The 55,639-nt window shown below is 73.5% G+C and carries 53 protein-coding genes, 1 pseudogene and 1 riboswitch (1 of these 55 only partly in view); of the genes and pseudogenes, 20 read left to right on the top strand and 34 right to left on the bottom strand.

Annotated features, from left to right (window positions below; all coding sequences use genetic code 11):
• The first annotated feature begins 77 nt into the window (after window positions 1-77).
• The 3 genes from pstC to pstB all read left to right on the top strand — a co-directional run bounded on the left by pstC (window position 78) and on the right by pstB (window position 3,113).
• Entirely contained in the window at window positions 78-1,061 is a 984-nt protein-coding gene (gene pstC, locus LZF96_RS08855; RefSeq protein ID WP_233868264.1) for a phosphate ABC transporter permease subunit PstC, read from the top strand.
• Window positions 1,062-1,149: 88 nt separating this feature from the next.
• Window positions 1,150-2,304, top strand: coding sequence for a phosphate ABC transporter permease PstA (pstA, locus tag LZF96_RS08850; protein WP_233868261.1), 1,155 nt, complete (start codon window positions 1,150-1,152; stop codon window positions 2,302-2,304).
• 32 nt (window positions 2,305-2,336) lie between these two features.
• Window positions 2,337-3,113, top strand: coding sequence for a phosphate ABC transporter ATP-binding protein PstB (gene pstB, locus LZF96_RS08845; RefSeq protein WP_233868258.1), 777 nt, complete (start codon window positions 2,337-2,339; stop codon window positions 3,111-3,113).
• Between the two features lie 437 nt (window positions 3,114-3,550).
• Here the strand turns inward: pstB and LZF96_RS08840 are convergent, their stop codons facing one another.
• The 6 genes from LZF96_RS08840 to LZF96_RS08815 all read right to left on the bottom strand — a co-directional run bounded on the left by LZF96_RS08840 (window position 3,551) and on the right by LZF96_RS08815 (window position 9,478).
• Window positions 3,551-4,573 (bottom strand): inorganic phosphate transporter, encoded by a 1,023-nt coding sequence (locus tag LZF96_RS08840; protein WP_233868255.1) that lies wholly within the window; start codon window positions 4,571-4,573, stop codon window positions 3,551-3,553.
• A 5-nt stretch (window positions 4,574-4,578) separates the two neighbouring features.
• Entirely contained in the window at window positions 4,579-5,202 is a 624-nt protein-coding gene (locus LZF96_RS08835) for a DUF47 domain-containing protein (protein WP_233868384.1), read from the bottom strand.
• Between the two features lie 308 nt (window positions 5,203-5,510).
• Window positions 5,511-5,855, bottom strand: coding sequence for a DUF2516 family protein (locus LZF96_RS08830; protein ID WP_233868252.1), 345 nt, complete (start codon window positions 5,853-5,855; stop codon window positions 5,511-5,513).
• A 269-nt stretch (window positions 5,856-6,124) separates the two neighbouring features.
• Window positions 6,125-6,583, bottom strand: coding sequence for a hypothetical protein (locus LZF96_RS08825; RefSeq protein WP_233868249.1), 459 nt, complete (start codon window positions 6,581-6,583; stop codon window positions 6,125-6,127).
• Between the two features lie 154 nt (window positions 6,584-6,737).
• Window positions 6,738-7,172: a helix-turn-helix domain-containing protein gene (locus LZF96_RS08820; RefSeq protein ID WP_233868247.1), complete on the bottom strand. Its 435-nt coding sequence runs from the start codon at window positions 7,170-7,172 to the stop codon at window positions 6,738-6,740.
• 470 nt (window positions 7,173-7,642) lie between these two features.
• Window positions 7,643-9,478 carry a hypothetical protein gene (locus LZF96_RS08815; RefSeq protein ID WP_233868244.1) on the bottom strand — a complete coding sequence of 612 codons (1,836 nt, stop codon included), beginning with the start codon at window positions 9,476-9,478 and terminating at the stop codon, window positions 7,643-7,645.
• 200 nt (window positions 9,479-9,678) lie between these two features.
• Between LZF96_RS08815 and LZF96_RS26475 the strand changes: the two are divergent.
• The 3 genes and pseudogenes from LZF96_RS26475 to hemC form a co-directional block, all read left to right on the top strand.
• Window positions 9,679-9,906, top strand: a pseudogene (locus LZF96_RS26475) (transposase family protein); the annotation flags it as partial.
• 32 nt (window positions 9,907-9,938) lie between these two features.
• Window positions 9,939-10,100, top strand: coding sequence for a peptidoglycan-binding protein (locus LZF96_RS08805; protein ID WP_308294171.1), 162 nt, complete (start codon window positions 9,939-9,941; stop codon window positions 10,098-10,100).
• A gap of 164 nt (window positions 10,101-10,264) precedes the next feature.
• On the top strand, window positions 10,265-11,200 hold the full coding sequence (hemC, locus tag LZF96_RS08800; RefSeq protein ID WP_233868238.1) for a hydroxymethylbilane synthase: 936 nt from the start codon (window positions 10,265-10,267) through the stop codon (window positions 11,198-11,200).
• 34 nt (window positions 11,201-11,234) lie between these two features.
• On the opposite strand, the gene LZF96_RS08795 is transcribed toward hemC, so the two are convergent.
• From LZF96_RS08795 to LZF96_RS08785, 3 genes are all read right to left on the bottom strand, one after another.
• Complete coding sequence (locus LZF96_RS08795; RefSeq protein ID WP_233868234.1) at window positions 11,235-11,654, bottom strand: ankyrin repeat domain-containing protein; 420 nt, start codon at window positions 11,652-11,654, stop codon at window positions 11,235-11,237.
• A gap of 593 nt (window positions 11,655-12,247) precedes the next feature.
• Window positions 12,248-12,541: a DUF1540 domain-containing protein gene (locus tag LZF96_RS08790; RefSeq protein ID WP_233868231.1), complete on the bottom strand. Its 294-nt coding sequence runs from the start codon at window positions 12,539-12,541 to the stop codon at window positions 12,248-12,250.
• A gap of 479 nt (window positions 12,542-13,020) precedes the next feature.
• Window positions 13,021-13,989 carry a winged helix-turn-helix domain-containing protein gene (locus LZF96_RS08785; protein WP_233868228.1) on the bottom strand — a complete coding sequence of 323 codons (969 nt, stop codon included), beginning with the start codon at window positions 13,987-13,989 and terminating at the stop codon, window positions 13,021-13,023.
• Window positions 13,990-14,601: 612 nt separating this feature from the next.
• Between LZF96_RS08785 and LZF96_RS08780 the strand changes: the two genes are divergently transcribed.
• Complete coding sequence (locus tag LZF96_RS08780) at window positions 14,602-14,805, top strand: hypothetical protein (RefSeq protein WP_143624218.1); 204 nt, start codon at window positions 14,602-14,604, stop codon at window positions 14,803-14,805.
• A 169-nt stretch (window positions 14,806-14,974) separates the two neighbouring features.
• Here LZF96_RS08780 and LZF96_RS08775 read toward each other — a convergent pair whose 3' ends face one another.
• The 3 genes from LZF96_RS08775 to LZF96_RS08765 all read right to left on the bottom strand — a co-directional run bounded on the left by LZF96_RS08775 (window position 14,975) and on the right by LZF96_RS08765 (window position 18,534).
• Entirely contained in the window at window positions 14,975-16,300 is a 1,326-nt protein-coding gene (locus LZF96_RS08775) for a GNAT family N-acetyltransferase (protein ID WP_233868225.1), read from the bottom strand.
• A 134-nt stretch (window positions 16,301-16,434) separates the two neighbouring features.
• A complete protein-coding gene (locus tag LZF96_RS08770) occupies window positions 16,435-17,439 on the bottom strand; it encodes an asparaginase (RefSeq protein WP_374203177.1) in 1,005 nt (334 codons plus the stop codon).
• A 369-nt stretch (window positions 17,440-17,808) separates the two neighbouring features.
• Window positions 17,809-18,534, bottom strand: coding sequence for an ABC transporter substrate-binding protein (locus LZF96_RS08765; protein WP_233868222.1), 726 nt, complete (start codon window positions 18,532-18,534; stop codon window positions 17,809-17,811).
• A gap of 163 nt (window positions 18,535-18,697) precedes the next feature.
• On the opposite strand from LZF96_RS08765, the gene dtd reads away from it, so the two are divergent.
• Complete coding sequence (gene dtd / locus LZF96_RS08760; protein ID WP_233868219.1) at window positions 18,698-19,123, top strand: D-aminoacyl-tRNA deacylase; 426 nt, start codon at window positions 18,698-18,700, stop codon at window positions 19,121-19,123.
• Window positions 19,124-19,733: 610 nt separating this feature from the next.
• On the opposite strand, the gene LZF96_RS08755 is transcribed toward dtd, so the two are convergent.
• The 7 genes from LZF96_RS08755 to LZF96_RS08725 all read right to left on the bottom strand — a co-directional run bounded on the left by LZF96_RS08755 (window position 19,734) and on the right by LZF96_RS08725 (window position 26,905).
• A complete protein-coding gene (locus tag LZF96_RS08755) occupies window positions 19,734-20,714 on the bottom strand; it encodes a folate-binding protein YgfZ (RefSeq protein ID WP_233868216.1) in 981 nt (326 codons plus the stop codon).
• A gap of 9 nt (window positions 20,715-20,723) precedes the next feature.
• Window positions 20,724-21,305 (bottom strand): Fur family transcriptional regulator, encoded by a 582-nt coding sequence (locus tag LZF96_RS08750; RefSeq protein WP_233868213.1) that lies wholly within the window; start codon window positions 21,303-21,305, stop codon window positions 20,724-20,726.
• Window positions 21,306-21,567: 262 nt separating this feature from the next.
• The gene (locus LZF96_RS08745) at window positions 21,568-22,863 is read right to left on the bottom strand and encodes an RNA polymerase sigma factor (RefSeq protein WP_233868210.1); all 1,296 of its coding nucleotides are present in this window, start codon (window positions 22,861-22,863) and stop codon (window positions 21,568-21,570) included.
• A gap of 32 nt (window positions 22,864-22,895) precedes the next feature.
• On the bottom strand, window positions 22,896-23,246 hold the full coding sequence (locus LZF96_RS08740) for a YciI family protein (protein WP_233868207.1): 351 nt from the start codon (window positions 23,244-23,246) through the stop codon (window positions 22,896-22,898).
• Between the two features lie 595 nt (window positions 23,247-23,841).
• A complete protein-coding gene (locus LZF96_RS08735; protein WP_233868204.1) occupies window positions 23,842-24,879 on the bottom strand; it encodes an ABC transporter substrate-binding protein in 1,038 nt (345 codons plus the stop codon).
• 194 nt (window positions 24,880-25,073) lie between these two features.
• Window positions 25,074-25,880: an ABC transporter ATP-binding protein gene (locus LZF96_RS08730; RefSeq protein ID WP_233868201.1), complete on the bottom strand. Its 807-nt coding sequence runs from the start codon at window positions 25,878-25,880 to the stop codon at window positions 25,074-25,076.
• Window positions 25,877-26,905, bottom strand: coding sequence for an iron ABC transporter permease (locus tag LZF96_RS08725; protein WP_233868365.1), 1,029 nt, complete (start codon window positions 26,903-26,905; stop codon window positions 25,877-25,879). The genes LZF96_RS08730 and LZF96_RS08725 overlap by 4 nt, the downstream gene beginning before the upstream one ends.
• 317 nt (window positions 26,906-27,222) lie before the next feature.
• Window positions 27,223-27,297: riboswitch (cobalamin riboswitch) on the bottom strand.
• 239 nt (window positions 27,298-27,536) lie between these two features.
• On the opposite strand from LZF96_RS08725, the gene LZF96_RS08720 reads away from it, so the two are divergent.
• The gene (locus LZF96_RS08720; protein WP_233868198.1) at window positions 27,537-28,298 is read left to right on the top strand and encodes an SDR family oxidoreductase; all 762 of its coding nucleotides are present in this window, start codon (window positions 27,537-27,539) and stop codon (window positions 28,296-28,298) included.
• Between the two features lie 64 nt (window positions 28,299-28,362).
• On the opposite strand, the gene LZF96_RS08715 is transcribed toward LZF96_RS08720, so the two are convergent.
• The 10 genes from LZF96_RS08715 to LZF96_RS08675 form a co-directional block, all read right to left on the bottom strand.
• A complete protein-coding gene (locus tag LZF96_RS08715; RefSeq protein ID WP_233868195.1) occupies window positions 28,363-29,070 on the bottom strand; it encodes an AAA family ATPase in 708 nt (235 codons plus the stop codon).
• Window positions 29,071-29,428: 358 nt separating this feature from the next.
• Window positions 29,429-29,992, bottom strand: a complete 564-nt coding sequence (locus tag LZF96_RS08710; protein ID WP_233868192.1) for an FABP family protein — start codon at window positions 29,990-29,992, stop codon at window positions 29,429-29,431.
• 854 nt (window positions 29,993-30,846) lie between these two features.
• Window positions 30,847-32,028: a hypothetical protein gene (locus tag LZF96_RS08705; protein WP_233868189.1), complete on the bottom strand. Its 1,182-nt coding sequence runs from the start codon at window positions 32,026-32,028 to the stop codon at window positions 30,847-30,849.
• Window positions 32,012-32,245, bottom strand: a complete 234-nt coding sequence (locus LZF96_RS08700) for a hypothetical protein (RefSeq protein ID WP_233868186.1) — start codon at window positions 32,243-32,245, stop codon at window positions 32,012-32,014. Before LZF96_RS08700 ends, LZF96_RS08705 begins: the two co-directional genes overlap by 17 nt.
• A gap of 217 nt (window positions 32,246-32,462) precedes the next feature.
• Window positions 32,463-32,750 carry a DUF1416 domain-containing protein gene (locus tag LZF96_RS08695; protein WP_233868183.1) on the bottom strand — a complete coding sequence of 96 codons (288 nt, stop codon included), beginning with the start codon at window positions 32,748-32,750 and terminating at the stop codon, window positions 32,463-32,465.
• A 139-nt stretch (window positions 32,751-32,889) separates the two neighbouring features.
• Window positions 32,890-33,732, bottom strand: coding sequence for a sulfurtransferase (locus LZF96_RS08690; protein ID WP_233868180.1), 843 nt, complete (start codon window positions 33,730-33,732; stop codon window positions 32,890-32,892).
• Between the two features lie 203 nt (window positions 33,733-33,935).
• The gene (locus tag LZF96_RS27320; RefSeq protein WP_374203183.1) at window positions 33,936-34,016 is read right to left on the bottom strand and encodes a putative leader peptide; all 81 of its coding nucleotides are present in this window, start codon (window positions 34,014-34,016) and stop codon (window positions 33,936-33,938) included.
• A 223-nt stretch (window positions 34,017-34,239) separates the two neighbouring features.
• The gene (locus tag LZF96_RS08685; protein ID WP_233868178.1) at window positions 34,240-34,971 is read right to left on the bottom strand and encodes a DUF2993 domain-containing protein; all 732 of its coding nucleotides are present in this window, start codon (window positions 34,969-34,971) and stop codon (window positions 34,240-34,242) included.
• 688 nt (window positions 34,972-35,659) lie between these two features.
• On the bottom strand, window positions 35,660-36,511 hold the full coding sequence (locus LZF96_RS08680) for a hypothetical protein (RefSeq protein ID WP_233868174.1): 852 nt from the start codon (window positions 36,509-36,511) through the stop codon (window positions 35,660-35,662).
• On the bottom strand, window positions 36,508-36,774 hold the full coding sequence (locus LZF96_RS08675; protein WP_233868171.1) for a MoaD/ThiS family protein: 267 nt from the start codon (window positions 36,772-36,774) through the stop codon (window positions 36,508-36,510). The genes LZF96_RS08680 and LZF96_RS08675 overlap by 4 nt, the downstream gene beginning before the upstream one ends.
• Before the next feature lie 455 nt (window positions 36,775-37,229).
• On the opposite strand from LZF96_RS08675, the gene LZF96_RS08670 reads away from it, so the two are divergent.
• A complete protein-coding gene (locus LZF96_RS08670) occupies window positions 37,230-37,982 on the top strand; it encodes a response regulator transcription factor (protein ID WP_233868168.1) in 753 nt (250 codons plus the stop codon).
• 42 nt (window positions 37,983-38,024) lie between these two features.
• Complete coding sequence (locus LZF96_RS08665; RefSeq protein WP_233868165.1) at window positions 38,025-39,053, top strand: LacI family DNA-binding transcriptional regulator; 1,029 nt, start codon at window positions 38,025-38,027, stop codon at window positions 39,051-39,053.
• A 306-nt stretch (window positions 39,054-39,359) separates the two neighbouring features.
• Here LZF96_RS08665 and soxR read toward each other — a convergent pair whose 3' ends face one another.
• Complete coding sequence (soxR, locus tag LZF96_RS08660; RefSeq protein WP_233868162.1) at window positions 39,360-39,878, bottom strand: redox-sensitive transcriptional activator SoxR; 519 nt, start codon at window positions 39,876-39,878, stop codon at window positions 39,360-39,362.
• A gap of 133 nt (window positions 39,879-40,011) precedes the next feature.
• Here soxR and LZF96_RS08655 point away from each other — a divergent pair, with 133 nt between their 5' ends.
• Window positions 40,012-40,641, top strand: coding sequence for an NADPH-dependent FMN reductase (locus LZF96_RS08655; RefSeq protein ID WP_233868160.1), 630 nt, complete (start codon window positions 40,012-40,014; stop codon window positions 40,639-40,641).
• A 408-nt stretch (window positions 40,642-41,049) separates the two neighbouring features.
• Here the strand turns inward: LZF96_RS08655 and LZF96_RS08650 are convergent, their stop codons facing one another.
• Window positions 41,050-42,867 carry a bifunctional UDP-sugar hydrolase/5'-nucleotidase gene (locus LZF96_RS08650; RefSeq protein ID WP_233868158.1) on the bottom strand — a complete coding sequence of 606 codons (1,818 nt, stop codon included), beginning with the start codon at window positions 42,865-42,867 and terminating at the stop codon, window positions 41,050-41,052.
• A gap of 137 nt (window positions 42,868-43,004) precedes the next feature.
• On the opposite strand from LZF96_RS08650, the gene mshD reads away from it, so the two are divergent.
• Window positions 43,005-43,961: a mycothiol synthase gene (mshD, locus tag LZF96_RS08645; RefSeq protein ID WP_233868156.1), complete on the top strand. Its 957-nt coding sequence runs from the start codon at window positions 43,005-43,007 to the stop codon at window positions 43,959-43,961.
• 55 nt (window positions 43,962-44,016) lie between these two features.
• Here the strand turns inward: mshD and LZF96_RS08640 are convergent, their stop codons facing one another.
• Window positions 44,017-45,012 carry a hypothetical protein gene (locus LZF96_RS08640; RefSeq protein ID WP_233868154.1) on the bottom strand — a complete coding sequence of 332 codons (996 nt, stop codon included), beginning with the start codon at window positions 45,010-45,012 and terminating at the stop codon, window positions 44,017-44,019.
• Here LZF96_RS08640 and LZF96_RS08635 point away from each other — a divergent pair.
• Window positions 44,999-47,308 (top strand): RNA degradosome polyphosphate kinase, encoded by a 2,310-nt coding sequence (locus LZF96_RS08635; protein WP_233868152.1) that lies wholly within the window; start codon window positions 44,999-45,001, stop codon window positions 47,306-47,308. The two genes, LZF96_RS08640 and LZF96_RS08635, sit on opposite strands and share 14 nt — an antisense overlap.
• Before the next feature lie 121 nt (window positions 47,309-47,429).
• Window positions 47,430-47,897, top strand: coding sequence for an NUDIX hydrolase (locus LZF96_RS08630; RefSeq protein ID WP_233868362.1), 468 nt, complete (start codon window positions 47,430-47,432; stop codon window positions 47,895-47,897).
• 41 nt (window positions 47,898-47,938) lie between these two features.
• On the opposite strand, the gene LZF96_RS08625 is transcribed toward LZF96_RS08630, so the two are convergent.
• Window positions 47,939-48,811: a class I SAM-dependent methyltransferase gene (locus tag LZF96_RS08625; protein WP_233868150.1), complete on the bottom strand. Its 873-nt coding sequence runs from the start codon at window positions 48,809-48,811 to the stop codon at window positions 47,939-47,941.
• A 296-nt stretch (window positions 48,812-49,107) separates the two neighbouring features.
• On the opposite strand from LZF96_RS08625, the gene mshA reads away from it, so the two are divergent.
• The 3 genes from mshA (at window position 49,108) to LZF96_RS08610 (ending at window position 52,126) form a co-directional block, all read left to right on the top strand.
• Window positions 49,108-50,490: a D-inositol-3-phosphate glycosyltransferase gene (gene mshA / locus LZF96_RS08620; protein WP_233868359.1), complete on the top strand. Its 1,383-nt coding sequence runs from the start codon at window positions 49,108-49,110 to the stop codon at window positions 50,488-50,490.
• Between the two features lie 175 nt (window positions 50,491-50,665).
• Window positions 50,666-51,172 carry a YbjN domain-containing protein gene (locus LZF96_RS08615; RefSeq protein ID WP_233868356.1) on the top strand — a complete coding sequence of 169 codons (507 nt, stop codon included), beginning with the start codon at window positions 50,666-50,668 and terminating at the stop codon, window positions 51,170-51,172.
• 195 nt (window positions 51,173-51,367) lie between these two features.
• Window positions 51,368-52,126 carry a phosphoglyceromutase gene (locus tag LZF96_RS08610; RefSeq protein WP_233868147.1) on the top strand — a complete coding sequence of 253 codons (759 nt, stop codon included), beginning with the start codon at window positions 51,368-51,370 and terminating at the stop codon, window positions 52,124-52,126.
• Between the two features lie 510 nt (window positions 52,127-52,636).
• On the opposite strand, the gene phoU is transcribed toward LZF96_RS08610, so the two are convergent.
• Complete coding sequence (phoU, locus tag LZF96_RS08605; protein ID WP_233868144.1) at window positions 52,637-53,311, bottom strand: phosphate signaling complex protein PhoU; 675 nt, start codon at window positions 53,309-53,311, stop codon at window positions 52,637-52,639.
• Between the two features lie 399 nt (window positions 53,312-53,710).
• Here phoU and LZF96_RS08600 point away from each other — a divergent pair, with 399 nt between their 5' ends.
• Together LZF96_RS08600 and LZF96_RS08595 are read left to right on the top strand one after the other, a co-directional pair.
• On the top strand, window positions 53,711-55,087 hold the full coding sequence (locus LZF96_RS08600) for a cell wall metabolism sensor histidine kinase WalK (RefSeq protein WP_233868141.1): 1,377 nt from the start codon (window positions 53,711-53,713) through the stop codon (window positions 55,085-55,087).
• Window positions 55,084-55,639: the 5' portion of a response regulator transcription factor gene (locus LZF96_RS08595; RefSeq protein WP_143617419.1), read on the top strand. Its footprint extends 125 nt past the window's final position; 556 of the gene's 681 nt are visible here — the first part of the coding sequence; the start codon lies at window positions 55,084-55,086; the stop codon falls past the right edge of the window. The genes LZF96_RS08600 and LZF96_RS08595 overlap by 4 nt, the downstream gene beginning before the upstream one ends.

The raw sequence follows: 55,639 nt of genomic DNA, 5'->3' as shown, positions 1-55,639 counted from the left end.
GCCCCGCCGCGTGCCGGACGATGGCCCCACCGGGCCGGGACCCGGCCCGGCACCGCCCGAGACCGAAGGACCCACGGATGTCCGCGACCACCACCGACCCCGCTCCGGCGCCCGCCGGGGGACCGGGGTCCGAGCCGGCGCGGCACAGCGCCGTCCGGCCGGGCGACCGCATCTTCAGCGGTCTGTCCAAGGGGGCCGGGATCACCCTTCTGGTGATCATGGCGGCGATCGCCGTCTTCCTGACCATCCGAGCCGTCGTGGCCATCCGGGCGAACGAGGGCGACTTCCTGACCACCTTCGAGTGGAACGCCAACGCCGAGCCGCCGGTCTTCGGCATCGCGGTCCTGCTCTTCGGCACCGTCGTCAGCTCCGTCATCGCGATGCTGTTGGCCGTACCGGTGGCGGTCGGCATCGCGCTGTTCATCTCGCACTACGCGCCGCGCCGCATCGCCGGCACGGTCGGGTACGTGGTGGACCTGCTCGCGGCCGTGCCCAGCATCATCTACGGCCTGTGGGGCGCGCTGTTCCTGGTCCCGCACATCACCGGATTGTACGACTGGCTGGACGACTTCCTCGGCTGGACCGGCGTCTTCTCCTACGACGGGTCGCCCGCCCGCTCGCTGATGACGGTCGGAATCCTGCTGGCGATCATGATCCTGCCGATCATCACCAGCGTCACCCGGGAGATCTTCAAGCAGACCCCGAAGGCCAACGAGGAGGCCGCGCTGGCGCTGGGCGCCACCCGCTGGGAAGTGGTCCGGATGACCGTCCTGCCCTTCGGCCGCTCCGGCATCATCAGCGCCTCGATGCTCGGCCTCGGGCGCGCGCTGGGCGAGACGATGGCGGTCGCCACCGTGCTCTCGCCGGCCTTCCTGATCAACATCAGCCTGCTGGAGTCCGGCGGCGGCACCTTCGCGCAGAACATCGCCAGCCAGTTCAAGGAGGCCGGCGCGATGGGCCGCGACGCGCTGATCGCCTCCGGCCTGGTGCTCTTCCTGCTCACCCTGCTGGTCAACGGCGCCGCCCGGCTGATCATCGCCCGTCGGAAGGACTTCGTGTGATGGGCGCGCGACGGCCGGCCGCCGGCACCACCCGGGTGACCACCCGGGACACCCCCCTCGACAGCACCCACCGGAAGGAGGCCCGGGCATGAGCGAGATCGTGAAGGACAAGCGGGACCGGGGCCGGGCCCCCGACCCCACCGCGACCACCGACACCACCGACACCACCCCCGCCGGCGGCGACCCGGCCGACACCGGCCCGGTCGCCGGCGGTCCGACCACCCTGCGCCGGCCCCGGTTGCCCGGTTGGGCGCCGGCCGGCGCCGCCCTGGGCTCCATCGCGATCGGTGTCCTGGTCGGCCTGCTCGGGGGTCTGGAGAGCCGGGTGCAGTGGGGCCTGATCGCTGCACTCGTCTTCGTCGCCGCGACCTTCGCGCTGACCACCGCCGTCGAGGGCCGCCGCCAGGCGGTGGACCGCCTGGCGGCCATCCTGGTGTGGAGCAGCTTCGTCGTCGCGGTGCTGCCGCTGGCCTCGCTGATCTGGGAGACCGTGGCGCGCGGCATCCCCGGTGTGAGCTGGTACTTCCTCACCCACTCGATGAACGGCGTGCTCAGCTGGCAGGAGGGCGGCGGCATCTACCACGCCATCCTCGGCACCCTCCAGCAGGTGCTGCTCGCCTCCGTCATCGCCATCCCGATCGGCCTGCTGACCGCCGTCTACCTGGTGGAGTACGGGCGCGGCCGACTGGCGAAGACCATCACCTTCTTCGTGGACGTGATGACGGGCATCCCGTCGATCGTCGCCGGCCTCTTCGTCCTCAGCATGTGGATCATGATGCTCGGCTTCGGCTACTCGGGCTTCGCCGGTGCCCTGGCGCTCGCGATCCTGATGGTGCCGATCGTGGTCCGTTCCACCGAGGAGATGCTCAAGCTCGTCCCCAACGAACTGCGCGAGGCGGCGCTGGCGCTGGGCGTGCCGAAGTGGCGGGTCATCCTCAAGGTCGTGCTGCCCACCGCGATCGGCGGCATCACCACCGGCGTCATGCTGGCGCTCGCCCGCATCGCCGGTGAGACCGCCCCGATCATCCTGCTGGTCTTCGGCAGCAACATGATCAACGCCAACCCCTTCGAGGGCGCGCAGTCCTCGCTGCCGCTGTTCGTATACGAACAGTGGGCCCTGGGCACGCAGGCCGCCTACGACCGGGCCTGGGCCGCCGCCCTGGTGCTGATCGTCCTCATCATGATCCTGAACCTGGTCGCCCGCGGTATCGCCCGCTGGAAGGCACCGAAGTCCGGCCGCTGAGGGCCATCGAGAGAAGCGAGAGAACACATCCCATGGCCAAGCGCATCGACATCACCGGACTGACCGCCTACTACGGCACCCACAAGGCCATCGACGACATCGACATGCACGTCGAGCCCAAGTCGGTGACCGCCTTCATCGGTCCCTCCGGCTGCGGCAAGTCCACCTTCCTGCGGACCCTCAACCGGATGCACGAGGTGACCCCCGGCGGCCGGGTCGAGGGCCGCGTCATGCTGGACAACGAGGACCTGTACGGGCCGGGCGTGGATCCGGTGCAGGTGCGGCGCACCGTCGGCATGGTCTTCCAGCGGCCCAACCCGTTCCCGACCATGTCCATCTACGAGAACGTCATCGCCGGGCCGCGCCTGAACGGCAGCTACAAGAAGTCCGAGCTGGACGACATGGTGGAGCGCAACCTGCGCGGCGCCAACCTGTGGAACGAGGTCAAGGACCGGCTGCACAAGCCGGGCGCCGGGCTCTCCGGCGGTCAGCAGCAGCGGCTGTGCATCGCCCGCGCCACGGCCGTGGAGCCGGAGGTGCTCCTGATGGACGAGCCGTGTTCGGCGCTGGACCCGATCTCCACCCTCGCCATCGAGGACCTGATCTCCCAGCTGAAGTCGCGGTTCACCATCGTCATCGTCACCCACAACATGCAGCAGGCCGCCCGGGTCTCCGAGCGGACCGCCTTCTTCAACCTGGAGGCGGTGGGTCGGCCCGGCAAGCTCATCGAGATCGACGACACCGACCGGATCTTCTCCAACCCCTCCGAGCAGGCCACCGAGGACTACATCTCGGGCCGCTTCGGCTGATCCCGGCCCGAGCGGCGGACCGCTCCGGTCGGCGGCACGGCGGCCGACCCGACCGGGAGACGGTCGCGAGAACGACGCCGGCGCCCGGTTTCCCCGCACGGGAAACCGGGCGCCGGCGTCGTTCTTCCGTCCGGAAGCCCGGAAGCCCGGAAGCCCGACCGACCGGGCCGGTGGGCCGCCGGGGTGACCGCGGGGACGGTCGCGCGGCGGCCGGTCGCCGGTCGGGGGTGGATCCCGGCGTCGGGACGTCTCCCATCCGGGGCGGGGACGGGGCCGGCGACAGCGGGGGCCGGTCCCCTGTGGGCCGGGTGCCGATCGTCGGTCGGCCCCGGTCGGCCCCGTCCCCGGGCTTCCGGGCCCGGGCGAGAACGTGCGCCGGATGCGGCGAGGCCCGAACCGGCCGGGGCGCCGACCCCGGCCGTCCGACCCCGGGTCGGTCAGCCGGTCAGGGGCAGCAGGAGCAGGCAGAGCACCGCGCCGGTGCCGGCGGCGGCCAACGGGGTCAGCAGGTGGCCGGCGATCCGTGTACCCGAGGCCCCGGACCGCACCGCCCGAGCCCACCGCCGGCGCCGGGTCGATCCCGCGCCGAGCACCGCCGGGGCGGTGACCTGCGTCGGGGACAGCGGCACGCCGGGGATCAGCGAGGCGAACAGCAGCGTCACCGACGCGCTCGCCTCGGCGGCGAAGGCACGCGGTGGGTCGGCCTCCAGGATGCGGCGACGGGTCCGACTCATCAGCCGCAGGCCGCCCAGCGCGGTGCCGACCACCAGGGCCGTCGCGCAGGTCAGCCGCACCCACCAGGGCACGTCACCCCCCGGCCCCGGGGAGCCGGCGGCCACCAGGCCCAGCAGCACCACTCCCATCGTCTTCTGCGCGTTCTGCAGGCCGAAGCCCATCGCCGCCCCGGCGGCGGAGACCGACTGGGCGATCCGGAACCCGTGCTGCACCCGGCGGGGGCGGCCGTCGCGGAAGATCCACAGGATGGCGATCATCAGCACCCACGCCCCGACCAGGGCGGCCACGGGTGCCAGCAGCATGGGCAGCACCACGCGGCCCAGCACCTCGCCCCAGCGCACCGTGCCGGTGTCGGCGAGCGCGGAACCCATCAGCACCGCGCCCAGGACCCCGCCGAGCAGTGCCTGCGAAGTGGAGCCCGGCAGCCGCAGCCGGCGGGAGAGGGCGGACCACAGCAGCGCCGCGACCGTTCCGGCCAGCACGGCGGTCAGACCGGCGGCGCCCGGCGTGAGGTCCACCAGGCGGTACGCGATGGTGGTGGCCACCGCCGTGCCCAGCAGGGCGCCCGCCGCTCCCATGACGCAGACCAGCACCAGCGCCACCCGGGGGGTGAGCGCGCGGGTGGAGACGGAGGCGGCGAGCAGGTGCGGGGCGTCCCGGAAACCGTGCAGGCAGGAGAGGAGTAGGGCGGTCGCGATCAACGCCGCCAGGGTGGTTCCGGTCACCGTCCTCAGGACTCCTTGACCACGATGGACTCGACCGTGTTGGCCACGTGCTCGAAGGCGTCGGCGGCCTCCTCGAGCACGTCCACGATCTGCTTGAGCTTCATGATCTCCACGGCGTCGTAGGCGCCATTGGTGAACAGGTGGGCCAGCAGCCGGCGGTGCACGCGGTCGGCCTGGTTCTCCAGGCGGTTGACCTCGATCCAGTACTCGGTGAGGTTCTCCATGGTGCGCAGGTGCGGCATGGCCTCGGCGGTCAGCTCGGCGGCCCGGTTGAGCACCTGGATCTGCTGGTCCACGCCCGGCGGCAGCTCGTCGATGCGGTAGAGGACGACGAGGTCGACGGCCTCCTCCATGAAGTCCATGATGTCGTCGAGGCGGGCCGCGAGGCGGTAGATGTCCTCGCGGTCGAAGGGGGTGATGAAGGAGGAGTTCAGCTGGTGGTAGACGGCGTGGGTGGTGTCGTCACCCGCGTGTTCGGCCGCCCGCATGCGCTCGGCGATCTCCGCGCGTCCCTCGGCGTCGGAGCCGAGGAGCTCCAGCAGGAGTTTGGATCCGGTGAGGATGTTGTCCGCCGCCGCGGCGAAGAGGTCGTGGAAGCCCGTTTCCCGGGGCGTCATACGAAAGCGCACTGGACGTCCTCTGCGATTCATCGGGCGGTGGTAACCCGAAGATGCTAAGGGCATATTTAGTCCAATGCTCACCACTTCCAGGGGTGAGATTTCCCGCATCCGGAGCACCTTGAACGTCCTGGAGCGATCATCTCTTGATCGTTTTAGGACGACACGCCGAGGGGCGGGGACTGTCGTCCCCGCCCCTCACTCGATGTCACGCGCCCGACGTGCTTTCGGTCCGTCCGTCCGCCCACCCGCCGTGCGGGCCCCCGGAAGCGACCTCCCCGGCGGCGATTCCCACGGCGGCGATCCCGACGGAAGTGGTCTCACCGACCGCCGTTGTACGGGCCGTAGGGACCGTCGCTGCTGCTCCAGCCGCCCCGACCGCCGCCGCCGGCACCGCCGACCGCGGCGATGGCCGGGCGAACATCCACGATGTAGACGATCGCCGCGATCGTGCCGGCGAGCGTCAGCAGCAGGAATCCCGGGACGAACAGTTGCACCGCCACCGACACGCCCAGGATGACCAGCCAGAAGGGCTTGGTCTTCTTGTCGGCGGCGCGGAAGGCGTCCTCGCGCTGCATGACGGCGTGCACCAGGGCGAAGATGCTCAGCACCAACAACCCCAGGTACACGAGGCTCATCAACGAGGAGAAGCCCTGCAACAGCATCGCCGTTCACCATCCTGTCGAATCGCCGGGCGGTCACCGGTCGGGCCGCCGGTCGGTCCCCTCAACGCTACCCGGTGGGGACCGGTCACCCAACGTTCCGGGGTGCTTCGCCCCGGAACGGCGGTGGGTCGTGTCGTCGTGCGGTGCCGCGTGTCGTGTCCCGTGTCCCGTGTGCCGCTGTGCCGCGCCCCGCCGGAACGGGACGCGGCACAGCGGCACGGGACGCGGGTGTGCGGCGTGTGGTGCCGCGGGGACGCCCGGCGCCGAACTCAGCGCGCCTCGGTGCCGGTGTCGGTCGCGCCGTCCCCGGTCGCGGTCCCGGTGGTCCCGGGGGTGGGGTCGGTCACCCGCTCCACGGTGACCTCGGGGGCGTCGGCCCCGTCGGCCCCGTCGCCCTTGTCCTCGGCGGCCTCCTCGCGCTGCGTACGCCACTGGTCCACGGCGCCCCGGCCGCGCACGGCCAGCTCCTCGTAGGTCTCGCGGGCCTTCCCGGCGTACTCGCGGGCCGTCTCGCGCCCCTGCTCGGCCAGCTCGCGGGCGCGGTCACGCAGCTTCGGCAGCTCGTTCTCGCGGACCTCGCGCAGGCGCTCGGGGGTCTCCTCGCGCAGCCGCTCCAGCGAGGAGGGCAGCTCCCGCAGCTTCTCGGCCGCCAGGTCGGCGGCCCCCGCGACCACGTACAGCGGGGTGGCCTCGTTCAGGTTCTTCCGGATGTCCTCGGTGACGGTCATGGTTCCTCCCGGAACGTCCTCATCGTGATCGTGCTGGTGTTCGTTCATGTCGTCGTGCTCGTCGCCGTGCCCGCGTCCCCGGCGGGGACGGTTCCCGCCCCGGCCCCGGTGACGGGCCCGCCGGCGGTGCCGACGACCCGGGCCCCTCGCCCCCTCAACTTCCCGTGACGGGGGGTTCGGTGGGTGAGGACCCGGTGTCGGGCTTCTCCCCGCCGGCGCCGGCGGCATTCTCGTGGCGGAACGCCTCGTGGATGCGCAGCAGCGCCTGCTTCTGCTCGTCGGTGAGCCCGGGATCGGCCAACACCGCCGTCCGCACGCCGGATTCCCCGGAATCGGGTGGGTCCGCCCCGTCGTGGCCCCGCTCGTCGAGAATCCCGGCACGGACGTACAGCGTCTCCGCCGAGATCTCCAGCCCCTTGGCGATCTGTTGGAGGATCTCGGCGCTCGGCTTGCGCAGTCCGCGCTCGATCTGGCTGAGGTAGGGGTTGGAGACACCGGCCGCGTCGGCGAGTTGACGCAGCGACAACTTCGCCTGCCGGCGCTGCTCCCGCAGGAAAGCCCCCAGTCCACCGCCCTCGAACGATCCCATGCCCCCACTGTGCGGCATCGTGCTAACAATTGCAAGCGGATGCTTGCAGATGTGCCCATCCGCCCCGGGCCGGATGGCGGAGCCCGGGCGCGATGGGTCTCGTATTTGCACGACACCTGTCGTCATCCGGGCCCGGCCTCCTGGTGGAAGTGCTCTCGGGACGCACTCCACGGGTCGCCGGGAAGCGGCGTTGTCGGTGGGCTCCGCCAGGGTGAAGTTTCCCCGTGGTCCTGGACACTCGTTGGTTGTGCCGCGAGGGCGTGTTGATGCCGCTGCCCGGTCTCCGGCCGGGGTGAGGTGGCCGAAGGCCTTGTGCTTGCGCAGGCGGCGGCGGTTGTGGAAGGTCTCGATGAAGGTGAAGACCTCGGCGCGGGCGGTGGTCCGGTCGTGGCCATCACCCGGAAGCAGTGGTCGACCGAGCACCGCGGCCAGCGGCCCCGCCCCGGCTTCACCCAAGAATGGACATCAAGTCACGAATCGCTCTCCGAGGAGCGCCAAAGCCTGGCCCGTAGAGACCTCCGCCCGCTGGTCTTGGCGTCTCCCCGGGTGCCGTTTGCGTAGGCGCTCGACGTGACGCCGTCCTGACGCAGGTCGACGCGGCCCGCCTGGTGGGAGAACAGGGCACCGCCGGCGCTCATCGTGACCCGGACGGTGTAGGTGCCCGCCGGGAGAGCGGAGAGGTCGACGCCCTTGCCGTCCGGTGAGGTGAAGAACCCGTATCCGTACGAGCCGAAGTCACCCGGCCCTACATGCGGATTGACCTTCTCGGTCATCCGCAGGGGCTTGAGATCGAAGGTGTGGGCGGTATCCGGGCCTTGCAGTGTCAGGTAGTACGAGGCGTGGTTCCTGTGGTCCGCGTTGCGACCGGGGAGGTAGAAGACGCCGTACACACGCAGCTTCTGGCCGTCCATCAGAAAGCGCTGCAGCGAGAATACGGTCCCGCCGGGACCGCCGTCCGCGAGGCTGCGTTTGATCAGCCGGACGCCCTGCTGATCGCCTTTGAGTACGACTTCGAAGCCATGGGAGGCACTTCGGCGGTCGATCGACTCGTATGCAACCAGGGGAACCCTTCGGTCGATGGCCTCGCTCTCGCTCATCACCCGGGCGAACACGTCATATACGCCTTGGGGCAAAGACTCGAACAATTCCCACGCATCGCACGCGAACCCGCCGTCCCTGTACGCGGTGAAGTAGGTGTCGAAGTACTTGAGATAGAGCTGGTCCACCGGCACGGTTTCCGCATCGACTATCCAGGCTTTCCTGTCCCGCACAAGAACGAGCTGCTTGGTCTCCCGCGACCCGGCGTTCCCGGACTCCTCCGTGGCAGCGGCCGCGCCGGGTATGAAGGCATGACCCGTCAATCCGGCCTGCCGGTGTGTAAGGTCGGCGCCTGTCAGGACGGCCAGCGCGGTGTCCCGCGTCCGGAGATTCGCCAGGTACGTGGCCGCGGCGGGCTCGTCCACGTCATTGGAGCCGATCCGGACCTCTCCCCATCTCGGAGCGGCGCCTTCGGTCAGCGCGTAGATGATGCTCAGAATCGCGGAAAGGCCCTGCCGCGTTACCTCTGCGTGTTTGACCAAGGTGGGGGACTCCACCATGACCAAGTTGAAGTTGGAGTATTTCCGCAAGGCCGGGAGGAAGTGGACGACTTCCTGCTCGTACTGGTAGTCCCGGGTGGATGAGACAAGGTAGATGTTGCGGTCATGGTCCTCGTCCTCGGCCAGCAGTGTCGGCAGCACGGCGTCGAGTGTGTCCACATTCTCCCGGGGCTCTCCCTCGCCGAGAACGTACGCGCCGAGGACTCCGTGCCCATGCGAGTAACTGCCGATGAAGTACTGCGGGGTTGAGGCGACGATGTTCCGGTAGCCGTACTTCAGGCCGTAGAAGATCGCGGCGCTGCCTCCCTTGGAGGACCCGGCGAGAACTACCGCGTCACGCGACAGGCCCAGCTTCTCCGCGTAGGCGGAGATCAGCTCCTCGACCGCGTCGGAAACGGAGAAGTCCATGTCCCGGCACACGTAATAGGACGTTCCTCCGTCGAACCGGTCACGTATCCGCAGGACGTTGCACTGGACGCCTGAGAGGGCTTTTCCGAATCCGTACTTCGAGCCTACGGAGGAGAAAACGACGAGAAGGTTTCCATGGTCGCCCGACGCGGGCGTGAACTCGTACTCGATCTCCCATTTGCCCCACTTCTCGATACGCACCTCGGGGCGGCGAATCGTCGCATTCCTGTAGTTTTCCGACGTCTGTGGGAGGGTTTCCGCGGCCTGTGGATTCGCCGGGTGTACGTGGCTGGATTCCATGAATTACTTGGCCCCTTGTCCTGAGAGAGTGTTGCCATTGGAGCTGCGACTATTCCGCGGAAACTCCTCCGACGTGGGGCCGGGCGTTTTCAGGAGAACAGCAGCCGGAGTGAGGCTACTGCATACCCAAGCGCCGATTCGAGGGACTGTCAGCCGGATCACATTGAGTTCCGCTGCTCACCGGTGCCGATCCCCGTGATGTGCGGGGACGGCGGTATCCGGCGGTGGAGTTGCTGTACGCGGCCGCCTCGACGGTACTGACCGGGGCCCGCTCGCTCATCGCGATCAGTGAGTGGACCACGGATGCCCCGCAGCATGTGCCGGGTGTCTTCGGCTTCGCGGCCGATCCGCTCACCGGCCTGCGACCGGTGCCGCACGCCGCAACCGTGCGCCGCCTGCCACGGCGTGTGGACGGTGACGCGCCGGACGCGGCGATCGGCGCGTATCCGCAGGCCGAGAGATTCGGGCTCTGCTCCATCATCGTCTCAACGCCCGGCTCACGGTGGATGGAGTTCTTGGGCCCGCCACCGACCCGGCCGTCCGCTCCTTCCAGCGTCAACACTTCGGCGCCGGCGGGATGGATGGCATCGTGGGACCCCGAACCCGGAGGTACCTCCGCTGACGCGCCGGTGGTCCGGGCGCCCGACCGGGAGATCGGCCCGGGCGCCGGACCGAACGGCTCCGGACCACCCCTGCCTTCGGGAGAAGTGCCTCGGAGGCAGGGGTGGTCCGGGACCGCACGCCGGGAGAGCGGGGGAGGGGTGCGGGGGGACTATCGTGGCCGGCATGTCCGCTCCCGAGCTGATCCGCATCGTCTCCCGCGATTCGCCCATGGCGTTGGCCCAGGTGGAGCGTGTCCGTGCCGAGTTGGCCGCCGCGCGCCCCGGCATCCGCACCGAGGTGGTGCCGGTGCGCACCACCGGGGACCGGTGGATGGGGGACCTGTCGTTGGTGGAGGGGAAGGGGGCGTTCACCAAGGAGGTGGACGCGGCCCTGCTCGCCGGTGAGGCCGACCTGGCGGTGCACTGCGTCAAGGACATCCCCGCCGACCGGCCGCTGCCGGCGGGAACGACCTTCGCGGCGTTCCTGGAGCGGGACGATGTCCGCGACGCACTCATCCACCCCGGCGGTCTCGACCTCGCAGACCTCCCGCCGGGCTCCCGGATCGGCACCTCCTCCGTGCGCCGGGTCGCGCAACTGTCCGCCGCCCACCCGCATCTGGAGTGCGTGCCGATGCGCGGCAACGCCAACCGGCGACTGGAGAAGTTGGCGGCGGGCGAGGCCGACGCCCTGCTGCTGGCCGTCTCCGGCCTGGAACGGATCGGGCGCCCCGACGTGATCACCCGGGTGCTCTCCACCGAGGAGATGATGCCGCCGATCGGCGCGGGTGTGCTGGCCCTGCAGTGCCGGGAGGACGACAGCGACCTCATCGACGTGGTGAGCGACCTCAACCACCCCGCCACCCACCGGGAGACCACGGCGGAGCGGACACTGCTGCACGTTCTCCAGGGGCACTGCAACAGCCCGATCGCCGGCTGGGCGCGAACCGACGCGGAGGGCGAACTGTCGCTGAGCGCGATGGTGTTCAGCCCCGACGGCAAGGTGACGCTCTCCGCCTCGGAGGAGGCCGGCCGGCTGGACCCGGCGACGCTGGGCACCTCGGTGGCGGTGGCGCTGCTGCGGCAGGGCGCCCGGGACCTGATCGACGGCATCACGCACTGACCGCACACCGGCCGGATGCCCCGGTCGGGGTGGATCAGGAGTCGGTGCCGAAGAGCAGCAGCAGATCGGTCTTGGCGAACATCCGGGCCGTCTCGATCGCGGAGGGCTGTCCGGCGGCCGGATCGGCGCCCGCCTCCAACAGCACCCGCACGACCTCCTCCTCCCCCTTGAACACGGCGCCCGCCATGGGGGTCTGGCCCCGATCGTTGGCCCGCCCCGGGTCGGCCCCGCGCTCCAGCAGCACCCGCACGGTGGTCGGGTGGCCGTGGTAGGCGGCGAGCATGAGGAGGGTGTCGCCCTTCTCGTTGCAGAGGTTCGGCGGCACCCCGGCGTCGACGTAGGCGGCCACCGTGTCGGTGTCCCCGTTGCGGGCCAGTTCGAAGACCTTCGCCGCGAGCTGCAGGACCTCCGGGTCGTGGGCGGGCTCGTGGCTCTCCGGAACCGGGCCGGTCATGGGGGTGCCTCTTTCGTCGTCCGGGCGGCGGCCGCCGCGCGCCGTGCGGGGGCGGCCGGTCGGTCGCGCGTCCCGGGGCAAGCCTAAGGGGTCTCCCCGAACCCCCGGCGGACCGGCGAGGGGAGATCGGGGCGTGCGATCGCGGGGCGGGTGGGGGACATCCCGGGGTCACCCCGGGAGGTGAACGTCGATGACGCGACGGGCGCGTGCGTCGGTCCGCCGGGCGTCGGGACGGACGGGTGCGTCGGGCGTCGAGGGCCCGTCGGAGCGGCCGGAGGTCCTCTGCGCGTGCGTCGGTCGGACGGTCCCGCCTTCCGGCTCGGCCGGGCCGTCCGGGGGGACGGCCGTGCTCGCGGGGCCCGTGGCGCCCGCCCCCGCGCGGGCGGGCGCGACCCGGTCGCCGGACCGGACGGGGATGGTCTCAACACCCGCTCCCGCGCGGGCGCGACGTTGTCGAGTCGGGAACTGGTGGCAGGCAAACACACCCGCCTCCGCGCGGGCGGGCGCGACCCGGTCGGACGCGCGCCGGCCGTCCCGCCGGTGGGGCGGGACGGCCGGCGTCGGGGCGACGGCGGGCCGGGCCCGACGGCGGATCAGGCGGTGGCGTAGGTCAGGCAGTCCACCTTGTCGTCCTGGTAGCCCACGGAGATGCCCGGGGCGTGGCACTCGAAGTGGTCGTTGTGCCGACAGTCGGCCATCTTGCAGGCGCCGACCCGGCCGGTGGAGGAGGGGTCGCCACCCTTGTCGGAGGCGGTCAGATAGGTGTCGCACAAGGGGTCCTGGACGTTACCGACGGTGATGGCGGGGGCGTGGCAGGAGTGCTCGGTGTTGAAGGCACAGCTCGCCGCGGTGCACTCGCTGATCAGGGGAAGCATCTGCAGGGCCATGGGAGATCCTCCGGGGCGTTCTGGTCTTCCGAGTGGAAGCCGGCTCGGTTCCCGACCCCGCTGGGTCGGGACCCCCTTGATCGAGTATCGGCGCCCGGGTCGTCCGCCGCCGGCGGAACACGGCCGAAGGGGATCTTCGTACCTGAATGGGTACGAACGGGGTCGAATCGCTTCGAGGGGTCCCGCCCGGGGCCGTCGCGGGCCCGGGCGGGGCGGCTCCGGGGTGGTTCCGGTGGTTCGGGGGTGGTCTCGGGGGCTCCCGACCCGATGGGCCCCGGTGCCCCGGTGCCCCGGTGGTTTCACGGCGCCGGGCTCGGGAGTGTCCGGCGGTCCGCGGGCCCCGGCCCGGTGGTTCCCGGAAGGCCGGCGGCCCGTGGACGGTCACTCCTCCCCTCGGCGGTCTCCGGGGCGCCGGCGACCGTCGGGTGGTCCTCCGCGCCCCGGCGGCGGGGACGGTTCCGCGCATCCCCGCTTCCGGGTCAGTACGGGGGGCGGACGGGGCCGTGGGTCGTGCCGCCTCCCGGGCGCGGCTCGGGGATCCGGTCCCCGCCGCCCTCGCCGAACACGTCCCGCCCCTCCTGCCAGTACGCCTCGAAGGAGTGCGACATCCCGCCGTACAACTCCTCTTCCACCGGACCCGCCCGGCGGTCGCGGACCGTGACGAAGAACCGGTCCTCGCCGTGCAGTTCCCGCACCCGCATGAGCGTGCCGTCGGAGCGGTCGGTGACGACGGTCCGTCGGGGGTGGAGATGGGCGGTCAGCGCCAGGGTGTCGTTGATCAGGTAGTGGGCCTCGGTGGGTGGGTGCGGCATGCCGCGGACCTCCACGCGCACGTCGGGGACCAGACCCTCGTCCTTCAACCGCAACAGGGTGTCCTCGATGTGGCCGGCGTAGGTGCGCAGCAGGCCCCGGTGGCGCAGGCGCGGGCGGGGGTCGCGGGGGTCCCCCACCAGGTGGGGGAGGGGGAGGTCCGCGGCGGGGTCGGGGATGAGGAGGCGCAGGCGGATCGATTCGGGGCGCGGGGCGCGCGGGCGCGCCTCCCGGTCGGTCCGGTTGGGGCCGGGCGGGCCGGGCGGGCCGGGCGCGGGTCGGGGCGCGCGGGTGATCTCGCCGGCCCGGTGCAGCAGTGCCTCGCTGAGTCGGCGGGGGAACGGTTCCCGGGCGTCCAGTACGACCCGATGGGCACGGAAGGCGCGGGCGAGGTGCTGTTCCAGTGGCTCGGCCGGGGTGGAGCCACCGGCGACCACGGCGGCCCGGCCCGGCACCCCCGGTTCCAGCAGGCCCTCCGCGCGCAGCACCTCGATGGCGCGGCGCACGGTGTCCCGGCCCACGCCGTGGGCGCGGATCATGGCCTGCTGGGCCGGGAGTCGGTCGCCGGGCCGCAGGTCCCCGGCGTGGATCCGTTCCCGGTACGTCGCGGCGATGCGTTCGTAGGCGGGTCCGCTCATGGCCGGCACGCTACAACGTCGGCGGCGCGGGGGCGGGTTGGCGTACCGGGCGCGTCCCTACTTCCGTTCGGGCGCGCCGTCGATGCGCGGGATGGTGCGGAAGGGGATGTGGGGACGGGAATCGACTGGTGACGCTCCGTGGGGGCACACCTCCGTTCCGTGACCCGGGGGGTTGAAAGGGGGGTCGGTGCCGGCCCGGGGGGCGAACAGGGGGAGAAGGGGGTGCGATGGCGGGGAGAACGACCGGATCTCATCCCCCGCTCGCCCATCGAACACCCATCCGGTGGTGCGGAATGAGTGTGATGGGTCATACAAGGTGCGGCGGTTATCAGGCTTGCTTTTCGTGCCCCCCGAGCATGTCCGGGCACGCGAAGAGAGCGGGACGAGCCGGGGTGAACGGCGGTTGGTGGGATCAACCACCGCGAATGTCGCGAATCACGGTGAAACGGCTGTGGTGGTGAGCAAGGGGATGGAAGGGCGCGGCGGGCGGAGGCCCGGCGGCTCCGCCCGCCCGGGAATCTCCGTCACCCCCGAACACCCCGATCGCACGGTGATCCGGGGAGCTCCTCCCGCCGTCGGTGGAATCGGAAGCGCGGAAGGAGGAAGGCGATCATGGTTGAGGGTCGGGTCCGGGCGTTGAGCGCACTGGTGTTCCACGTCCTGTTGCCCTTCCTGCTCCAGCTCGGCTGGCAGGTCGTGGCGGCCACGGTGCTGGTGGCCTTCGTGTTGTGGGAGTCGGGACCGGAGAGCGGTATGCGCTGGCAGTTCAGCGTGGGTCTGTTGGCGGTCGCGGCAGGGCTGCTGGCGCTCGGCTGAGGCCGGGCGTCGGCACGCCCCCGTCGCGTGCCGACGCCCCGGTGCCCCGGGCCGGCCGCCCCGGAGGGCGGAGGCCCGGAGAACGATTCCCGGAGGGCCCGGTGTCCACGTCGCCGACGGCGCGCGGTCCCGAGGAACGGAACCACGGCCCGGCCCCGGAACCCCCGGATCAGAAGACGTCCGCGCACCACGGACGGCGGCCGGTCCCCAGCAGCAGGTCGGCCCGGACCACGGCGCCCGGCGCCTCCTCGTCCAGTTCCCCGGCCGCGTGCGCGAGGGTCGCGGAGCGCTCGCCCAGCCACAGCCCCGCCAGCGTGCCGGTGTCCAGGGCCAGGTCGGCGGACCGGTCGGTGGGGGCGCACTCGGCGCCCTCCGGCGAGGCGGTCAGCAGGAAGCGTCCCCCGGACAACCCCAGCGGGTCGCGGACCTCCACCACCAGTTCACCGTCGGTGCGGTAGGACCGCGAGCGCAGCATCGCGGCGGTGTCCAGCGGACGGACCCACAGGAAGTCCCAGTGGTTCGTGATCCGGGCGGCGCGGCGGTCGGGCAGCACGGAGCGCACCGGATCGTCGGGACCCCTCTTCCCGGTGGAGACCCGACCCACCCAGTCGTTGGAGCACAGGTGGTGCCATAGAGCCCGCTCGGCCTGCGGTGAGGTGCCGATCAGGGAGCGCACGTTCAGCAGGTTGTCGGGGCGGCCGTGCGTCCAGGTCTCGTCGATCGTGTGGCTCGCCAGCCCTTGCGGCACTCCCTCGGCGTCCGTGTAGAGCAGGTGGCGCGGAGTGGGGGAGTCGTCGTCGGACCACCGCACGACGCCGGTGAACCGGTCCCACCAGAAGTCGTCCCGATCGATGGCGCCCGGGTGCAGGCGGCGGAACCGCTCGTGCAGTTCGGGCCCGATCTTCCGCACCTCCCTGGGGTCGGCGAACCGGATCGAGCCGGACAGCCCGAGATCCTCCGGCCGACCGGTGTGGCGCGGGTCGAAACCGGCCCGCGCGGTGTCGATCTCCAGCGTGGTCGCGCTCGCGGCCGGGCCGAAGCCGTAGCGGCCGTAGATGCGGTACTCGGCCGCGATCAGGGTGGCCACGGTGTCGCCGCGCTCCCGGGCCGTCCGCAGGTCCTCGGTCATCAGCCGGGTCAGCAGGCCGCGCCGGCGGTGGGTGGAGGAGACGGTCACGGCGGTGACGGCGTCGGCCCGCACCGCGTTCCCGCCGGGGGCGGTCAGCTCCTGGTCGAAGGAGCGGAAGGTGGCCACGCAGCGGCCCTCGTCGAAGACGCCCCGGGCGCGGGAGAGGTCCATCCCCGCGAGGCGGTCGGACACCTCCTTCGGGTCGCCGCCCGGTGGGGCGTTGAAGCCGGTGCGGATACCGGCGATCCAGGCGGTGAGCAGGTCGGCGTCGTCGCCGACGGCTCGGATGTCGGGGCCGGGATCGGAGCCGGGGCGCGTCGGGGCGGCGGATACGGAGGGCTGCTGTACGGGCGTGTCCGGGGGCATGGTCCGACGGTAGGACCGACGGCCGGGAGCCGCCACGCATTTTCCGCGCGCCGGCACCCGGCCCCGGACGCCCCCTCGGGACATCCCGCCGAGGGCCCGTCGGGGATCCGTCGGCCCCTCGTGGGGCCGCCCCGTCAGACGATCGCCCGTACCGAGCCCACCGGGCGTCCGCCGCCCAGCAGCGGGGCCTCGGCGATCCCCTCCAGGACCGGGTGCTCCACCCCCATGGCGGCCAGCGCGGCGGCCAGCACCGGGCCGCGCGCCCGGCCGGCCCCGTCCTCGATCTTGAACGCCAGCGCGCGCCCGTCGGCCAGTGCCACCGCCTGCACGCCCTCCGCGCCCGCCTTGGCCAGTACGCCCGGCAGCTCCCGCATCAGCCGGGTGTCCTCCCGGCGGGTGCCGCCGATGTACTCGGGGTGGGCGCGCATGGCGTCCGCCACCCGGCGCTCCGGGGTGCCGGGATCGGCCAGCACGTGGGCGCGGAAGGCGCGGGCCAGACCGGTCAGGGAGATCGCCATCAGCGGCGCCCCGCAGCCGTCGACGCCGGTGTGCGCGATCTCCTCGCCGCTCAATTCCTCCAGGGTCTCCCGGACCAGGCGCTGGAGGGGGTGGTCGGGGTCGGTGTAGTCGGCGGTGGTCCAGCCGTTCGCCGCGCAGGCGACGAGCATGGCGGCGTGCTTGCCGGAGCAGTTCATGGCGAGCCGGGTGCGTCCGCCGCCGGCGGCGAGCACCCGCTCGACCTCCTCCGGGTCGCCGGGCAGGTCCGGCGGACAGATCAGGTCGTCCTCGGCGAAGCCGTGCGCGGAGAGCACGGCGGCGGTGCGGGCCCGGTGGAACGCCTCCCCGGCGTGGCTGGCGGCGGCCATGGCCAGGTCCTCGCCGTCCAGTTCGGCGCCGGCCCGCAGGATCGCGGCCGCCTGCATCGGCTTGTTGCTGGAGCGGGGAAAGAAGGGAGAGGTCACGTCGCCCAGGGCGCGGCGGACGGTGCCGTCGGCGGCCAGTTCGACGAGCGAGCCGCGGTGCCGGCCCTCGACGAAGCCGGAGCGCACGACCTCGGCCAGTACCGGCGGGGCGGCGGGGTCGGCGGTGGGCGGTTCGGCGGCGGACTGCGGCGGGGAGGGGTGCGGGGCTGCGGACACGGCGGGTCCTCCGGGGACGGTCGACGGGTGGGCGGCGGACGGAACGGCGACCCGGGGTGTCCGGGGCACCGGTGGGGTCGGTCACCCGGGGTCCCCGGGGCCGGCCCCGTCCCCGCGTCGAATCCGGTGGCGCGTCCCGACCGACCGGCGACCGCGCCGGACACCGACCGCGCCGGACCCCCGCGCGCCGGGGCGGGCGGGGGTCCGGTGGGGCGGCCGGTGGGATGTCCGCGGGGGACACCGCGTCCGCCGTGGGGTCCGGTGTCGGGACCCGTCTCACGGCGGACGCCACGGCGCGGACGTCGCGGCGCGGGCGGGGCGACCCGCCGGTGGGCGGGGTGCTCCCGGTCCGTCGCCGGGTCCGGGGCGTCACACGGGGTCGTGCGGGGGCGGGGCGAGCAGATCGTCGATGCTCGCCTCCCCCTCACGGTACCTGCGGGCGATCTCGGCGCCGCAGCCGTCCGCCATGCGCTGGAGGGCCTGTCGTCGGTGGGAGACCCGGGCCTCGTAGCGGGCGAGCCGGCCCAGGGCGTCGCGCAGTTCGTCGTCGGTGCGCGCGCGGAGGTCGGAGAGTTCGACCTCGGCGAGGAGTCGTTCGGCGAGTTCGCGGTACTCCTCGCCGGCGGGGGTGGAGACCGCCAGGTGCCGGTGGGCGGTCCGGCGGGTGGTGGGCGGGTCGGTGAGGATCTGCGCGAGCCGGTCGAGGAGTGGCTCGTCGGGGCGGTCGCGGCGTCTGCGTTCGGCTCGCAGGATGTCGATCCGACCGTGCAGCAGCCGGCGCACGTAGCTGAGGGCGTCCTCCTCGCGGTGGGCGCGGCGGCGCAGCGTGCGCAGTTCGCCGAGGGTGAGGTCGCGCGGGTCCGGGACGACGGGCGGCCCGGGGCGCGCGGTTCCCGACCCGTGCCGGGTGGTCGCGGCGCGTTCCGCGTCCGGGGCCCGCCGTTGGGCGGGGGGACGGGGTCGGCGGCCGTCGGCGGTATGGGGTTCGCCGATGGTGGGGTCGCCGGGGAGCGTCCGGGGCGGGCGCGCTCCGGGGCGGGCGCCCCGGGGCGTCGACCGGCGGGCGGACGACCCTCCGGGACTGGGTGTGATCATCGGGTTTTCTTCCCCTCATCCCGATTTGGTGCTGTCGTGCGGTACGTGCCCCCGCGTCCCGCATCGTGTCACCGCGCGGCCCTCCCGCGCAGCCGATGGCACCCATCCGGACCCATCCGGGCGCTCTCCCGGGGGAGAAAACGCGTCCGGCATCATGGGCGACATGCGAGCAGTGGTACAGAGGGTGGACGGCGCCTCCGTGGTCGTGGACGGCGAGACGGTCGGGAAAATCACCGGCGAGGGCCTGTGCGTCCTGGTCGGGGTGACCCACGAGGACGGCCCCGAACAAGCGGCCCGCCTCGCCCGCAAACTGTGGACGCTGCGAATCCTGCGGGACGAACGCTCCTGCTCGGACACCGGCGCCCCGCTCCTGGTGATCTCCCAGTTCACCCTCTACGGCGACGCCCGCAAGGGCCGTCGCCCCACCTGGAACGCCGCCGCTCCCGGCGACGTCGCCGAACCGCTGGTCGAGGCGGTCTGCGCGGAACTGCGGACGCTGGGCGCCGAGGTCGCCACCGGTCGCTTCGGCGCCGCGATGCGGGTCGGCCTCACCAACGACGGCCCCTTCACCGTCCTCCTGGAGGTCTGAACCGGGCGGGTGCGGCCGGGGTCCCGGCCCCGGCGGGGTCATCCCTTCGGGCGAACCGGCGGAGGCGGGCATGTCCGGTGAGACCGGCCCGGGCCTCCCCCGGGTGGTCCGGACGGTGACGATCGCCGCGGACGCCCGCGAGCCCGGTGCGGTGTCGGGCGTCGCGTGCCCCCGCGAGCGTGATCCCGGGGCCGGGGCCGGGGCCGGGTGGGGCGTCGCGTACTTCCGCGGAAGGGACCCCGGGGTCGGGACCCCGGATGGCGTCGGTGGTCGCGCCTCCGCGAGCGTGATCCCGGGGCCGGGGCCGGGGCCGGGGCCGGGTGGGGCGTCGCGTACTTCCGCGGAAGGGACCCCGGGGTCGGGACCCCGGATGGCGTCGATGGTCGCGCCTCCGCGAGCGCGCGGTCCCGGTGCTCCGGTCTCCCGGGAGGTGCCGGGACCGCGGACGCCCGTGAGCCCGGTGGGCACGCCGTTCCCTCCGGTGGGCCGGTCTCCCCGTCGGCCGGAGGGGGATCGGCCCGAGCCGGGAACCCGTGGCGGTGCCGGGCTCGATGGCGCCCACCCGCCGACGGTCGGTCCCCGCGGGCCGGCCGCGACCCGCCGGGTCCCGTCAGGGTTCGACGATCGGCTCCTGGGCCGCCGGGGTGGTGCCGGCCAGCAGCGGGGCGTCCGCCGGGACGTTCCGCTTCACCAGCGCCAGCGCGATCGGCCCCAGTTCGTGGTGGCGCGCCGCCGTGGTGACGAATCCCAACTGCCGTCCCTCCGGCCCGTCGGCCGCCAGCCGTACCGGGTCGCCGTGCTCGGGGATGGTCACCTCGCTGCCGTCCAGGTGCAGGAAGACCAGCCGGCGCGGCGGCTTGCCCAGGTTGTGCACCCGGGCGACCGTCTCCTGACCCCGGTAGCAGCCCTTGTCCAGGTGGACGGCGGTCTCCAGCCAGCCCACCTCGTGCGGGATGGTGCGGTGGTCGGTCTCCCGGCCCGGCCGGGGACGGTGGTGTTCCACCCGCAACGCCTCCGCCGCCAGCACCCCGGCGGCCGGGCCGTTGGCCTCGGCGAACGTCGTCAGTTCGCCACGCGGCAGGAACAGTTCCCGGCCCTCCGCCGTCTCCCGCGCCATCGTGTCCGCGGGAGCCTTCACGATCGACCCGGCCGGGAGCAGCACCACCGCGAAGTCGGTGGTGCGGTCGGCGACCTCCACCCGGTAGAAGAACTTCATGCTCTCCAGGTACGCGAGCAGTGCCTCCACCGAGCCCGGCTCGACGTGCGCCCAGGTGGTGGAACCGTCGTCCACCAGGTACAGGGCGTGCTCGATGTGCCCCTTGGCGGAGAGGATCAACGCCTCGGTCGCGTGGCCGGGCGGCAGCTCCGACACGTGCTGGGTCAGCAGCAGGTGCAGCCACGTCAACCGGTCCTCGCCGGTGACGGTCACCACCGCGCGGTGCGAGAGGTCCACGAAGCCCTCACCCCGCGAGAGCGCGCGCTGTTCGCGGAAGAGGTCACCGTAGTGCGCGGCCACCCCGGCGTCCGGGGACTCGGCCGCGACCGCGCCGGGCAGGGAGAGCAGCGGACTGGTGTAGGGCGAGGACGACATGCGCCCAGCCTACGGCCGGCCGACCGCCGCGTCCGCCTCCGACCCGTCGGCCCCCGGCGCCCCGGTGCCCGGCACGGCCGCCTCCGGCTCGGCTGTCCCGGGGCGTCCGGCGGCTCGCGTCCCCCCGGCCGTCGATTCCGCGTCCGGCTCCGACCCGGCCGCCGGGGCCCGGGGGTCGGCGGCGCAGTTCGCGCAGTGGCCGAAGATCGCGAAGTGCCGCAGGTCGGTCTCGAACCCCAGCGTCGCGCGCAACCGCTCCGCGAAGGGCTCCGCCAGCTCCAGCGGCGCCTCCAACACCTCCTCGCACCCCCGGCACATCAGGTGCATGTGGTCGTGGTGTTCCGCCAGGTGGTAGGTCGGCGGGCCGTGCCCGATGTGGGAGTGGGAGACCAGCCCCAACTCCTCGAGCAGGTCCAGTGTGCGGTAGATGGTGGAGATGTTCACGCCGCCGGCGGTGCGCCGCACCTCGGTGAGCAACTCGTCCGGGGTCGCGTGTTCCAGCCGCTCGACGGCCTCCAGTACCAGCTGCCGCTGCGGGGTCAGCCGGTAACCGCGCTTGCGCAGGTCGCTCTGCCAGTCGGTGCTCACCACGCCGCCCAGTGTAGGCGGGCACGCCGACGGGGCGGCCCGCCCGGTCGGCACCGGCCCGGTCGCCCCGGCCCGCGGGGCGGGTGGGGCCCGACGGCGACCCGCTTCGGACGGGCCACCCCGAACGGGCCCGGGGAGCCGGCATCACGATGTCCGTGGACGACGCGGGCGGCGTCCCCACCGGGAGCAGGTGAACGACCCGCTCCCGGTGGATGGATGGTGGATGGGTGGCGCACGTGGTGCCGACGACCGGGGTGTCCCGCCGTCACGCGCCGCCTTCGTCGTCCGGTCCGGATGACAGGACCGCGTCCAGCCTGCGTCCGAGGTGCTCCCGTTCGGGTTCGGTGCCGGCCAGGTCGCACGCCTCCCGGTAGGCCGCGGCGGCCTCGGACAGCCGGCCGAGTCGGTGCAGCAGATCCGCCCGGGCGGCCGGGTAGGGGTGGTGGCGACGCAGTGACGGTTCGTCGGCCAGCTCGTCGAGCAGCACCAGGCCCGCCCGGGGGCCGTCGCGCATCGCCACCGCCACCGCGCGGTTCAGCGCGACGACCGGGGACGGGACGAGCCGCAGCAGTACGTCGTAGAGCGCCGCGATCTGCGGCCAGTCGGTGGTCGCGGGGTCGGCGGCCTCGTCATGGAGGGCGGCGATGGCGGCTTGTACCCCGTACGGGCCGGGTGGTCCGCCGGTCAACGAGGAGACCACCAGGCCGCTTCCCTCCTCGATCATCGTGTGGTCCCAGCGGGCGCGGTCCTGGTCGTCGAGCAGCACGAGCTCGCCGTTCGGACCGGTCCGGGCCTCGCGTCGCGCGTGGATCAGCAGCATGAGCCCGAGCAGGCCCGCGACCTCCCGCTCGGCGGGCATCAGCCGGCGCAGGATCCGCGCCAGCCGGATGGCCTCCCGGGCGAGGTCGAGTCGTTGCAACCGCGCGCCCGAACTCGCCGCGTACCCCTCGGTGAAGATCGAATAGATGACCTGGAGCACCCCGGGCAGGCGTTCCGGCAGTTCGTCGGTACCGGGCACGCGAAACGGGATGCGGGCTTCGCGGATCTTCCTCTTCGCCCGGGCGATCCGTTGGGCCATCGTCGTGGTGGGGACGAGAAAGGCCCGCGCCACCTCGGGCGTCGTGAGCCCGGCCAGGCAGCGCAGGGTCAGCGCCGTGCGGGCCTCGGCCGCGAGGGCGGGATGGGCGCAGGTGAAGAACATCCGCAGTCGGTCGTCGGGCAGGCCGCCGTCGCCGTCGTCGTCCGCGGGCGGGGCGGGGTCGGCCCGGTTCGCCTCCACCCGCAGGACGGCGAGGCGGGCGGCGTATGTGCGGTCCCGCCGCAAACGGTCGATGGCCTTGCGCCGGGCCGTGGTCATCAGCCAGGCTCCGGGCCTGGCCGGAACGCCCACGGCCGGCCAGTGCACCAGAGCCGCCTCCACAGCCTCCGAGGCAACCTCCTCGGCCAGGTCGAGATCGCCGAAGCGGTGGACGAGGGAGGCCAACAGCCGACCGTGCTCCTCACGGAACACCGATTCCACGGACGAGCGAACCGGCGAGGGGTGGGAAGACCCGATGGGCATGTCGGTGCCGGTGACTCCCCCGTCCTTCACCGTCAGGCCCCGAACCCGGCGATCGGACGGACGACGACCGACCCGCCGCCGCGCGCACCGGGACAGCGGGCGGCCCAGTCGAGTGCGACGTCCAGGTCCGGTACGTCGATGACGTAGAAGCCACCGAGGACCTCACGGGTCTCGGCGAACGGCCCGTCGGTGACGGATCGCCCGCCCTCCCGGTCGACCCGTACCGTGGTGGAGGTGACCAGGTCGGCCAGCGACTCCCCGGAGACCCGGATCCCCGCGTCCCCCATCTCCTTGTCGTAGGCCATCCAGTCCTCGACGTCGCAGCCGGCGGCCGCGCCCTGCTCGTCGATCGCACCGGCGTTGATCAGCAACATGTACTTCACGGTCCGACTCCTGTCGGGTTCGGTTGTCCCCTCGCACGGCGGGTCGCCGTACACCGTGACGACGAACGGGACGCGGTCGGATCGACACGTCCCCGAGGATTTTTTCGGGACGGGTCCGGTGGCCGTGCCCCTTCCCGCTTCCGGTGAGCCACGTGGCGGCGGTTTTGGGGCGCCGGTTCCCCACATCGTTCCCCTGCCGAAGCGGGAGCGGAAGACGCCGAGCGGATCCGGTCCGAGCCGATCTCCTCCCGGTGGGCGGGAGGGCCGGAATCCCCCGGTGGCGGGCATCCACCCGGCGTTCGTCGGGCACACCGGGCGCGGGGGCGCACCCCGAAGCCGTCTCGAGCGGGCACACGCCGGCTTCGCTGCCCGTCGGGCCGGTGAACCCCCGCTCCGCGCACGGCGGAGCGAACGGAGCCCGCCCGGTGACGAGGGCCCCGCCGTTCCCGGGCGCCGGGATGCACCACCGCGTCACCGCCGTCCGCCGGATCGCCCGCGGGAGAGGGCCGACGCGGCGGGCCCCGCCGAAAGAGGGTCGACCCCCGACAACTTCGGGGCTTTCCCCGATCCGCGGCCCCGGGGCGGGCTCGGTGCCTCAGCCCCGCTGGGCGACCTCCCGCAGGTACTCGCCCAGCGCGGTGACAGCCGCCGGGTTGCGCGGGCTCTCCACCAGATCCACGTAGTCCAGGACGAAGATCCGGTCCTCGACGATGGCGGAGACGCCGGCCAGCGGCGGGTGCGACTTCAGGAACGCCTCCTTCTCCTCCGCGGTGGTTCCGCCGTAGTTGTTGATCACGATGACCTCGGGGTCGCGCTCCACCACGGTCTCCCAGCCGACCGTGACCCAGGAGTCCTCCAGATCGGCCATCACGTGGTCGCCGCCGGCGCGGGTGATGATGTCGTGCGGGCCCGCGTAGGCCCCGGAGGTCAGCGGCTTGTCCCGGCCGTCGTCGTACAGGAAGACCCGGGGACGGTCCTCACCGGTCGGGGCGGCCTCCTCGGTCGCCGCGACCTCCGAGCGGAACCGCTCGATCAGCTCCTCGGCGCGCTCCTCGACGTCGAAGAGCGCGCCCAACTGCTCCAGGTCGGTGTACAGGGCCTCCAGCGGCGGCATCACGCCGCGCGCGGAGCCCTCGCCGCTGCGGCAGGACTCGGTGAGCAGGTAGGAGCCCACGCCGTGCGAGGCGAGCGTGTCGGGGGTCAGGCCGCGGTCCTCGGCGAAGCCGTAGTTCCAACCGGCGAAGACCAGGTCCGCCTCGGAGTCCAGGATCAGCTCCATGGATATCCGGTCCTCCGAGAGCCACTCGGTCCGCTCGTAACCCTCGGCCCACTCCACGTCCGTGGAGCTCGCGCGGTCGTCCGCGAACATCGCGTAGCCGACCATCCGGTCCCACAGGCCGAGGGCGAACATGATCTCGGTGATGCCGACGTCGTTGGTCAGCACCCGCTCGGGGGCGCTCTCGAAGGTCACCTCCTCGCCGCAGTTGGTGATGGTCACCGGGTAGTGGTCGGTGTCCGCCGCGTCGGTCGCGGCGGACTCCCCGGTGTTCTCGACCTCCGCGCCGCAGGCGGTCGCGCCGAGCGCCAGCACGGCGGCGGTCGCCACGGCCGACAGCCGGACGCGGGCGTTCACGGGCCGTGCGGATCCGACGGACCCTACGGGCGCGAGGGGATCGACGGGGATGGCGGGAATGACGGGGATGGTGGGCTTCATGTCGTTCACGGATTCCTGTTCTCTCCCGCGCCGGGGCGCGGGGGGTCGTGACCGTCGGCGGACGGCCGGACGGTCGGGGTTCCTTCGGGGAGGGTCGGGATCGGGGGCGGGGCTCAGCCCGTCCCCGCCGGGCCCCGGGGCCCCGGCGGCCCCGCCGGCAGCCGGTCGAAGAGCAGTTGCACGGCGCCCGTCACCGGATGGCGCACCGGGTGCGCCGCCACCCCGAACACCTCCGCCAACAGCTCGGCGGTCAGCACCCGCTCCGGGGGTCCGGAGGCGACGATCGCGCCGCCCGCGATCACGTACAGCTCGTCACAGTGGCAGGCCGCCAGGTTCAGGTCGTGCAGCGCGGCCAGTACCGTCAGCCCGCTGTCGCGGACCAGCGCCAACACCTCCAACTGCTGCGCGATGTCCAGGTGGTTGGTCGGCTCGTCGAGTACCAGTACGCGTGGCTGCTGGGCGAGCGCCCGGGCGATCAGCACCCGCTGCTTCTCCCCGCCCGACAACCCGCCGAAGGAACGCTCCGCCAGGTGCGAGGCGTGCACGCGTTCCAGGGCCGCCGCGCAGATCCCCTCGTCGTCGGCGGTCGTCCGACCGCCGGTGCCCCGGTGCGGGATGCGTCCCATCGCCACCAGTTCGGCCACCGTGAAGTCGAACTCCCCACTCGTCTCCTGCGGCAGCGCCGCCACCCGCCGCGCCCCCTCCCGGGGCGTGAGGCCGGACAGTTCCTCGTCATCGAGCAGGATCGTGCCCGAGGCCGGGCGCAGCGCCCGGTACAGGCAGCGCAGTACGGTGGATTTCCCGCTGCCGTTCGGGCCGACCAGGCCCACCACCCGACCGCTGCCGGCCGTCAGCGAGACCTCCCGCACCAGCCGCGCCCCGGCCACCTCCACGGTCAGCGCGTCGATCGTCACCCTCATCGCGCGCCTCCGAACGCCGGACCGCCCCGCCGCCGCATCAGCAGCAGGAAGCACGGCACACCGAGGACCGCCGTCAGCGCGCCGATCGGCAGTTCCGCCGGCGCCATCACCAGCCGCGAACCGACGTCCACCCACACCAGCAGCACCGCTCCGGCGAGCGGCGCCACCGCCAGCACCCGCAGGTGGTCCGCGCCCACCACCATCCGCACCGCGTGCGGCACCATCAGTCCGACGAAGCCGATCGCCCCGCTGACCGCCACCACGCACCCGGTCATCGCCGCCGTCACCACGAACAGTTCCCGGCGCATCCGGTGCGGGTCCACGCCCAGCGCAGAGGCCGTCTCGTCGCCCATCGCCAGCGCGTTCAGCCGGCGGGAGGCGAACAGCAGCCACACCAACCCGCCGAGCACGGCGGTCGCCGCGATCGGCACCGACGCCCAGGTCGCCCCGCCCAGGCTGCCGAGCAGCCACATCATCGCCGAACGGGCCGCCTCGCCGCGTTCGGCGCGGAACACCATCAGGGTGGTGATCGCCGAGAAGCCGTAGGCCATGGCGGTGCCGGTGAGCACCAGTCGCAGCGGTACCAGTCCCTGCGGGGAGCGGGCCGCGGAGTAGACCAGGATCATCGCCAGCAACGCGGAGGCGAACGCCGCGCCCGACAGCGCCCACACCCCCAGCGCGGTGAACGCCCCGAACAACAGCACCGCGTTGGCGCCCACCGCCGCGCCGGAGGAGATGCCCAGCACGAACGGATCGGCCAGGGCGTTGCGGACCATCGCCTGCACGGCCGCCCCCACCGCCGCCAGGCCGGCCCCCACGACCACGGCCAGCACCGCCCGCGGGAAACGGATCTCCCACACGATCGTGTAGGAGGAGACCTCGTCGGGGGCGATGGTGCCGCCGGTCAGCCCCGCCCACAGCAGGCGCAGCGCGTCACCGGTGGCCAGCGAGGAGGGGCCCAGGGTGACGGCGGCCACCACGGAGCAGGTCAACGCCGCCGTCAGGCCGAGGAGCAGGGGCGGCAGCGGAACCCGGCGCGGGGTGCCGGGGGCGTGCGCGGCGGGCCGCCGACGGAGGCGCGCGAGGCGGCCGTTCGCACGGGCGGCGGCTTCGGTGGCGGGCCCACCGTCGGGTTCGGCGCGGCCGTCGGCGAGTGGGTCGTCGGCGGGACGAAAGGGGCGCGGGAAACGCGAAAGGCGCGGAGGACTCTGCGGAGGGGTCACCCGGGCACCGTCCCTCGGTTCGGGCCGGGACACACGGGGGCGGCAGCCCGCGCCGGGGTCACCCGGCGCGGTCTCCCTCTCGCAGTCCACGACGAGTCGGCAGGAGCGTCGGCCGCACCGGGTGATCGGGCTCGCGGAACACGGGGTTCCGCCCACCGTTGCGGGACAGCGCCGGATTTCGACCGGACTTCCCCCGGGGAGGCTCGCCGGGCAGCGTATCCCGCCGGGCCGGGAGGCGTTGCGGCCGGGGCCGGTGGGCGGCATGCTCGGGGGCAGCCGCCGGACGGTTCCGCGATCGGCCTCCCGACGGGATGGGCCGATGGAACGGACCCGGCGGGACGGGTCGCGCACGGCGGCGACACAGAGACGACACAGCGGGGCACCCCTCCGCGCCCCGGCCGCGCGGGAGGGTGCCGGGAAAGGGAACGCGCACATGGATCTCGGACTCTCCGGGCGGGTCTTCGTCGTCACGGGCGGCAGCGCCGGCCTGGGCCTGGCGACCGCCCGGGCACTGGCCGCAGAGGGCGCCCGCACGGTGATCTCCTCGCGGGACAAGGAGAAGGTGGACCGCGCGGTGGCGGAGCTCTCCCCCCTCTCGCCGACCGTCGGCACCGTCGCCGACCTCGCCGACCCGGGGACGCCGGGCCGGCTCCTGGAACTGGCCGGTGAGGTGTACGGGCGGGTGGACGGGGCGCTGATCTCGGTGGGCGGACCCTCGCCGGGCACCGCCGCCTCGGCCGACGACGACCAGTGGCGGGCGGCTTTCGAGAGCGTCTTCCTCGGCGCGGTGCGGTGCTCCCGCACCGTCGCCGCCCACCTCGCGAAGGGTGGTGGGGGCGGGGCGATCGGCCTGGTGCTCTCCTCCTCGGCCCGTTCGCCGATCACCGGACTGGGCATCTCCAACGGTCTGCGGCCGGGGTTGGCCATGGTGGCCAAGGACCTCGCCGACGAGTACGGGCCGCGCGGGGTGCGGGTGCTGGGCCTGTTGCCGGGGAGGATCGCCACCGACCGCACGGCCGCGCTGGACCGGGCGCGCCCGGAGGCCCGGGAGCGCGCCCTGGCGGGGATCCCGCTGGGCCGGTACGGGGAGCCGGAGGAGTTCGGACGGGTGGCGGCCTTCCTGCTCTCCCCGGCGGCCTCCTACATCACCGGCACGAGCGTCCCGATCGACGGCGGAGCCCTGCGCACCCCCTGAGCCGGCGGTACCGGCGCCGGCGGAGCGGGTCCCGGGTTCCGGTTCGGACGAGCGGTCCGGGGGCTCAGTCGAGGATGTGTCGCAGGTAGGACCGGGGATCGGCGAGGTAGCGGCGCCAGTGGTCCACCAGGGCGAGGTCGGACCAGGCGGTGCGCCGCGTGCCGTGCTCGCCGACCTCGATGATGTCGGCGCCGGGCAGCGCGGTCAGCAGGGGGGAGTGGGTGGCGCAGACGACCTGCCCGCCGCTCTCCACCAGGCGGTTCAGGTGGCCGATGAGTTCGAGGCAGGAGGTGAAGGAGAGCGCCGCCTCCGGCTCGTCCATCACGTAGAGGCCGGGACGTGTGAACCGGTCGCGGAACGCCGCGAGGAAACCCTCGCCGTGGCTGATCGAGTCGGGCCCCACGCCCTCGCGGCCCAACGCGTCGAGGGCGGTCTCGGCGCGCAGGAAGAACCCCTTGCGGGCCGCCCAATCGCTCATCATCCGTCGGCCGTGCGCGGTGGGGTCGAAGCGGACCCGTTCGCCGAGGGGTGACTTGGGGCGCGGGCTCGCGTAGCGCCAGTCGTGGGAACCGCCGTACGAGTCCAGGCCGAAGCCCTCCGCGAGGGCTTCGACCAGCGTCGACTTCCCCGAGCCGTTCTCCCCGACGAGGAAGGTCACCGGGGCGGTGAACCGCAGTCCGTCCTCGAGGAGTTCGCGTACGCAGGGCACGGACCAGGGCCACTCGTCCGGCGGGGCGGAGGCCACGTGTGCGTACGCGCGTTCGATCAGCATGGGGCGATTCTCCCGGGTGGCCGGGTGGCCGGACCGATATCCGGCCGCGCCGTGTCGCCCCGGGCGGGGGAGGCCCGGTGGTCGCGGTCCGTGCCCCCGCCCGGGGGCGTCCCGGTGGTCCGGACAGCGGGGGCGGAGCGGTGTGCACGACATCGCGACATCGGGTGGGGACGCGCGACGTCGGGGGTGCGGAGTTCGGATCGGCCTCCGCGAAGCGCGCCGCCCGGGGCATGGGGAACACCGATCCCCGCTCGCCCGGCGAGCGCCGGCGGGGTGTCCGGTACAGGGGTGTGCGTCCGGCCGGGCGGCGGGCGTGGAACGCGGCCCGACCCCGGGCGGCTCCCGGCGCCGGGACGGCTCAGCGGAAGAAGGCGACGCCGTCGTCCGGGAGGTCCTTCAGGTCGCCCACCCACTCGCGGGGGTCCACCACCCGCTTGAGGTGCGCGGACATGTAGGGGCGCAGCGGGATCTCCGGGGTGGCCTTCTCGCCCACCCACATCAGGTCGCCCTTGACGTACCCGTACAGTCGCTTGCCGCCCGTGTATTCGGGGGAGCCGCCGGTGCGCGCGATGGCGTCCGTGACGAGGTCGATCTGCGGCTTGCCCTCGGCCAGCTCGCCGTACCAGACCTCGGCGACGCCCTGGTCGCGGATCATCACGATCTCCACGCGGCGCTCGCCGTCGATCCGCCAGAAGCCGTGCTCGGACTCCAGCGGCCCGATCCGCTTGCCGTCCCCGTCCAGGCGCCAACTGTGCGAGCGGTACTCCAGGAAGTCCCGCCCGTCGTGGGCGAAGGTGACCTCCTGGCCGAAGTTGCACGCCTCCCGGTCCGGGAAGTCCGCGACGCCGGCACCCTGCCAGGTGCCGAGCAGGAAGGCCAGGGGGACCAGGGCGGGGTTCAGGTCGGACGGGATCTCGAACATCGCGGAATCAGCCGTGTCTCTCGATGGGGTGCGTGCGGGGACCGCGCCGGCCGGGCCTGTGGCCTCAGCGCTGGCCCTGGTACAGCTTGGTGATCACCAGACCGGTGAAGGCGGCGGTGCCGACGCCGACCAGGACCATCAGGGTAATGAAAAAGGCTTCCAGCACGGGAGGCTCCTCCGGCGGGTGCGGACGGGTGGGGACGAACGCGCCCGAGTCTAACCGTCCGGTGACGGACCGGACCGGTCAGGTGGGGGGTGCCCGGTAGGGGGTAGACATCCGTCGATCGAGCAGACAACTCCCTGTGACCCATGCAACCCGCTGTGACCATCGTCACTCAACGCGAACACGATCGGCCGCGTCCAACCGCGTGGAAAGGGTGTGATCATGGCTTGTCCCCACTGCGGTGCCGCGATGCAACAGGGCCCTCGAGGCGATTGGCTCTGTCCCAACTGCGGTACCACCCGATAGCCGCCGCCCGGCGTCGCCGGCGGAGCCGGGGGGCCGGGGGCGGCATCGTCCCCGGACCGGCGGGTCCGGCACCGACGACGTCGGGCGCCACTCCCCGGGACCACCCCGGGCAGCAGGTACAGCGCGACTCTCCGTCACCACCACGGACCGTTGTCCCCACACGATCGGATGACACCACCCCACCGCGACACTCGAACCACCGACCTTCCCGGACCTCGCCGGGGGCCCGAACGGCCGCCCGGCGAAACACGGGAACCGGCGCCACGAGGTCCCGGTGACGGCCGACGGACGACCGGCCGTCACCGGGACATCGCGTACCCCCGGTCGGAGGACCGGTCCACGGACCGGTCCTCCGACCGTTTCCCGCCGGGGTCACCCGACCGGGTCAACCCAGAAGCCGGGCCTGAAGGATGACGGTCTGTTCGAAGGGCACCCCCGGCGCCGCCGTCGGATGGCGGAGCGTCACCAGGGCGATGGTGTCGCCCGCCCGCAACCACGCCCCCCGTACGTACCCGCTCTCCTCCGTGGCCTCCTTCACCCGCAGCGGGAGCACGCGCACCCCGCCCACCACGGTGGAGCCGGCCGGCCAGTCGGTGTCCACCACCCAGCCGCCCATCCCCTCCGGGGACAACAGGGTGCCGAGGCTGCCGAAGCCCGTGTTCAGGAAGTTCCGGGCGACGGGCTCGGTGGTGAACCGCAGGTGGAAGATCTCCACCTCGGTGTCCTCGGGCATCGTCCATCCCCGTGCGGTGACGTGCCGTAGCGGGTGATCCGGGATCAACTCCTCCAGCAGGGAATCCCGTTCGTCCTCCGGAAACCTCTCCGCGAAGATCTCCGGCGCGACGTGGTCACCGTCCGGCAGGGAGGGGTGGGACCCGGCGGTGTCGGGGGCCGACAGGAGGAGGGAACGGGGCTCCGCGTGGTGGATCCCGGCCGGGTTCCCGGCGGAGAAGGGACGCGGACGGCCCTCCGGCGGGGCGGGGAGTGTCAGTTCCCCGAACTCCCAGCGACCGTCGTGTTCGGTGGCCAGGCCGGGGACATCGCCGCGTTCCCGGTCCATCACGGTCAGTGCGGTGCCGGTCGCCGTGCCCGCGAAGAGAGCGGCGGCGAGAACCCAGTGGCCGGCGGCGCGTACCCACGGCCGACGGTGAAACGACACGGGGGCGGGGGTCGGGGCGGGGTCCGGGTCCCCGGACGGAGCCTCGGCGGACCCCGGCGCGGGCGGTTGGGTCGGTGCGGGTGGCGGGGCGCCGTCCGGGGGAGGCGCCACCGCCGGGGCGGGACTCTCCGGCGCCTCCCCCCGACCCGGTCGTGCCCCGCCGCCACCGGGGGCGGTCGTGGGCTCGGGGCCGGTTGAGGGGGCGATCGCGGTGGTGGTCGCGACGGTGGCGGTGTGGGCCGCCGTAGCGGAGTCGGACGTGGAGGCGGCCTCGGTCACATCGTCGTCGGTGTCGGGTGCGGCCATGGTGTCGGGGCCGCTCGCGCCCCCGAGCCTGTCGGACGTGTCGTCGCCGGTGTCGGGCGCGGTGCCGGTCGCCGTCCCGGCGTCGTCATCGGCCTCGGGCACGGGCGTTGCCCCGATGCCGGGATTCCGCGTCCCCGGCCGAGGAGAACTCGGTCAGCGCGATCTCGATCGCCGAGTCCTGCCCCCGCTGCTGGTAGGAGCGCATCGCCATGCCCCGCAGCTCCATGGAGTCCAGGCCGTCCTCCCACGCCCGGCGGGCCTCGTCGGGCCAATGGGCGACGCGGTCCTTGAGCAGGGCGGTGGCCTCCTGCCCGCTCAATTCGGTCTCCGGGCCGTGTTCCCCGTCGCCGGCCGGTCACCCACCGTACGCGAGCCGGAAACCCGCCGAACCCGGGTCCCCCGGTCCTCGCCGGACCCGTGCCCGGGCACGCTTCGGGGGCCGCGCTCCGGGTGGAACACGGCCCCCGACGGGCCTCGTCGGGCGGTCCGCCGGCCACACGGCCGGGGGCGGGACCGCCCTCACGGGACGAGGGGTCTCACAGGGCGATGGCGACCTCGGCCACCCCGCCCGGCTGCGCGACCACGGTGCGGTCGCCGGTGGCGCCGGGCACCAGGGCCCGCACGGTCCAGGTGCCCTCGGCGGCGTAGAACCGGAACTGGCCGGTCGCCGAGGTGGGGACCTCGGCGGTGAACTCGCCGGTGCCGTCGAGCAGCCGGACGTAGCCGCTCACCGGCTCACCGGCACGGGTGACGTACCCCTGGATGGTGGTCTCGCCGGGCTTGATCGAGGCGGCGTCGGGGCCGCCGGGCTGTGCTCCGCACATGCGATGGGTTCCTGTTCCTTGTCGGGGCCTTCTCGGATTCCGGCCGCGGTCCCGGCGGCCCGATCCCGGTGATCGACCCGGACGGGTCGGTCACCGGTGGGGTGCCGGGGGCCCCGCCCGCGTCGGGCGGGGCGGGGTGTCACTTGGCGGGGCCGGTCTCGACCGGGACGCCCACGAGGGAGCCGTACTCGGTCCAGGAGCCGTCGTAGTTCTTCACGTTCTGCTGACCGAGGATCTCGTGCAGCACGAACCAGGTGTGGGCGGAGCGCTCGCCGATGCGGCAGTAGGCGATGGTGTCCTTGCCGTCGAGGTCCACGCCCTCCTCGCGGTACAGCTCGGTCAGCTCCTCGTCGGAGCGGAAGGTGCCGTCGTCGTTGGCCGACTTCGACCAAGGGATGTTGCGGGCGGTCGGGATGTGGCCGCCGACCTGCGACTGCTCCTGCGGCAGGTGGGCCGGGGCGAGCAGCTTGCCGGAGAACTCGTCGGGGGAGCGCACGTCCACCAGGTTCTGGGCGCCGATCGCCGCCACGACCTCGTCGCGGAAGGCGCGGATGGAGGTGTCCTGCGGCTTGGCGCGGTACTCCGTGGCGGGGCGCTCGGACACCTCGGCGACCAGGTCGCGGGAGTCCAGCTCCCACTTCTTGCGGCCGCCGTCGAGCAGCCGGACGTCCTGGTGGCCGTACAGCTTGAAGTACCAGTAGGCGTAGGCGGCGAACCAGTTGTTGTTGCCGCCGTACAGGACGACGGTGTCGTCGTTGCCGATGCCCTTGGCGGAGAGCAGCTTCTCGAAGCCCTCCTGGTCGACGAAGTCGCGGCGCACCGGGTCCTGGAGGTCCTTCTTCCAGTCGATCCGGATCGCGTTCCTGATGTGGTTCTTGTCGTAGGCCGAGGTGTCCTCGTCCACCTCCACGACGACGACCTTCGGGTCGTCCAGGTGGGCCTGGACCCAGTCGGCGTCCACCAGAACGTCATTACGGCTCATGCTGACTCTCTCCTTCGACGGATGCTGTTGCTTCGGCGGGTGATGCTGCGGTCGCGTGCGGAAACGATGGTCCGGTGACGGCCACGCGGAGGCCCGGGAACGGGGGGGCCGGGTGGGCGCGCTGCCCCGGCGGGCACGGCGGCGCGGCGGTGCCGTGCCCGTTTCGGGGGCGCCGGCGCGGCGGTGCGGGGTGGAGGGGGCCGTCAGGCGGCGCGGCGACAGAGCATGGCGGCGACGCGGCAAAGGTCGACAGCCCGTCGCTTCGTGAGATCCGCCTGTCGCATCATGGTCGCGATCGTACGGAGGGGACGGCCCCTCTGTCACCGTCATTCCGCATGGTGAGACATTTTCGCCCGAAGGGCGGGACATCGAGAGTTCCGGGGCCCTCCCCGGCGGCTCCGCGCGACCCGGGAGGGCCCCGGGCCGCACGGGGTGTCTCACCATCCGGGCGTTCCCCGGTCGGCCGCCGGCGCGGTCCCGTGTCGCCGTCCCCGGCCGCCGGTCGGTTCAGCCGAGGCCGTTGCCGCCCAGCGGCAGATCGGTACCGCTGAAGGTCAGCTCCACGCCCCGTTCGGTGGCCACCAGACCCTCCAGGGTCACCCCGCTCGGCAGCCCGTGCAGGGTCCGCTCCCGATGGACGGCGTCCCGCAGACGGTCCTCCAGCCCCGGCAGCGGCAGCGAGGGGATGTCGTCCAGGCGCAGCGACAGCAGGTCACCCTCGAAGGACATCCGGGCCAGCACCGGGGGGACCACCTCCTGCCCCAGGATCAGCAACTGGACCGCCACCTGGTGGTCCTCCGCGTCCTCACCGCCGTACGAGACCTCCAGGGCGAGCTGGTCGCTGAGCCCCAGCACGTCCTGCGTCGCCAGCTCGCTCAGGTCCTCGTACCCCAGCACCACCGAACCCTCGGCGTCCCGGGCCACGGCGCTGCGGTACCCGTCCTCCAGCACCACGTTCCGCAGGTCCAGCGACAGGTCCCGGGCGGTCACCTCCTGGTCGTCCAGCTGTATCCGGTGCGCGTCCAGCGACAGCCGCACCCGTTCCAGCTCCCGCCCCGCCACCTGGGTCAGGAAGGGGAAGCCCTCGATGGAGACCTCGGGCTCCCGCTCCAGTTCCATCGCGCCCTGTGTGCGGGAGGCCACCTCGCCCTCGGCCCAACGCACGGCGAGGCGGTCGGCGACCACCGCCAACACGCCCAGGACGATCAGGAGGATGAGACCTGTACGCAGCACACGCATCGGGGTGACTCTCCGAGAGGGAGGGGGCGGGAGTGGGATCCGCGGGACGGGATGACGGGAGGAACGGGGGCGCGAACGGTGACGGAGGGGTGCACGGGGCGTGCGCGGACACACCCGCCGCGAGCGTAACCCGAGGTCCGCGCCGGACGACGGGGCCCCGAAAGCTTGCAGCCGGCCCGTTACACGTGCCCGACACGCGGTCGATCACGCGTCCCGATCGATGGCGTCGACCCCGGAGCGGAGGGTCATCGGAAGGGCCCGGTCGCGCCGTTCGGGGCGTTCATCCGGAGTCCACCGGGCCGGGGTCGGGGCAGGAGCCCGGACAGGGCGCCGCGCGGCGCCCGACGCGGCCCGGCGAGGGCAGCCGGCGAACCGGGCGGACTCGCTCGACTCACCGGGAATCCGCCGGGAGGGCCGGGGGGACCCGACGGCCGGGGAGCGGGCGACGAGGGCACGGTCCGGGAGAGCGCCCCGCGCCCCGGCCCCGTTCGCCCCGCGCCCCGGCGCGTGGCCCGCAGGCGCCTTCGCCGTCGGATCGGGCGCCGCTCCCCGCCCCGCGGGCCCCCGGCCGGCGGGCCCCGCCCCCGGATACGGGAGAGGCGGGATCGGCCCGGCGGTTTCCCACCGGGCCGATCCCGCCCCGCACACCCGTGGACGCCGGGTGACACCCGCGCCGGAGGTCACCCGGTCACGCCGCGAACCAGCGGGCCAGCGCGTAGGCCACCGGCGCCGCCGCCGTCAGCGGCAGCGCCACCCCGGCGGTGAAGTGCACGAACCGCGAGGGCCAGTCGTAGGACGCCACCCGCAGCCCCAGCAGCGCGCACACCGCGCCGGCCGCCGCCGCGCCCGCCGCCGGAGGGCTCTCGAGCGAGGAGATCACCCCCGCGCCCGGATTCGCGCCCAGGGCCGCGCCCAGCGCCGCCGCCGCGAGCACCGCCACCACGGGGCCCACCCCGCGCACCGTCAGCACCCCGCGCACCGGCGCGGCGATCGCCACACCGGCCGCCACCGCCGTCACCGCGCCCGGGTGCGCGGCGGTCGCGGCGAGCAGACCGGCGGCCGAGATCGTCAACAGGGTGGAGACCGACGTGGCGGTCAACGCGTCCAGTCGCTCGTCGGCCCCGCCCCGGTGCCGCAGCTGCAGGACCAGCACCAGCAGGAACCACACGCCCAACACGCCCAGCAGGGCGGGAACGGCCCGCCCCGGCGCGACGAGCAGCACGGCCGCGTCGGCCGCCAGACCACCGGCGAAGGCCAGCGCGATGCCCTGCCGCGCCGGCCACATGCCGTTGAGACGGAACCAGCCGGCGGCCGTCACCGCCTGAAGCACCACCAGCGCCGGCAACACCGCCCACTGGCCCACCGGGGCGAGCACCGCCACCAGGACGGCGAGCACCGCCGTCAGCACGGCGGGCTTCGGACCGGGCGGGATGATCGGCGAACCGGTGCGGTGGGCGGAGGGGGCCGGCGTGCCGGCCCGGGCACCGGGGGCACGCTCCACGGCGGGGGCGCCGGCGGCCGAACGGGTGGTGTCGCTCACCGGGCACCCCCCGCGAACGGCGGCAGCACCTCGACGGTGCCCCCGTCCCGCAGCACGACCCCGGCGTGGTCACCGGAACCGACCTGTCGCCCGTCCACCAGGAACGAACTGCGCGCCAGCACCCGGGCGAATTCCGGCCGGTCCGCGTGCCGTTCGCGGGCCGCTTCCAGTGCCTCGGCCAGTGTTCCCGCCCGCCAGGGCTCCTCGGCGGTACCTGCCGCGGCCTTCGCCGCCGCCCAGTACCGGATCGTGCCGCTCGCCATTCGGCCCACCCGTTCCTTCCGTGCCGTTCGCCGTTCCCGGTTGTCCCGCCGACGCGCGGCGGGCCCCGCACGGGCCCCGCCGCGCCGCGAACGCCCATCATCACCCCTGTGCCGGCCCCCGCCGACCACCGGGCCGCGACCGCTCCCGGGAGGTCCTCGGACCACGCTTTCCGACGGGGCTCACGGAGCGGCTTTCGACAGCGTTTTCGGGAGGACTTTCGGGAGAGCCGGATGAACGAAAGGGCCGACGGAATGTGCCCTCCGGGTATCCGGGATGTGACACGAACCCTGCGCGAGGGTGCCACCCCGGGCTATGCTCGTTTCCCAGAAGGGCCCGGGCACCGATGCCACACCGGGTCCTTTCGCGCTTTTCGGGCAGCGTCGCCCGGGGCGTGTCGGAGACGTCCGTTCCGAAGTCGTCCATACCGCCGGGACCGAGGAAGGAACCACCCGCCATGAGTTCCCTGCTGCTGTTGACCAACGCACTCCAGCCCTCCTCCCAGGTCCTCCCGGCCCTGGAGCTCCTGCTGCACAACGTGCGCGTCGCGCCGGCCGAGGGCCCCGCGCTGGTGGACGCCCCCAGCGCCGACGTGATCCTCGTCGACGGTCGCCGCGACCTCCCCCAGGTCCGCTCGCTGTGCCAGCTCCTGCACTCCACCGGCCCCGGCTGCCCGCTGGTCCTCATCGTCACCGAGGGCGGTCTGGCGGCTGTCACCGCCGACTGGGGCGTGGACGACGTGGTGCTCGACACCGCCGGGCCCGCCGAGGTCGAGGCCCGCCTGCGACTCGCCGTCGGCCGCCGCCAGCTGGTCACCGACGACAGCCCGATGGAGATCCGCAACGGCGACCTCTCCGTCGACGAGGCCACCTACAGCGCCAAGCTCAAGGGCCGCGTGCTCGACCTCACCTTCAAGGAATTCGAGCTGCTGAAGTACCTCGCCCAGCACCCGGGCCGGGTCTTCACCCGCGCCCAGCTCCTCCAGGAGGTCTGGGGCTACGACTACTTCGGCGGCACCCGCACCGTGGACGTGCACGTGCGGCGGCTGCGCGCCAAGCTCGGACCCGAGCACGAGTCGCTGATCGGCACCGTGCGCAACGTCGGTTACCGCTTCGTCGTCCCGGAGAAGAGCGACCCCGCGCGCGAGCAGGCCAGGGCCGTGACCCGGGAGGCCGAGGAGGTCGTCAAGCAGGCCGCCCGCCGGGCCTGAGACGGCCCCGGGGGCGCCGGAACCCGTGCGTACACTGTCGCCGTGGCCAAGGTGACGCGGGACGATGTGGCACGGCTGGCGGGCACCTCCACCGCCGTCGTCAGTTATGTCATCAACAACGGACCGCGCCCGGTGGCCGCGGGGACCCGGGAACGGGTCCTGGCCGCGATCAAGGAGTTGGGGTACCGCCCCGACCGGGTCGCGCAGGCCATGGCCTCCCAGCGCACCGACCTGATAGGTCTCATCGTCCCCGACGCCCGACAGCCCTTCTTCGCCGAACTCGCGCACGCCGTCGAACAGGCGGCGGCCGAGAGCGGGAAGATGGTGTTGGTCGGCAACTCCGACTACCTCGACGAGCGTGAGGTGCACTATCTGCGGGCCTTCCTCGGGATGCGGGTCTCCGGCCTGATCCTCATCGGCCAGGGGCCGAGCGAGAACGCCGCCGCCGAGATCGAGGCGTGGGACGCCCGGGTGGTGCTGCTGCACGAGCGCCCCGAGGCGTTCGGGGACAACGACGTCGCGGTCGTCCTCGACGACGTGGGCGGCGCCCGCGCGGCCGTGGCCCACCTGCTCGACCACGGCCACCCCTATGTGGCCTGTCTCGGTGGCACCGAGACCACCCCGACCGTCGGTGACCCGGTCACCGACCACGTGGAGGGATGGCGGCAGGCGATGCGCGCCGCCGGGTGTTCCACCGAGGGGCGGCTCTTCCACGCGCCCTTCAACCGGTACGACGCCTACGAGGTGGCGCTGCGCCTGCTGGCCGGCCCCGACCGGCCGCCCGCCATCTTCTGTGCCACCGACGACCAGGCGATCGGCGTCCTGCGGGCCGCCCGCGAACTGCGTATCGACGTCCCCGGCGAACTGGCCGTCGCGGGCTTCGACGACGTCAAGGAGGCGGGCCTCACCGACCCGCCGCTGACCACCGTCGGTTCCGACCGCCCGGCCATCGCCCGCGCGGCGGTGGCGCTGGCCACCGGCGAGGGCGAGGAGAACGGCTCCGGGCCCGCCGAGCGGGTCCGCAAGTTCCCCGTCGATCTGCGGATCCGCAGGTCCTGCGGCTGCTCCTGAGTCGTCGGGGCCCGCGCCCCCGGCGGGTGCCGCTTCCTCCGTCGGCCCGGCTCCGACCGACGCGCCCTCCGGCGAGCCCTTGCCGGCCACCGGCCGGACCCCGTGGAGTCCGCGCCGTCGGGGCTGCCCGGTGTGGGGTGGGTCCCGTACCGGGGGAGGGGCCGCCGGTCGCGGGCGGGTCGGGGTGAATCGTCCGCCGGACACCGCCCGTGCCCGCACCGCCGCCCGGTCCTCGCCATCCGGCCCCGGACCCCCGAGAAGGGTGCCGGTCACCGGGGGCCGGCCCGCCTCCGTCCGGGTGGGCCGTCACGAGCAGTCGAACCGGCAGGGCCCCGGGCCGTTGCGGCTCAGCACGTCGTTGGGGTTGGCGAGCTGGCAGCTGCTCAGGGACAGGCAGCCGCAGCCGATGCACTCCGTCAGCCCGTCCCGCAGTTGCTCCAGCACGGCGATGCGGGAGTCCAGGTCGGCCCGCCAGCCGGCGGAGACCCGGGCCCAGTCCTCCGGGGTGGGGGTGCGCCCCTCGGGTAGTTCGGCGAGCGCCGCCCGGATCGCGGCCAATGGTATGCCGACGTTCTGCGAGACCCGGATGAAGGCGACCCGCCGCAGCGTGTCCCGGGGGTAGCGGCGCTGGTTGCCGGAGGTGCGGCGGCTGGTGATCAGCCCCTCGTCCTCGTAGTAGCGCAGGGCGGAGTGGGCCACACCACTGCGCTCGGCGAGTTGCCCGATGGTCAGCTCGCGGGAGAGTGGGCGCCCGGCGGGGGCGGTGTACTCCGCCGGGTCCGGAGCGGGATCCTGTACGGCGCTTCGCGGCACGGTTTCGGTCATGTCCCCGAGCCTAGCTTGACCTCAAGTCCACTTGAAGTCCCATGGTGGTCCCCACGGCCCTCGGCGGGAGAACCCGGCCGGGGCCGTGGCCGGAGGGCGCCCGCCCCCGGCTCCGAACCGATCGGAGGACCCCATGGCCCCCGCGCTCCTCGGCACCGTTCCCGTCGACACCCTCGCCACCGCTCCCACCCGCGATTCCGGGACGACCCGGCCCCGACCCCTCCGACTGGCGGTCGTGATCGGCAGCACCCGGGCCGGCCGGCGCGGGCCCGGCATCGCCCGCTGGTTCGCAGAGCGGGCCGGCGCCCACGAGGGGACGGAGGTCGAGGTGGTCGACCTGGCCGACCACCCCCTGCCCGCCGTCCTCGCCGACTCCGGGACGAGCGATCCCGCCGTCACCGCCCTCGGTGCGCGCCTCGCGGCGGCCGACGCCTTCGTGATCGTGACCCCGGAGTACAACCACAGCTTCCCCGCCCCGCTGAAGCACGCGATCGACTGGTACGGGAGCGAGTGGCACGCCAAGCCGATCGCCTTCGTCTCCTACGGCGGGCGCGGCGGCGGGCTGCGCGCCGTCGAACAACTCCGGCAGGTATTCGCCGAACTGCACGCCGTCACGGTGCGGGAGACGGTCAGTCTGCACGGCCCGTCGGAGATGGCGCCGGGGCCGGGTGGTGACGCGGCGGCGACCGCGATGCTCGACCGCCTCGTCTGGTGGGCCGATGCCCTGCGAGCCGCCCGCGCCCACCGCCCCTTCACCTCCTGATGACCTCCCCCGGGGCGCGCGGCACCCCGCGCGCCCCTCGCCCGGCCGCGGTGCGGGGAACCCGGGGTCCGACCCCCGCTCGCGGAACCCGTCGCCGGTCGGGTCGGTGGGGGCGCAGGGGCAGCCCGTCGGCCCGGACGCGGGGCCGGGGCGAGGCGGAGAGCCGGCCCGGCGTCAGGACGGGGGCGACGAGATGCGGCATGGCGGTCATCCTTCCGGAGCCGGTGCCGACCGGTCATCCCTCCCGCCGGGGCCGGAGCCCCGGCGGGAGCGGCGGCACACCGGTCTCCGGCGTCACCTCGCCGGCACGCCGGTCCGGGACGGACGTCCCGCCGAACGGCGGAGGGGGTGGTGCCGGACCGGGAGGGTCCGGCACCACCCCCTCGACCGGAGGTGTCGATCAACCGATCAGCGGATGACCGTGATCCGGTCGGCGGCCGGCGCGGTCAGCGGGCTCTCCGGGGAGGAGACGGTGCCCAGGTGGTCGATCAGGGCGTCCAGGTCGAGGCCGCCGTAGACGACGTCGGTGCCCTCGGCGAGGGTCGGGAACCCGTCGCCACCGCCGGCGAGGAAGGAGTTGACCGCGATCCGGTAGGTCGCGGACGGGTCCAGCGGCTCACCGTCCACGGTCACCGAGTCGGCGACGATCCGGTCGGCCCCCTCCCGACCGAGGTCGAGGGTGTAGGAGAAGCCCTCGGAGGGCTGCAGGATCTTGTTGGCGGTCAGGTTCGGCCCGCTGACCTGCTCGCGCAGCACCCGCACCATCTGCTCGCCGGTCAGGTCCAGCAGCACCACCTGGTTGGAGAACGGCTGCACCGCGAAGCCCTCGCCATAGGTGACGACACCGTCGCCCTCGTCGCCGGAGGCCGCGTACACCAGGTCGGTGCGGATGCCGCCCGGGTTCATCAGGGCGATCGCCGCCGCCGGGTCCACGTCCCGGGCGTGGGACAGCTGGGCGTCGGCGATCAGGTTGCCGAGCGGGGACTCGGGGATGTCGCGGTCCCGGGTGATGTCCTCGGTGATCCAGCCGATCGGGCGGCTCGCCACGGCCCCGGCCAGGTCGCGCCAGTAGTCCAGCAGCGCGGTCAGGTCGGAGGCGCGCTCCCGCTCGCGGTGCACGACCCGGTTGGTGCCCTCGACCGACGCCCGGACGATGTCCTTCTTCTTCCGGTCGTACTCCATGTTCAGCTCGGTGAAGAGCACGCCGTTGGACTGGGCGGAGGTGACCAGCCGGTCGTTGCCCGCCGGATCCGGGATGGAGCACACGTACGGCCGGTGGGTGTGACCGGTGATCAGCACGTCCACGGCCGGGTCGGTGTTCTCGGCGATCCCCACGATCGGACCGGAGAGCCCGCCGCCGGCATCGCAGTCGTGGTTGTGGGCGGGGGAGGGGGCGTAACCGCCCTCGTGGATGAGCGCGATGACGGCGTTGACGCCCTTGCGCTTCAGTTCCCCGGTGTACCGGTTGATCGTCTCGGCCTCGTCGAGGAACTCGATGCCCTCGATGCCCGCCCGGGTGACGATGTTCGCGGTGCCCTCGAGGGTGACGCCGATGAAGCCGACCTTGGCGCCCTTCATGTTCCGCACGGTGTAGGGCGGCAGGATGGGCACGCCGGTGTCCTCGTGCACGACGTTCGCGGCGAGGAAGGGGAAGTCGGCGCCCTCGAACTCGCGGCCCTCGTCATAGCAACCGTCGACCGGGTGGCAGCCGCCCTCCTGAAGACGGATCAGCTCCTCCCAGCCGGAGTCGAACTCGTGGTTGCCGACGCCGACGACGTCCATCTCCAGCAGGTTGAGCGCCTCGATGGTGGGCTCGTCGTGGAAGAGCGCGGAGAGCAGCGGGGTGGCGCCGACCATGTCGCCGGCGGCGACGGTCACCGAGCGGTCGTGGCCCTCGCGGGCCTCCCGCAGGGCGGTGGCCAGGTACTCCACGCCGCCGGCCTCGATGGTCTCGTGCTCGCCGTGGTCGTGCTCATGGGTGACCAGGCCGCCCGAGCCGGTGGGGGGCTCCAGGGCGCCGTGGAAGTCGTTGAGGGCCAGCACCTGCAACTCGACGGTGTGGCCGGGCTTGCCGGGCTTCTCCGGCTTGCCGGGCCGGCCCTTGTCGGGGCCGCCGGCGACCGCCTGGGCGGCGGGCAGGGAGAGGGCGAGCGCGCCGACGAGGCCCACCGCGAGGGTCTTGGTGACGCGGCGTCGGCGCCGGGGCGTGGGGGATGCTCCTGACATGGGGGACAAGTCCCTTTCGATGGGGCGTGTTTGAGGCAGGATCGGGCGAAGCCTAGCGCTACGCGCGTAGCACGTCAGGAGGAATCACGTAACGAGCGGGTTGCCGAAACGCGTTCGTCCGCCCGTAGAGTGCCGGCATGAGCGATGTCGTGGTTCTGGAGGACCTGTCACCGGAGGACATCCGGGAGATCGGGCGGGTGATCGACGCCGCCCTCACCGTCGACGGCAGGTCACCCCTGTCGGAGCAGAGCCGGCTGCTGCTGCGGGGCGGTCGGCGGGAGGGCGTCCGTCACCTGCTGCTGTGGCGCGAGGGCGCCCTGGTCGGGTACGCGCTGCTGGACGGCACCGATCCCATCGAGGCGGCCTCCGCCGAACTGGTCGTCCACCCCGATCACCGGGGCCGGCGGTACGGCCGGGTCCTGGGCGAGGCGCTGCTGACCGCCTCGGGCCGCCGGTTGCGAGTGTGGGCGCACGGTGGGCATCCCGCCGCCCGCCACCTCGCGCAGGCGCTCGGCATGATCCTCTTCCGTGAGTTGCGGCAGCTGCGCCGCCCGCTCGGCGGCCTCCGTCCGGGGGAACCCCGCCTGCCGGAGGGCGTGCGGCTGCGGACCTTCGAGCCGGGCCGGGACGAGGAGCCGTGGCTGGAGCTGAACGCCGTCGCCTTCGCCCACCACCCGGAACAGGGTGGGCTCACCCGTCGTGACCTCGACGCCCGAATGGGCGAACCGTGGTTCGATCCCGCCGGCTTCTTCCTCGCGGTCCGCGACCGCGACCCGGCGGCGGGCGGCGCCGATGACGTGGCGGCCGGCGCGGGCGCCGTCGACCCCGAGGAACTGTTGGGCTTCCACTGGACGAAGGTGCACGCCGCCGAGGGCCTCGGCGAGGTGTACGTGCTGGGGGTCTCCCCGACCGCCCAGCACCTCGGCCTGGGGCGGGCGCTGACCGCCGTCGGCCTGGAGTACCTGGCCCGGCGACGCGGCCTGGCGCACGCGATGCTCTATGTGGACGCCGACAACACCCCGGCCCTGCGGCTCTACGAGGGGCTCGGTTTCCACACCTTCGAGATCGACCTGATGTACCGCACCGAGAGCTGACGCGCCGGGGCGCACACCCGGGGCGCACGCTCGTGGTGTGCGGGAAACCCGCACGTCACACGATGGACGGGTTGCGTTTCCCGTGACGGCGGGAGAATGGGGGCATGAGTCCGGAAGCGCAGCCGCAGCCCACCGATCCAGCCGGCCCGGAGCCGGTCGGGGCCATCGAGGCCTCCCGCCCGGCGGACGTCGCGTCTGGTTCCGGAACCGGCGTTCCTCCGAAGGACGACGGGCGGAGCGAGGCCTCCCCCGGTACGGCCCGCCGGGCCGGCGCGCGCGCCTCCCGGCGGGCCGGTGCGGGCGGGACGGCCGCCTCGGTCGCCAACCCGGCGCGCCGGACCACCGCCGCGCGGGCACGGAGTGCCGTGCGCGCGGTCGACGCGAGCATCGGTGACGGCGCGGTCGGGGACGGCCGCGCCCCGGCGGAGGCGGGATCGGCGGTGCGGGCCGGGACATCGGCCGAGCCGACCGGAACCGCCGACGCCGCCGTCCGGGGCGGGAAGACGACCGGGAAGGCGAAGGACGGCACGACGGCGAAATCCGCCGCTCCGACCGGGAGCACGAAGGCCGCGAAGTCGACGAAGGCCGCGAAGGCCGCGAAGTCGACGAAGTCCGCCGCGTCGGCGAAGACCGGGAAGCGCACGGGGTCCGGGAAGGACGCCGGGACCGCCGAACCGGCGAGGTCCGTGGGCGGCACCGCGTCGGCGAAGGCCGCGAAGCCGGCGGGGACCGCGAAGCCGGCGGGGACCGCGAAGCCGGCGAAGGCCGCGAAGGCGACCGGGTCGGGCGAGAGGACCCCCGCCGGGGCCGGCTCGGGCCCCGAGGTCGGGAGCGCCGACCCCACGGCCGACCCCGCCGTTGGGCCCGACACCGGGTCCGACACCGCCCCCGCCGAGCGACCCGCCCGTACGCCCCGGCGCACCGCCGGCCCGGGCGCCGGCCGCCCGGGCGCCGTCTCCTCCCGCACCGTCAACAGTTCCGGGACCACCCGCTCGGCGACCGCCGTGCAGGTCGGCGCCGCGCGCCCCGCCCGCTCGGTGAAGGCCCCCACCGGAGCCTCCGCCCCGCCGCTCAAGCCGCCCTCGCGGGCCGCCGGCGCAGTCCGCCGCAACGGGACGCACGGCACGCCGACCCCGCCGGCCGGGACCGCCGGCGCCGCCCCGGCCGGCGGGCCCAACGGCGAGGACACCACGCCGCGCCGCACCCCCCGTCCCGCCGGCGCCGGTCGGTCCGGGGAGCGTCCCGGCGAGCGCCCCGGGGAGCGTCCCGGCGAGCGCGAGGAACTGCCGGAGAACCGCTTCCTGGACCGCGAGCGCAGCTGGCTGGCGTTCAACGAGCGGGTGTTGGAGCTGGCCGAGGACCCCACCACCCCGCTGCTGGAACGCACCCGCTTCCTGGCCATCTTCGCCGGCAACCTCGACGAGTTCTTCATGGTCCGGGTGGCCGGCCTCAAGCGCCGTATCGCCACCGGGGTCGCCACCCGGGCGGCCTCCGGCCACCAGCCGCGCGAGGTGCTGGAGACCATCTGGAACCACAGCCGCGAACTGATGACCCGACAGGCTGCCTGCTACCACGACCGGGTGGCGCCGGAACTGGCCGAGCAGGGCATCCACCTGCTGCGCTGGCCCGAGCTGACCGAGCAGGAGCAGACCCGTCTGTTCTCGCTCTTCCGGCGGAAGATCTTCCCCGTGCTCACCCCGCTGGCGGTGGACCCGGCGCACCCCTTCCCCTACATCTCCGGCCTCTCGCTCAACCTCGCGGTCGTCGTCCGCAACCCCTCCACCGGCCACAAGCACTTCGCCCGGGTGAAGGTGCCGCCGCTGCTGACCCGTTTCCAGGAGGTCTCCCCACAGCGGTACGTGCCGGTGGAGGACGTGATCGCCGCACACCTGGAGGAGCTTTTCCCCGGCATGGAGGTGTTGGCCCACCACCACTTCCGGGTGACCCGCAACGAGGATTTGGAGGTCGAGGAGGACGACGCGGAGAACCTGCTCCAGGCGTTGGAGAAGGAGCTGCTGCGCCGCCGGTTCGGTCCGCCGGTGCGCCTGGAGGTGGAGGAGTCCATCGACCCCGAGGTCCTCGAGCTGCTGGTGCGGGAGCTGAAGATCTCCGAGAACGAGATCTACAAGGTGCCCGGACCGCTGGACCTCACCGGGCTGGAGGCCATCGCGGACCTGGACCGACCGGAGCTGAAGTACCCCAAGTTCATCGCCGGTACCCACCGCGACCTGGCGGAGGTGGAGTCCGCCTCCGCGCCCGACATCTTCGCCGCGCTGCGCGAGCGGGACGTTCTGCTGCACCACCCGTACGACTCCTTCTCCACCTCGGTGCAGGCGTTCATCGAGCAGGCCGCCGCCGACCCCGACGTGCTGGCGATCAAGCAGACCCTGTACCGGACCTCCGGCGACTCCCCGATCGTGGACGCGCTGATAGACGCCGCCGAGTCCGGCAAACAGGTGCTGGTGCTGGTGGAGATCAAGGCCCGCTTCGACGAGCAGGCCAACATCAAGTGGGCGCGCAAACTGGTCGAGTCCGGTTGCCACGTCGTCTACGGCCTGGTCGGCCTCAAGACGCACTGCAAACTGTCGCTGGTGGTACGCCAGGAGGGCGACAACCTGCGCCGCTACGCGCACATCGGTACCGGCAACTACCACCCCAAGACCGCCCGCTTCTACGAGGACCTCGGCCTGTTGACCGCCGATCCCGAGGTGGGCGCAGACCTCTCCGACCTGTTCAACCGCCTCTCCGGCTATTCCCGCCGGGAGACCTACCGCCGACTGCTGGTGGCCCCGCGCTCCCTGCGCGACGGGCTGATCGAACGCATCCGCCGGGAGATCGTCCACCACCGGGAGGGACGCCCGGCGGGCGTCCGGATCAAGGTCAACTCCCTGGTGGACGAGCGCATCATCGACGCCCTGTACCGGGCCTCGCGGGCGGGCGTGCGGGTGGACGTGTGGGTGCGGGGCATCTGCGCGGTGCGGCCCGGTGTGCCCGGCCTGTCGGAGAACATCCGGGTGCGCAGCGTCCTGGGCCGGTTCCTGGAGCACTCGCGGGTGTACGCCTTCGCCGCCGGCGGGGAGAGCGAGGTCTGGCTGGGCAGCGCCGACCTGATGCACCGCAACCTGGACCGCCGCATCGAGGTGCTGGTGCGGGTCGCCGACCCGGCGCACCGCTCCGCGCTCACCCGCCTGCTGGCCACCGGTACCGCCGACTCCACCGCCTCCTGGCACCTGGGGCCGGACGCCGGGTGGACCCGGCACGCGGTGGACGCCGACGGCGAGCCACTGCGCAACATCCAGGAGACGCTGATCGAGTCGCGGAGGAAGCGACGTGTCGGGAACGCCTGACGAGCCGGGTACCCACGCCGACGCGGTCCCCCGGGCGGGGTCCCCGGCGGGCCGGCCGACCGCCCGGCCGCACGCCCCGGACGAGGAGCGGGATCCGCCGGGCACCGTCCCCGCGCCCGGTGTGCCGGCCGTGCGGGCCGCCGGTTGCGTGCTGTGGCGTGACGCCCGGACCGACGGTCCCGCCGGGGTCGATCCCGTCCCCGGTGGGACCGACGAGTGGCCTCCGCCGCTGTTCGCCCTGGTGCACCGGCCGAAGTACGACGACTGGTCCCACCCCAAGGGCAAGCTGTTGCCCGGTGAGGAGCCCCGGGCGGCGGCGGTGCGGGAGGTGCGGGAGGAGACCGGCATGGTCTGCGTGCCGGGGCCCGCGTTGTCCACCCAGTACTACTCGGCGAAGGGACGGCCCAAGGAGGTCCGCTACTGGCTCGCCGAGGCGCTCGGGGGGACCTTCGAGCCCAACGACGAGATCGACGCCCTGCTGTGGCTGGAGCCGGCCGCCGCCCGCGAACGCCTCACCCACCCGCAGGACCGCGAACTGCTGGACGAGGCCGTGCACGCGCTGCGCGACCTCGACCGCCCCGCCGCCTGACGGCCCGCCGCCCGGCGTGCCGCCCGGCGTGCCCGCCGGGGTCAGCGGGGGGCGACGGCGGACCAGTCGACGGTGACCTCGCCCTGCCGGTGCCGGGTGTGCCCGCCGCGCACCGGCCAGTCGGCCGCCACCGACCGCACCGTGCGCAGCCACCGCTGCCGGGCGCCCAGCGCCCCGAACGGCGCGGCGGCGGCCCAGGCGCGGTCCAGGTCGCGCAGCCAGGCGTGCACCGGCTCACCCGGCACGTTGCGGTGGATCAGTGCCTTCGGCAGCCGCTCCGCCAGGTCGCCCGGGGTGCCCAGGTCGGCCAGGCGGGCGGCCAGGGTCAGGGTGCGCGGCCCCTCCGGGCCAAGGGCCACCCAGGCGTGCCGGCGGCCGATCTCGTCGCAGGTGCCCTCCACCAGCAGTCCGTCGGGCGCCAGCCGCCCGCACATCAGCCGCCAGGCGGCGGGCACCTCCTCCTCCGGGTACTGCCGCAGCACGTTGGCGGCGCGGATCAGCAGCGGCCGGTCGGCGGGGTCGGTCGGGTCGTCCCCGCCCCCCGGTGGCACCTCGAAGCCGCCGCGCCGGAAGGCCAATCCCGGCGTGGCGAAGGGCTGTGCCGCCGCCACCCGCGCGGGGTCGATCTCCAGGCCCACCAGGCGGACGTCGGGCCGCACGGCGCGCAGGCGTCCCGCCAGTTCCACCGCCGTCCACGGGGCCGCTCCGTAACCGAGGTCCACGGCCAGGGGCGGATGGGGGGAGCGGCGCAGGGCGGCGCCGTGTTCGGCGACGATCCAGCGGTCCATGCGGCGCAGTCGGTTGCGGTGGGTGGTGCCCCGGGTGACGGTGCCGGTGGGGCGGTTCCCGGACCGGGACCGGGCGGTGCCGCCGACGCCCCGGCCGTTCCCGTCGGTCGCCGTGTCGCCCGTCATGCCGTCCCTCCCGCCGCGCCCCGGCGCGTTCCGTTCCGGGCGGTCGCCCGCCCGTCGTGCCCGGGACACCGTAGGCGACCCCGCGCGTGCCCGCCGTCGGCGGGATGCCTCGTCACCTCCACCGACCGCCGGCGATTCCGCTCGAAATCGGTCACGTTTTGGCAAAGTGGGAAGACGGGTCGAGGCATCCGTGTTCTCGGACCCGGAGCCCGCCCGTCGTCACCCCGGGAGGACACGTGCCCGACATCGTTCGGCTCAGGCGCCGCCGCGGTGGCCGACACCCGCGCCGGGTCGCCATGCTCAGTGTGCACACCTCGCCGCTGCACCAGCCGGGCACCGGCGACGCCGGCGGCATGAACGTCTACATCGTGGAGCTGGCCCGCCGGCTCGCCGACCTCGGCACCGAGGTGGAGGTCTTCACCCGTTCCACCGCCGGGGCGCTGGCACCCCGGGTGGAACTGGCCCCCGGCGTCATCGTCCGGCACATCGACGCCGGCCCCTACGAGGGCCTGGCCAAGGAGGACCTCCCCGCCCAGTTGTGCGCCTTCACGCACGGCGTCATGCGGGCCTGGGCCGGCCGCCGCCCGGACCACTACGACCTGGTCCACTCCCACTACTGGCTCTCCGGCCACGTCGGCTGGCTCGCCGCCGAACGCTGGGGCGTGCCGCTGGTGCACACCATGCACACCATGGCGAAGGTCAAGAACGCCGCCCTCGCCGAGGGAGACGCCCCCGAACCCGCCGCCCGGGTCATCGGCGAGACGCAGGTGGTGGCCGCCGCGGACCGGCTGATCGCCAACACCGCCGAGGAGGCCGCGGAACTCGTCCACCACTACGACGCCGATCCCGTGCACACCGCCGTCGTGCACCCCGGCGTGAACCTGGAGCGCTTCCGTCCCGCCGACGGCCGCGCCGCCGCCCGGGCCCGCCTCGGCCTGCCCGCCGACGCGCTGATCCCACTCTTCGCCGGCCGCATACAGCCGCTCAAGGCCCCGGATGTGCTGCTGCACGCCGTCCACCACCTCGTGGAACGGGACCCGGCGCTGCGCTCCCGGCTGGTCGTCCCCGTGGTCGGCGGGCCCAGCGGGTCCGGCCTCGCCCGCCCCGAGCACCTGCACAAGCTCGCCGCGCGGCTCGGCATCGCCGAACTGGTGCGGTTCCGGCCGCCGGTCGCCCAGGACGGCCTGGCCGACTGGTACCGGGCGGCCGACGTGCTGGTGATGCCCTCGTACAACGAGTCCTTCGGCCTGGTCGCGCTGGAGGCCCAGGCGTGCGGCACGCCCGTGATCGCGGCGGCCGTCGGCGGCCTGCCGACGGCGGTGGCCGACGGCACCACCGGTTACCTCGTCCGGGGCCACGACCCCCGCGACTACGCCACCGCGCTCGCCCGGTTCGCCGCCGACCCCGACCTCTCCGGTCGCCTCGGCGCCGCCGCGGTCCGGCACGCCTCCCGCTTCGGCTGGGGCGCCGCCGCGGCGGCCACCGCGGAGGTGTACACCGACGCGATCGCCGAGCGCCGACTGGGCGACCGCTACCGTCCCCGCCCGCTCGCCCCCGCCTCCCCCTTCCCCGGCGTCACCGGCCCCGGCGGCCCCGGTGTTTCGGCGGGTGGGCGGATGGTCGGCGGCGCCGGTCCCGAGGGTCCCGGGGACGGGCCCCTACGATCGGGGCATGGCTGAGCCGCGACAGACCCCGGACCGCACCGACCCGGAGAGGCCGGAGACCCCCGGGACCCCTGAAACCCCGGAGCCCCCCGAGAGCCGTGGGACGCCCGGGACCCCGGGGACGGGAACCGAGGGCGCGCCCGGCCCGGCGGATCCCGCCGGGCGGGCCCGCCGCACCGTCGAGGCGGCGCTGACCGACCTCGCCGAGGGGACCGACGCCCGCTGGGAGAGCCCCGCCCCCGGCCGGTACGTCGTCACCCTCCCCGGCACCCGCAAGCTCTCCACCACCTGCTCCCTGGTGGTCGGCGAGCACTCCCTGTCGGTCAACGCCTTCGTCATCCGCCGCCCCGACGAGAACCACGCCGAGGTGCACCGCTGGCTGCTGGAGCGCAACACCCGGCTGTACGGCGTCGCCTACGCCCTCGACGGCCTCGGCGACGTCTACCTGGCGGGCCGACTGCCGCTGGCCTCGGTGACCGCCGAGGAGATCGACCGCGTGCTCGGTACCGTGCTGGAGCAGGCCGACGGGGCGTTCAACACGCTGCTGGAGAAGGGGTTCGCCGGGGCCATCCGACGCGAACACGCCTGGCGCACCGCGCGCGGCGAATCCACCCGCAACCTGGAGGCGTTCGCGCACCTGACCCGGCCACCCGCCGAAACCGCCGGGCCCGACGCGGGCCCCGGCGCGTCGGACTGACGCCCGGTCACCGGCGGGGCCCCGGCCACGACCCGGTCCGCCGGGCCCGCACGGTGCCCCGGCCACCCGCCGCTTCGGCCGCACGGCGTTGCGCGGACCGCGGACGGGCCCGCCGGCGGCCCGGCGGAACACCGCCGGTGTCCGCTCCGCGAGCCCCGCCCGGCCCCGAACGGGGAGTTCGTTTAGGCTCTGAACATGGCCGACGCACCGTACCGTCTGATCCTGCTCCGCCACGGCGAGAGCGAGTGGAACGCCAAGAACCTGTTCACCGGTTGGGTGGACGTCAACCTCACCGAGAAGGGTGAGCGGGAGGCCGTCCGGGGTGGTGAACTGCTCCGGGAGAACGACCTCCTGCCCGATGTCCTGCACACCTCGCTGCAGCGGCGTGCCATCCGGACCGCCAACCTGGCGCTGGACGTCGCGGACCGCGCGTGGATCACCGTCCACCGCAGTTGGCGCCTGAACGAGCGCCACTACGGCGCCCTCCAGGGCAAGGACAAGGCAGCCACCCTCGCCGAGTTCGGCGAGGAGCAGTTCATGACCTGGCGCCGTTCCTACGACACCCCGCCGCCGGTCCTGGAGGACGGCGCCGAGTGGTCGCAGAGCGACGACCCCCGCTACGCCCACCTGCCCGCCGACCTGCGGCCGCGCACCGAGTGCCTCGAGGATGTCGTGGCGCGGATGCTGCCGTACTGGTACGACTCGATCGTGCCGGACCTGGCCGCCGGTCGCACCGTGCTGGTCGCCGCCCACGGCAACAGCCTGCGCGCCCTGGTCAAGCATCTGGACGACGTCTCCGACCAGGACATCGTGGGCCTGAACATCCCCACCGGCATCCCGCTGCTGTACGAACTGGACGCCGACTTCTCGCCGATCACCCCCGGCGGGCGCTACCTCGACCCGAAGGCCGCCGAGGCCGCCATCGAGGCCGTGAAGAACCAGGGCCGCAAGTAACGACGAGGGGCCCCACCCGGGCGAAGGGTCCCACCCGCGGGTTTCCGCGGGTGGGACCCCTCGCGTTTCCCCGCCACGGGTGCCCGGACGCTGGTGTCCCCGGGGGAGCGCGACGGGTCGCCCACCCGGTTGGATGCGTGGTGCGTCTTCGCGGGTGTGGGGCCGCCCCGCCCCGCCCCGGCACGGGGTGGGGCCCGGTGCGCGACGGGTGTCGCGCACCGGGCCCCGGGTGTTCACCGGGCCGGTGGCCCGTGTCGGATTCCCGACCTCAGCAGGACCCGCCGCACTGGCAGGATCCGCCGGACTGGCAGCCGCAGCTGCACCCCGACCCACAACTGCAGGACGCGCGCGTCGGAACGTACTCGACCATGGGGTTCCTCCTCCGTGGCGACAACGTCTTCCACTTCCTCCGGAGCGTTCCTCCCCGGGGGACGAAGACGTCACCCGGGCGCATTCCCGGCGCGTGGAAGCATTCGCGCGGAGGCGTCCACCCCGGCGCGGGGCCCCGACTCAGGGCTCCGGCGGAGGCTCCGGCTCGAACTCGTCGGCGTGCTCCCCCGTCACCAGGTACACCACGCGGCGCGCGACCGACACGGCGTGGTCGGCGAACCGCTCGTAGTACCGGCCCAGCAGGGTCACGTCCACGGCGGTCTCGATACCGTGCTTCCACCGGTCGTCCATCAGGTGGCGGAACAGGTTGCGGTGGAGCGAGTCCATCGCGTCGTCGTCCTGCTCCAGCTGCAGGGCCAGCTCGACGTCCTTGGTGATGATCACCTCGGCCGCCTTGGCCATCAGTCGCTGCGCCAGCTGCCCCATCTCCAGGATGGTGGCCTGGATGTCGCGGGGCACCGCGGAGTCGGGGAAGCGCAGCCGCGCCACCTTCGCCACGTGCTGGGCGAGGTCGCCGGACCGTTCAAGGTCGGCGCTCATCCGCAGCGAGGTCACCACGATCCGCAGATCGGTGGCGACCGGCTGCTGGCGGGCCAGCAGCGCTATCGCGCTGTTCTCCAGGTCGCGGTGCATCTGGTCGACCTTGTCGTCGCCCTCGATCACGCTCTCGGCGAGCTTGAGGTCGGCGTCCAGGATCGCCGTGGTCGCGCGTCCCATCGCGGAGCCGACGAAACGGGCCATCTCCACCAGGTTGTCGCTGATCGCGTCCAGTTCCTCGTGATACGCGTCACGCATGTTGTCGTGCCCTCTCCTGCCGTTCTCCGACCGGTCCCGGTCGTGTTTCCGCCGCTACCCGTGCGTCGCGCGATCCCCCGGGGGTTCCCTTCCGTCGACCGGCCCCGGGGCCGTGAGGGGCCGGGGTGTCGGCGACGGGACGTCGGGGTGTACCCCGAAGTATCCCCCGACGCCGCTCCGGCATCCCGGATCGACGGGGTCGGACCCGTCATGGGTCCAGCGGACCGGCGTGCGTCGATGGGCGCGCGCCGTCATATGCCACCGTTCGCTCCCCGTGCGTCCGGCGCCGCCCCGCAAGGTGAACCGACTGCGTCGGGAAGGTGAACTTATCCGGGACCACGGACGAGCATTCGCCCCCGGCTCTGTGGTCCGCTCGTCGCCGACGCATAACCTGAGGTCATGGACGTGAACGCGGCGGTCGCCGCAGTGGCCGCCGTCGCCGGGCTCTGCACCGGCGTCTTCGCCATGCTGGCATTCCGCATCAGCGAGCGCGAACGGACGCGTCCGCTGCGCTCGGGGCTCCCCGCCGACCAGGGGCTGCCACCCGGGGTGGACACCGTCCTGTCGGTGCTCCGATCCTCCGCCGTGGTGCTCGACGAGGGCGACGGTGTGGTCAAGGCCAGCTCCGCCGCCTACGCGCTGGGTCTGGTGCGCGGCGGACGGCTGGCGGTCGAACCCATGCTCGTCATGGCCCGGGACACCCGCCGCGACGGTGAGATCCGGCAGCAGGAACTGGATCTGCCGCGTCGCGGCCGGGGCCGCTCGGACGCGCTGGCCGTCTCCGCGCGCTCCGCGCCGCTCGGGTCGCGGCTGGTGCTGCTGCTGGTCGAGGACCTCACCGAGGCCCGGCGCATCGAGGCGGTGCGGCGCGATTTCGTCGCCAACGTCAGCCACGAGCTGAAGACCCCGGCCGGCGCGCTCTCCCTGCTCTCCGAGGCCGTCATGGACGCCCGCGACGACCCGGAGACCGTCAACCGGTTCGCGGGGCGGATGCAGGTGGAAGCCGCCCGGCTGACCAACCTGGTGCAGGAGCTGATCGATCTCTCCCGGGTGCAGGACAACGACCCGCTGACCAACGCGGAGACGGTCAGCGTCGACGAACTCGTCGGCGAGGCCATCGACCGCTGCAGGCAGGCGGCGAGCGCGAAGAACATCACCATGGCGGCCGGCGGCGCCGGCGGCCTCACCCTGTGGGGCAACCGCGGCCAGCTCTCCGCCGCCCTCGGCAATCTCGTGGAGAACGCCGTCAACTACAGCCCGGCGCACACCCGGGTGGCCATCGCCGCCGCGCGCATCCCGGCGGAGGAGGCGGGCGCCCCACGCGGCGCCGACCAAATCGAGATCTCGGTGACCGACCAGGGCATCGGGATCTCGGAGACCGATCGGGAGCGCATCTTCGAGCGCTTCTACCGTGTCGACCCGGCTCGCTCCCGATCCACGGGCGGCACCGGGCTCGGCCTGGCCATCGTCAAACACGTGGCCGCCTCGCACGGCGGGGAGGTCCAGGTGTGGAGTGCCGAGGGCCAGGGCTCCACCTTCACGTTGCGACTGCCCGAACCGGGTAGCGCGCGTGCGCGTCATCGCGCCGCCCGGCGCGACCGGAACGCCACCGGCGGCGCATTGCACGAACCGGCGGACTTCCCCGACACCTCCGTGGACGAGGACGGCATGGTGACCGGAGAGGTCACCGCCGACCCGCCCGGGGAGGCGAACGGGGAACACGGTCCGTCGACAGCCACCCGCACCAACGATCTCGCCCGGGAGGTCACCCCGTGACCCGAGTGCTCGTCGTCGAGGACGAGGAATCGTTCAGCGACGCCCTGTCGTACATGCTCCGCAAGGAGGGTTTCGAGGTCGCCACCGCGGCCACCGGACCCGAGGGGCTGGACGAATTCGAACGCAACGGTGCCGACCTGGTGCTGCTGGACCTGATGCTGCCGGGACTCCCCGGTACCGAGGTCTGCCGCCAGCTGCGGGGCCGTTCCAACGTGCCGGTCATCATGGTGACCGCGAAGGACAGCGAGATCGACAAGGTCGTCGGTCTGGAGATAGGAGCCGACGACTACGTCACCAAGCCCTTCTCGTCCAGGGAGCTGGTGGCCCGCATCCGCGCGGTGCTGCGCCGGCGCGGCGACGCCGAGGACGAGGCACCGGCGGCCCTGGAGGCCGGACCGGTGCGGATGGACGTGGACCGGCACGTGGTCACGGTCTCCGGCCGCAAGGTGGATCTACCGCTCAAGGAGTTCGACCTGTTGGCGATGCTGCTGCGCAACGCCGGCCGCGTGCTGACCCGGATGCAGCTGATCGACCGGGTCTGGGGCGCCGACT

This window comes from Streptomyces sp. ST2-7A (genome assembly GCF_021390475.1).
In the GTDB taxonomy this organism is placed as follows: domain Bacteria; phylum Actinomycetota; class Actinomycetes; order Streptomycetales; family Streptomycetaceae; genus Streptomyces.
This window is presented reverse-complemented; position numbering and strand designations above follow the sequence as displayed.

Excerpts from the sequence above, each read along its gene's own strand:
- LZF96_RS08755 (WP_233868216.1), bottom strand. The coding sequence starts at position 20,714 with ATGTCGTCCTCGCCCTACACCAGTCCGCTGCTCTCCCTGCCCGGCGCG.
- LZF96_RS08655 (WP_233868160.1), top strand. The coding sequence starts at position 40,012 with ATGGCCCCCGCGCTCCTCGGCACCGTTCCCGTCGACACCCTCGCCACC.
- LZF96_RS08715 (WP_233868195.1), bottom strand. The coding sequence starts at position 29,070 with ATGCTGATCGAACGCGCGTACGCACACGTGGCCTCCGCCCCGCCGGAC.
- LZF96_RS08765 (WP_233868222.1), bottom strand. The coding sequence starts at position 18,534 with ATGATCACACCCAGTCCCGGAGGGTCGTCCGCCCGCCGGTCGACGCCC.
- LZF96_RS08815 (WP_233868244.1), bottom strand. The coding sequence starts at position 9,478 with ATGGAATCCAGCCACGTACACCCGGCGAATCCACAGGCCGCGGAAACC.
- LZF96_RS08795 (WP_233868234.1), bottom strand. The coding sequence starts at position 11,654 with ATGACCGGCCCGGTTCCGGAGAGCCACGAGCCCGCCCACGACCCGGAG.
- phoU (WP_233868144.1), bottom strand. The coding sequence starts at position 53,311 with ATGCGTGACGCGTATCACGAGGAACTGGACGCGATCAGCGACAACCTG.
- LZF96_RS08825 (WP_233868249.1), bottom strand. The coding sequence starts at position 6,583 with ATGACCGTCACCGAGGACATCCGGAAGAACCTGAACGAGGCCACCCCG.
- dtd (WP_233868219.1), top strand. The coding sequence starts at position 18,698 with ATGCGAGCAGTGGTACAGAGGGTGGACGGCGCCTCCGTGGTCGTGGAC.
- LZF96_RS08790 (WP_233868231.1), bottom strand. The coding sequence starts at position 12,541 with ATGGCCCTGCAGATGCTTCCCCTGATCAGCGAGTGCACCGCGGCGAGC.
- LZF96_RS08690 (WP_233868180.1), bottom strand. The coding sequence starts at position 33,732 with ATGAGCCGTAATGACGTTCTGGTGGACGCCGACTGGGTCCAGGCCCAC.
- LZF96_RS08650 (WP_233868158.1), bottom strand. The coding sequence starts at position 42,867 with ATGTCAGGAGCATCCCCCACGCCCCGGCGCCGACGCCGCGTCACCAAG.
- LZF96_RS08675 (WP_233868171.1), bottom strand. The coding sequence starts at position 36,774 with ATGGCGAGCGGCACGATCCGGTACTGGGCGGCGGCGAAGGCCGCGGCA.
- mshA (WP_233868359.1), top strand. The coding sequence starts at position 49,108 with ATGCTCAGTGTGCACACCTCGCCGCTGCACCAGCCGGGCACCGGCGAC.
- LZF96_RS08710 (WP_233868192.1), bottom strand. The coding sequence starts at position 29,992 with ATGTTCGAGATCCCGTCCGACCTGAACCCCGCCCTGGTCCCCCTGGCC.
- LZF96_RS08685 (WP_233868178.1), bottom strand. The coding sequence starts at position 34,971 with ATGCGTGTGCTGCGTACAGGTCTCATCCTCCTGATCGTCCTGGGCGTG.
- LZF96_RS08730 (WP_233868201.1), bottom strand. The coding sequence starts at position 25,880 with ATGAGGGTGACGATCGACGCGCTGACCGTGGAGGTGGCCGGGGCGCGG.
- LZF96_RS08695 (WP_233868183.1), bottom strand. The coding sequence starts at position 32,750 with ATGTGCGGAGCACAGCCCGGCGGCCCCGACGCCGCCTCGATCAAGCCC.
- soxR (WP_233868162.1), bottom strand. The coding sequence starts at position 39,878 with ATGACCGAAACCGTGCCGCGAAGCGCCGTACAGGATCCCGCTCCGGAC.
- LZF96_RS08820 (WP_233868247.1), bottom strand. The coding sequence starts at position 7,172 with ATGGGATCGTTCGAGGGCGGTGGACTGGGGGCTTTCCTGCGGGAGCAG.
- mshD (WP_233868156.1), top strand. The coding sequence starts at position 43,005 with ATGAGCGATGTCGTGGTTCTGGAGGACCTGTCACCGGAGGACATCCGG.
- LZF96_RS08745 (WP_233868210.1), bottom strand. The coding sequence starts at position 22,863 with ATGCCCATCGGGTCTTCCCACCCCTCGCCGGTTCGCTCGTCCGTGGAA.
- LZF96_RS08775 (WP_233868225.1), bottom strand. The coding sequence starts at position 16,300 with ATGCCCCCGGACACGCCCGTACAGCAGCCCTCCGTATCCGCCGCCCCG.
- LZF96_RS08670 (WP_233868168.1), top strand. The coding sequence starts at position 37,230 with ATGAGTTCCCTGCTGCTGTTGACCAACGCACTCCAGCCCTCCTCCCAG.
- pstB (WP_233868258.1), top strand. The coding sequence starts at position 2,337 with ATGGCCAAGCGCATCGACATCACCGGACTGACCGCCTACTACGGCACC.
- LZF96_RS08830 (WP_233868252.1), bottom strand. The coding sequence starts at position 5,855 with ATGCTGTTGCAGGGCTTCTCCTCGTTGATGAGCCTCGTGTACCTGGGG.
- LZF96_RS08780 (WP_143624218.1), top strand. The coding sequence starts at position 14,602 with ATGGTTGAGGGTCGGGTCCGGGCGTTGAGCGCACTGGTGTTCCACGTC.
- LZF96_RS08600 (WP_233868141.1), top strand. The coding sequence starts at position 53,711 with ATGGACGTGAACGCGGCGGTCGCCGCAGTGGCCGCCGTCGCCGGGCTC.
- pstA (WP_233868261.1), top strand. The coding sequence starts at position 1,150 with ATGAGCGAGATCGTGAAGGACAAGCGGGACCGGGGCCGGGCCCCCGAC.
- LZF96_RS08610 (WP_233868147.1), top strand. The coding sequence starts at position 51,368 with ATGGCCGACGCACCGTACCGTCTGATCCTGCTCCGCCACGGCGAGAGC.
- LZF96_RS27320 (WP_374203183.1), bottom strand. The coding sequence starts at position 34,016 with ATGCGACAGGCGGATCTCACGAAGCGACGGGCTGTCGACCTTTGCCGC.
- hemC (WP_233868238.1), top strand. The coding sequence starts at position 10,265 with ATGTCCGCTCCCGAGCTGATCCGCATCGTCTCCCGCGATTCGCCCATG.
- LZF96_RS08785 (WP_233868228.1), bottom strand. The coding sequence starts at position 13,989 with ATGAGCGGACCCGCCTACGAACGCATCGCCGCGACGTACCGGGAACGG.
- pstC (WP_233868264.1), top strand. The coding sequence starts at position 78 with ATGTCCGCGACCACCACCGACCCCGCTCCGGCGCCCGCCGGGGGACCG.
- LZF96_RS08720 (WP_233868198.1), top strand. The coding sequence starts at position 27,537 with ATGGATCTCGGACTCTCCGGGCGGGTCTTCGTCGTCACGGGCGGCAGC.
- LZF96_RS08625 (WP_233868150.1), bottom strand. The coding sequence starts at position 48,811 with ATGACGGGCGACACGGCGACCGACGGGAACGGCCGGGGCGTCGGCGGC.